Source organism: Treponema socranskii subsp. buccale (assembly GCF_024181585.1).
Classification (GTDB): domain Bacteria; phylum Spirochaetota; class Spirochaetia; order Treponematales; family Treponemataceae; genus Treponema_D; species Treponema_D buccale.
Genome location: NZ_CP054258.1, coordinates 172,471 through 230,141, shown reverse-complemented (window position 1 = coordinate 230,141; position 57,671 = coordinate 172,471). Strand labels below are relative to the sequence as shown.

The window sequence follows — 57,671 nt, the reverse complement described above, 5'->3', positions numbered from 1 at the left end:
GGAAGAAATTTCGGTATCTATTTTTTCAAGCCCCGGTATTTTCTTGGCAATGCGTTCCAAAATTCCTTTGAATCGTTTCGGATGTTCCCGCTGCATAAACTGTACGACATTCGCAACGTTATCGCCGTGCACATCGAGATGCTTTTGTACGCCCGCAAGCGGCAATGCACGAGCCGAATCCGGAGAAAAGTAACTGACATACCAACCTTCGATAAATTTACGAAAGGCGGTAATACGGGGATGTTGCTTTAATGCTCCCAATGTCGTAATTGCCAAATGCCGGTTATCGTTAAGACGTACCACTTCCGTCTCATTTGTTTCTTCCGTTTGAATACCCGATTCGATTTTTGAAATAAGCGGATTTATATCAAATACGGAATTTTCATCTTCCGTAATCTGCGTTCCTGACGTTTTGCCTTTCCACGCAATCCCCACGCCGTCATTTAAAACCAAAAACAAAAACGGCTGCCCGCATCTTTGTCCTTTTCTTCGCTGCCGCAGCCGTTCCGTAAAAACAAAGGGACGGTGATTCTTATCCAATTTTATCGAAAACTCATACGTAATAGGGCTTTCTTCCGCACTCTCCCGATAATACAATTCGAATGCCATAGGTTCATCTATGTTTTGACCTTTCGAAAAAATCTTTTCAAAGCCGCCGCGCACATCGCACGCATCTTCCACGCCCGTCTTTAAACAATCGGCGATAAAACCGAACGCTTCAAAAATACTGCTCTTACCGCTTCCGTTCTTTCCGATAACGACGGTAAGAGGCGTCAAAGGTCTATTACGATTATTCCATAACTTTCCGAGTGTAATATCTTTCAGCGCTTTGTAGTTTCGGATTCGAAATCCCTGTATTTGAGGCATTTCACCCCCCCCTTAAAACTTCTCCAGCGCCTTTTCGATCCGCGAAAGACACCGCTCTTTTCCGAGGATGAGAATCGAGCCGATAAGCGGAGGACTTATTCTGCTGCCGGTTACCGCCATGCGCACGGGCATCATAAAATCTCCGAGCTTTACGCCGAGCACTTCTGCTTCCGTCCTCGCAAGATTTTCCGCTTCTTCATGGCTCATACCGAAAGCCGCATCGACGAAATTTTTTGCGCGAAGGAGTATCTCTTTCGTTTTCGCCGCGTCGAGTTTTTTCGGAACGATCTCTTCGACGGGAGGCACGGCCGGTTCGGTAAACAAAAAGCGCACCATCTCCGCGGCGTCGGTCAGATAGTGGAGCCGCTCTTTAATAAGCGGCATGAGGCGCATAAGGGCGGCTTTTACGTCGGCGCTTGTCATCTGCATGGAAGCGTCAACGCAAACCGGTTCGCCGTCGCTTCCGAGCGCGATACCCGAATATTCCGGCCCCACGCGCGGAGGCGGAAACTCACCGTCGGAATGAATCGGAAGCGCGGCATCGCCCGTTCCCGTGATAAACGGCAGCGTCATACGGTAAAGCGCTTCGTCCGAAAGCATGCGGATATACTGACCGTTATACCATTCGAGTTTTTTATAATCGAATACCGCAGGCGATTTATTTAAATGTTCGATTTTAAATAAGCGGCACAGCTCGTCGAGCGAATACAGATCCCTGCCGTCTTCGTACGAACAGCCGAGCATCGCAACGTAATTGATAATCGCTTCGGGAAGATAACCGCGCGCGCGGAATTCATCGACACTCGTCGCACCGTGCCGCTTCGAAAGCTTTTGACCGTCTTTACCGTTGACCATGGGCAAGTGACAGAATTCGGGGTGCTTCCAGCCGAAAGCGCGGTACATCTGTACGTGCAGCGGCGTCGACGGTATCCACTCCTGCGCGCGCATTACGTGAGAAATATGCATAAAGTGATCGTCGACGATATTCGCCAAGTGGTAGGTCGGAAAACCGTCGCTTTTGAGCAAAACGGGATCCGGGCTGATATCTTCGTTTTTCCACGTGATCTTTCCGAGCAGATAATCGTGAAATTCCGTTTCGCCTTCGAGGGGCACTTTGAGGCGGATGACGTGCGGTTTTCCCGCAGCGATATTTTCCCGCACTTCTTCAGAGGTCAGCATACGGCAATGGCGGTCGTAACCCGGCGCCATTTTATTTTCCGTTTGGATTTTTCGGATGCGCGCGAGGCGCTCTTCGTCGCAAAAACAGTAATAGGCTTCGCCCTTTGCAACGAGTTCTTCCGCATATTTTTTATAGAGATCGAAACGTTCGCTCTGCACATAAGGGCCGTAAGGGCCGCCTTTATCGCCGCCCTCGTCCCAGTCGATGCCGAGCCATGCCATCGTATCGTACAAATTCTTAACAAATTTTTCGTCGTAGCGCGTACGGTCGGTATCTTCGAGGCGCAAAACAAATTTGCCGCCCTGCGAACGCGCAAAAAGATAATTGAACAGCGCGGTGCGAACACCGCCGATATGCTGCATCCCCGTCGGAGATGGAGCGTAGCGAACACGTACTTCGTTTTCCATAACGAATCGATTATAGCAGAATAATAACGCTCACGCAATTACGCGCATCTGCCGGGCAAGGCGAAACGATGCAAAACGACGGATCCGCTTACGAAAGCTTTGCCGAAATCGCGCGGCAGCCTGCAAGCACGTCGTCCCACGTCGCATCGAAGTTTCCCGTATACCACGGATCCGCAACGTCGCGATGCACGCCGCACCACTCGAGCAGTTTGCTCATTTTATGCTCGCGATCTTCGCCGAATGTTTTCCGCATATAGTACAGGTTTTCGTCGTCCATGCCGATCAAAAAATCGTATGCGTCGTAATCGCTTCGTACGATCCTCCGCGCAGAGCGCGCTTCATGCGCCACTCCCATATCGTCGAGCTTTTTTCTCGTGCCGCGGTGAATATCGTTTCCGATTTCTTCGCTGCTCGTCGCCGCCGACTCGATAACGAAATCGCGTTCCCGTCCCGCCCGTCGTACCAAATCTTTCATAACGAATTCCGCCATCGGAGAGCGGCAGATGTTTCCGTGACAGATAAATAAAATGCGATGCATGCCGTCAGTATACACGAAACAAAATAAAAAAGGAGCCCTGCCGACGGCAGGGCTCCAGAAAGGAGAGGAGAAAGCAAATCAGATTACGTTTGCTCTTGCATTCACCTTTCAAACAGCGATCACGCAAAAAAGGTTACACGCCGCATCGTTACAAAACGGTATTTTACATTGAATAGTTTTAAATATTTTGTTATATTCGGAACACTTTATTGTATAACAGAGGTAAGGAATGAAAAAAATCGCTCTATTTTTATGTTCGGCCGTACTGCTTGTCAGCGCGACAGGTGCTGCGAAAAAAACGCAGGCGAAAACTTATTCGAAAACGATTTCAGCGCACAACGCGCCGATGACCGTTTCCGTAACGATAAGCGACGGAAAGATTACCGACATCGATTATTCGAAAAACCTTGAAACGATCGGCGTCGGGAAAAAAGCGCTCGAAACGGTCGCCGATCGGATTATCGAAAATCAATCGCTCGCAGTCGACGTCGTTACCGGCGCAAGCATTTCGAGTCACTCCCTCATCGCTGCGGTGCGCGACTGCCTCGTCCAGTCGGGAGCCGACATTAAAAAATGGACGAAGCCGAAAAAAGCGAAACAGCTTAAAGATGAAACCTACGATACGGACGTACTCGTCATCGGCGGAGGAGGCGCGGGACTCGCAGCTGCCGTCTCCGCGGAGCAGAACGGTGCGAAAGTCATCGTCATGGAAAAAATCGGTTTGCTCGGCGGAAGCACGAACGTTTCCGAAGGCGCGCTCAACGCCGTAGACCCAAAACGCCAAGTACCGCAGGGTATCACCGATTCCGTCGAAACTTTTTACAACGCGACGATGACCGGCGGTCACAACACCGGCACCCCTTCCCTCGTCCGTTATATGACGAGCAACGCTTATCCCGCAGTCGAATGGCTCGAATCGATCGGCGTGCAGTTCAAAGACAAAGTCGGCTCTGCAACGGGTTCGCTCGGGCAGCGCAGCCACTACCCGAAGACACCGTCGGGCAACAGCTATATCAGAGTATTCGAAGCATACGCGGCAAAACACCCGAACATCACCGTTATCATGAACACGAAGGCGACATCGCTTATTAAAAAAGACGGCAGAGTTACAGGCGCAATCGGAGAAAACGGCGGAAGAAAAATCACGGTCAACGCTTCCAAAGGCGTCATCATCGCAACCGGCGGATTCGGCGCAAACGTCGCGCTCCGCCAAAAAGTGAACACGGGCGTTTGGAAAGAAGTGAAGCTCGACAATTCGATCGGCACGACGAATATGTTCCTGTGCGCGCAGGGCGACGGTATTACCCTTGCCGAAAGCGTCGGTGCAAACATCGTCGGCATGCCGGACATCCAGCTACACCCCTGCGGCACGCCGGGAACTGGTCTCATGGAAAATATCCGCACATCAGGCAAAAATCGAATCTTCGTCAACGCTTCGGGTAAACGATTCGTAAACGAAAACGCGGCGCGCGATACTTTGTGCAAAGCAATTTTCGCACAGGACGGCAGCACGTACTGGATCGTCGTCAATTCGGTGCGCTATCCCTCACGCGATTTCGTCGACAACAACGGCGCGACGATCGTGAATATGGTCGCACAGGGTTCCGTCATCGAAGCTGCGACGCTCGACGAACTTGCGCAAAAGACGAAGATGAACGCAGCCGACCTGAAAACGTCGATCGCACAGTACAACTCCGTCGTTTCAAAAGAAGTCGAAAAAGACGAGTTCGGATTTACATCGAACAGTCCGGACGACAAAACGCTCGATGCCGGCCCGTGGTACGCGTGCAAAAAAGTTCCGACCGTACACCACACGATGGGCGGTATTCAAATCAACACGAATGCGGAAGTAATCGGCGCAGACGGCAAAGTCGTTCCCGGCTTATACGCGTGCGGTGAAGTTACCGGAGGCATTCACGGTTCGAACCGACTCGGCGGCAATGCGATCGCAGACTGCATGGTATTCGGAAAAACGGCGGGAAAATCGGCGGCATCGCGCTGAATCAGCCGTCGACAATAAATTATTAATAATTATTAAATGATCGAACGGCGGGTATGTATAAAGCCCGCCGTTTTTTTAACCTTCAGGCGCGCACATCAAACGGCGGCGCAGGGCAAAACTCCGTTCCTTAAAATTCAACAGTCGAACAAAATATCAATTTTGGAGACTGTTGAATTGGTGCGCGAGCGCGCACACGTATATCAGCGAGTTTTCGAAAGAAAACTCGAAGTTAAAAGTGCCGCGCTATTTCAGCGGCGCTTTTAAACCTTCCTTAAAATGCGGCATTGCAGAAAATATCAATTTTCGAAAATGCCGCATTAGTGCGCGAACGCGCACATGTTGATGTGCGACGTTTGCCTTACGGCAAACTCGCCGTTAAATGAAACACGCTATTTCAGTGTTTCGTTTAACCGTTCCTTAAAATTCAACAGTCGAACAAAATATCAATTTTGGAGACTGTTGAATTGGTGCGCGAGCGCGCACACGTATATCAGCGAGTTTTCGAAAGAAAACTCGAAGTTAAAAGTGCCGCGCTATTTCAGACGTTCAATTTGAACCTTCCTTAAAATGCGGCATTGCAGAAAATATTAATTTTCGAAAATGCCGCATTAGTGCGCGAGCGCGCACACGTATATCAGCGAGTTTTCGAGAGGAAACTCGAAGTTAAAAGCACCGCGCCATTCGAGCGGTGCTTTTAAACCTTCCTTAAAATTCAACAGTCGAACAAAATATCAATTTTGGAGACTGTTGAATCGATGCGCGTAAGCGCACAGTTAATAAGCGATGTTTCGGCTTCGTCCGAAACTCGAAGTTAAAAGCGCCGCGCTATTTCAGCGGCGCTTTTAAACCTTCAGTCCTGCTTCGGCTTTTGAGCAAGCGCCTCTTCGCGTTTTGCAATCTCTTCGTCGCAATGCTTTACTTCCGCAACGATCGGCGCGATCTCGGCATCATCGCCGCGAACTGCAGACGCCGCATCGCCCGAGAATTTTTCAAAAACTTTTTTCCCGAGTGCAAGCAGCTGTTCTTCTTTTTTCGTTTCGAATTGATGTTTTTCTATGCGGACGACGCTTTTGTCGCTGAAATCCTGAACGGCGCTGCTCGCTTTATTGAACGCGGTTTTAGACGCTTCCATCCCTTTGTCGAATGCCGTCTTAGACGCTTCCACGCCTTTGTCGAAATATCGTTTGATTTTATCACCGATGGCCATACAACCTCCTGTACATTTCCCCTATAATATACACACAAATAGCCGCGGTTGCAAACGTTTTTATAAAATATTTTCGGCGAAATATTTTACGGGCGGAGGACGGCGAGCAGCGTCAAATCGTCCAGCTGTTCGTCTTCACGGAGATATGCGTATTCGAAATAATTCGTTCCTTCCGCGCTTTCCTGTTTTACGCCGCAATAATAATTGTATCGATTGAAATGCTTTTCAAGAAACTCATCGATTTTTTTGTCGACGCGTACGACATCGGCTGCCGTTACATCGGGTGACTTGTACATGCGGAACACTTTTTCAACCGATACGAGCGCGATGACGGCTTCTTCGATCGTCCCTTTGCATGTCGAAAAATCGAAAACGAGTTCTTCGTCGGGAATCGGATTGTGAAATTTTTTAAGCGTATAAACGTTCCGTGCAAATACCGCTTCGATGATTTCACCGACGCGGCTGCTTTCAAGCTGCTCCGAATCTTCACCGACTTTGTGATTGCCGTGAACGTCTCCCGGATGCAAACCTTTTTCGGCACATCGTATAACGTCAAACGACGGGGAACGGAATTTCCGCGTCGCCTCTTCGATGCCGTCGGTATAGAGAAAAAGCACATCGCCTTTTTGTAAGTGAGTTTTTTCGACTTTGAATCCGCCCTTCATATTAACGAGAGATGACGGAAGCGGGCCGGCCGCCGGCGTTTCAAACAGCGTCAGTTCGGTTTCCTTTCGTGCCATATTGTCGTATATGTGGACGATATTGTCGCCCGCATTGCACATATACACATCGCCCGAAACGGTATCGAAAAGGCAGATGATTATCGCAGCGAATTTTCCTTTGATGCCGAGCGATTCGATAAAATCGTTTATCTGCGAAACGACCGTATCGATCTGCGTACCGTTGCGCTCGTATGACCAGTTTGCGAAATACGTACGGAAGAGCGTCGCGACGATCGTCATGAGAAGAGCTGCGGGAACGCCGTGTCCCGAGGCATCACATTTTATTAAAACATACCAGCGGTCATCAAGTTTTTTATAATCGAAATAATCTCCCGAAACTCCCGTCGCTCCTTCGTAATAACCGAAACACCGGAGATTGACTTCGTCGAGTTTTGCAAACGTTCCTTTTGCACCGTCTTCGCCCGTCACGAGCGGAAGGAAAGTCTGCTGAACAACCCTGCCGTCCATGAGCAGCCGTTCGTCTTTTGCCGCCCGAACAAGTCCGTGCGTCATTTCGTTGACGCTCTCTCCGAGCTGCCCGATTTCATCGTGTCCTTTGATTTTTATATCGTGCCCCGCAAGCTTCATCTTGTCCGCCGTTTCACCGATGATCTGCACGTGGCGCGCAAGTTCACGGATAGGGGCCACGATAATCGATGCAAGTATAAACGAACCGGCGGCACCGATCAGAACGGCAAAGAGTGCAATAAAGAGAGCCGTCAAAAACACGCTGCGGCGCGCATTGTAGACCGCTGCAACGATGTTTTCCGTAGACACTCGCATAAAGACGATACCCCTCACATATTCCTGCGAAGTGCCGTAACGATACAGTACCGGCCGATAAAAAAGATAATCGGTGTTTACCCTGTCAAAATGATTATAATCATACGAAGGAACGGAACCGCTTCCTTTTGCCGCAAGCTCATTCAGCGAAACGGTCAGCTTTGTCGAAAGTTCCGTCGTGATCCGGGCAATCTCTTCGCGGCGCTCAACGGAACGCTCGTCGGTTCGCAGCGCAAGCGAAATGCCTTCGGCATTGAGTTCGGCTATATCGGCTGCAATGCCTCCCACCTCTTTTGCGGCGGCATCATTGAGTTTTTCGCACCGCCGGGCGATTTCCCGAACGGTTTCATTCGTTATCTCCGACACCCCGTACGTGAGCGCCGAGTTCGAAATCTTTTGCAAAATTTCGGGATCGTTTGTCGCCCATACATACCCGAGACCGGTATTCGCATTGTTCGACGGATAACCGGTAATCGTTACGTACCGAGCTTCTTCGAGCGACGACATTTGATCGGGCAGATAATTCATTTCAAGAATATTTTGTGTCGACATATAGACACGCGTACTCGAAGACAAACTTTCGAGGAGCATATCAACCCGTTCGGAAAGCCCGCGCGCAAGCGTACTTTGCTGTGTGCGCACCATATTGATGCCGAAGGGCAGCGCAACGAGCACTACGGTAACGATGACGAGAAGCGTCGTAAACAGCATCAATTTGAATCTGAGGCTGATGCCTTTATACTTAAGCTGCATAAATCGTTTTTTCTTCCTCTGAGGCATACTATCTCCTGCAATAAGCGCGCGTATTTCCATACGAACGGCAAGCGTATCCCGTACCGTCTCCGTCAAGCCGAAAAGGGCAAACGCAAACCCTGCCGCTGCAAGGGCAATTACGATCCAAAACAAAAGCGTTCCGATTTGAATATGATACGGCGATGCCGTTTTAATCGGCTGCCACGGCGAACCGTAAGCGTATTGCCGTTCCATTTTCACCGTACCTTTTTTTTCGACACGGAAAAGCACGCCGCTCATAAAAAGTCCGCGATCGGAATGCACAAGTCCTATATGATACGCGCCTTCATCGAGCGCGGTGCCGGTGCGTATGTCGACGATGCGATTGTCCGACACTACTCGGAACGTTCCCTCGCTCCGCCGAAGCGTTAAATCATAGGGAGCCTTTCCGTCCTTGTCGATATATATTTCATTTACCGTTCCGTCGTAAGTAAAACCTCCGCCGATGATATCGATCGTGAGATTTCCGAACATATCGCTCGACGAGGCGACCGACGTAATATAGGTGACGGGCACATATTTGTTAAGCAGGAGCGGCACCGTAGACGCTTCGCCTATATTGCCGACATCATCGATGGCCGCAACGGAAAACGCATAGAGTCCGTTTTTACGGTTTGCATACGAAGTACGGCGCTCTTTTCCGAGTATGCGTTTCGGCGGTTTTTCAGCGTGCCGAATATCATCCGCGCGGGATGTCAAAAACGAAGCGGCCATAGCTTTCGCTTCGTCAACGCTCACCCGCATCGTGTGACGCTTCGTGTAAACAAGGCGATCATCGATCGGTGCGATGTACTGCAAATGCCACGTATAGCCGGCGATATCGCTGTCGGCCGCATCCGGCTGCCAGCTTATGTCGAATGAATTCGAACGGATAAAGCCGGCCTTATCCGTTTCGGGAAGTTTGATCGAAGGTTTTGCCGGTGCCGTCAAATCGAGGTAATATTCGGCAACCGCCGAATCCGATCGGTTTCCCGCATAGTCCGCCGTTCGTACTTTAAAATACCATTTGCCCTCGGCAGACGCATTTACTTCGACCGTCCGCTCTTTCGAAGTATTCATAATCGTATCGGGAGGTTCGGTCGATTTGTCTTGCGACCAACTCCACGAATAGCCGGCGACGCCGGACGAATCCGAAGGCAATTCGATGCGGAAGCGTACGCGCCTTTCCTTCGCGCGTTTACCCGTTTCGAACGAAAGCGGTTCGATCGAAGGCGGAGCAACCGAAATATCGGGTTCAAGAAGATAGATACCCGGCTTTCCGTTTTGGGGATTTTCCTGCCACACGAATGCGAGGTGTTCGACATTCGATTTCGATCGGGTGATAACGGGAAACGCGAAAAGGCTCGGAACACGTCCCGATGAAAGAGTAATCTCTTCCCAAAGCGGACCTTTTTTTTGCGCCATACGCACCGTTTCGATGCCGATCCTCGTATCAAACCAAACGGCGGACAAAGTATTATTAAACGAAAAGAGGACGACGCGGTTCGCATTCCCCTCTCCGCTGATTTGTTTTGCAGTGCCGGCAACGATTCCCTCTTTTGTCAGCTGTCCGACCCAAATATGCGAATTCTCGGAAGCGTAATACGTCCGCTCCCATGCGATATACGTAACGCCCGATCGCGTGAACAAAAACGGACGCTGATTGTGATACGCGGAAAAACCGTGTTTATCGTCGGGTGCAAGCGAAGAAGCGCCGGTGATCAGCAAAGGCATCGACCACGTCACTCCCGCATCGGAAGAAAAAGTCGCATAAAGCTGATAGGATATGCGGTTTTCAAGGATATACTGCGCTTGAAAAACAACGACATCGTTTTTCGGCATCGAATTGAGTACGGGAATAAACGGATTTACTTGAGAATCAGCGGGCAAAAAATGAGAAAACTCCGACCATGCAAAACCGTCGGGAGATGTCGCCGCATACATTGCAAACGAAGCGTTTTGTCCGAGCGACACAAAGAGCATAAAAGTGCCGCGCGAAGTCGCATAGATTTGAGGTGCGACGAAAGATTCGTCATAATGGGGAATCTTCACTTCGGTAAAATAAGCGCCGTCGTCGGACGACGTGAAAATCGAAATCGTTTTTTTTCCCGAAAGCACTGCAACAGCTACCGTTCCTCTTTTTGAAACCGCAGCGGAATAGATGTCGGGTACCCTCCCCGAATACGGAAAAGGACCGGCGAAACGGCGATTCGTCCGCACCGTACCGTCTGTATCGGTATAGCGGCACGAAAGTCCTATCGTTTCGTTTTTCGTATCGATCTCTTCCCAAAACACCCATGTTTTTTTACCGTTCGTTACGACACGGGGAAAACGGGCATCGCCCTCCGTTATGCGTACGGCATTTTCCCAATACATCGATTGAGCATAAAGAGGCGCAACGGAAATGCAAAAGAGTGCGGCACACAGCGCGGACAAAGGAGTGCATTTTATTATCGTTATCGTTCGGTTCATCACAGCAGCGCCCGGATCTTTTTTTGCAGATCGATAATCTTCGAAGAGTTTTTATTTGACGGTTTTTGTAAGAGTTCTTCGACGAGCGCATTTGCGGTAACGATGTCATTGCTCTGCAAAGCGGTGACCGCTTTTTGATACTTCGCTTCGTCTTCGGACGACAGCACGATAAGCGTCTCGCCTCCGATCGCAATCTGTATGCGATCTTTTAAAAGGAGCGCCGCATTGTTGTTCGGATCGAGAGAAATCGCTTCATTGACAAGAGAGAGCGCCGCGCGAAGTTTCACTTCGTCCCGTCCTGCACTGTCGGCAACGCTCTGCGCCTGCTTCGTAAGAGATGCCGCACGAGCGATCGCCTCGCGGTCTTGAGGACGGCGGCGGATCCCCAAATCGATTTCCGTTTCGTAGATGAGAGCGGCGAGTCCCGGATACGACGGGTCGATTTCATACAAGTCGAGCAAATCCGTATAAGCCGACTGCCGTTTGTCGGGCGTTTTATAATTCGCTTTCGCCATTTCGATGCGCTCGGCAAACAGAGACGCAAACCCCGAAGGATCGAGCACTTGCCGGATCCGCAGCGTTAAAAGACTTGCCGATCGATTGCGCGGGTAGACGAGCTGCAGCTCTTGAATTTTTTGCAGCGCTTGGGCGAGAAGCGCTTTTCCCGCATCCGTATCGCCTTTTTTTAATAAATTCTGTCCTTCGTTGAAATACTGCCGTGCAATGCTTAAAAGCTGTGACATCTCCGGATAGAGCGGTGCCGACGGAGAAAGAACACGCCCCGCCTGAAGCGAAAGCGCCGTACCGACCAAAGCGAGCAGCGACGTTATCTCTTCATCTTCGTCGATATTCGTCATCGCCCACAGCGCTTTTGCCTGCGTCAAAACGGATTCCGCAGCGCTGAAATTTCCGTTGTAATATTCGTTCCGCGCTTTCGTTTTCATGTCGCGTACACGGCGGACGACGATTTCGTTTTGCCGCGTTTGAATGCGCTCGCCCAAAGACGCAAGCCGCTCATCGGAAAGCTTGCGCAGTTCGGGCGATTCCTGATACGAAAGCGATTCATTGTATTTCGTACGCGCTTCCTGAAGCCTTCCGCGAGCTTCAGCGAAGTCGTTCGCCGAAAGCGCCTTTTTCGCCTGCTCATACCTCAAATCGGCTTCGTCTTTTGCACGCCGTGCCGCATTGACCTGTTCGGTCGCATAGGTTTTTACGGTTTGAGCTTTCGGTGCAAACGAATCGAGTTTGGTAATCGCGTCGCAAATCCGCTTCAGCGGCAATGCGTACGTATCGGCATACGGCCCCCGCGCCAAAAGCGTCCGCGCCGAAACGAGGACGTCCGTATTTGCCGCAAGCGCATTTTGAAAAGCGGCAGCCGCTTCCGCCGTTTGAAGCGGGTATTTCAATCTCGTACCGACACCTTCATCGAAGTTTTCGCCTTCGAGCATTTCGATATTGGCAAAATCCGTTGACCGCGCCGCTTCATACGACGCGCCGCATGCGGCATAGTACGAGGCGATTTTCTGCCATACTTCAATTTCGGCATTGCGGCTGAAGTCGGCCGCATCCCCGGAAAATTTACGGTATGCGCCGACGGCGGTATCGAAGGGGATTATTTCATCGTCTTCCGTATACTGCGCTCCGAGGTATGCACGGGCTTCCGGCGAGAGTTCGAAATTATCCTGAGAAATCTTCATCGCTTCGGATTTAATAAATTCGACGGAAGCAAGAAGAGAATCCGTATACGCTTTTCCGTCTATTGCCGCGCGGTCGTAATCGGCCGGTTCCGGAAGCGAAAGCGCTTTTTGTCTTTCGGCCGTCATCGCTTTACCCGCATCGAGCAAAACCGAAAAACGGGAAGCGAGAGCCGCACCGTAATCGACCGATAGCCCGAAATTTGAAAAGCGCGATTTTTCAGGCGTTCCGTCCAATTCACGCCTGAGCATATATAAAGCGTTTATCGATTTTCCGAGTTCCGCAAACGACATACATGCCGAAAGTTCTTTTTGCTCGGGAAAAGCGTTTTCGCCCGTAAACGCGCCGGCGTCCAAGTTATAAACGAAAGAATCGATGTTCTGTATAAGCATCCATCGGATTTCGTCTTCCATATGCTTTGTAAGGGCATCCCATTCGCAATTCATCGCGCCTAAAACACCGGAGTCCGCAATCGTATTGATGCCGAGAATAAAACGAGAAACGAAAGGTAAAAACGACGCATCGCTTACCGTCGCGTTTTCCGACTGCCCCATATTCCACAGTTCAAAACCGAGCCGATAGATACTGTTCCGCAATTCCGCAAATTCCCCGAAAGAATATTGCACGGCGGGAAACAGAGCATGCGCTTTTTCGACATCGCCCAAATGGACGACATCGGAAAAAGAACGTACCGAGCTCTGCAGATTTTCTTCGAGCGCTTTATATGCGGCGATCCGCTCATCGACATAAGACAAAGCGCTCCGTACCGGAATCGTTTCGAGAGCATCGGTGTGTTTATTAAAAAAATCATCGCGGTACATAAAAAAGCCGCTTTCCGCTTTTTCGACGGCATCCGTATAATTGCCGCCGTGCGCCGAATCCGCACTCGCCTGCAAAATCGAAAACAGCTGCCTTCGATACATCGTAAACTGCGCTGCCGATCGGGCTTCGCGGATAAACGAAAGCTGCTGCTCCGTCGGATTTTTTTTCAACGATTCGAGCTTCGCGATAATCGCCAATATTTTTTCCCCGTTTTCGGGGTCATTTTCCACAGTATCGAAAAGCTGCGAAGCGGTTGCGGTATAGAGGTTAAGTTTTTTAATAATTTTTCCGACACGCCGCTGCATATCTTCGAAGCGTTCCGGATGCGATACATTGAACTCGTAAAGCGCAGAAAGCGCCGCATCGTAGTCCGTCTCCCGAATGAGCCGGTCGATTTCGGCGAGGGAGAGGCTGTCGTCTTTCGGTTTTGCAAAAAACGGCGCGGCAATGAGAATACAGTATGCTGCGGCTAAAAATATTTTTTTCATTATTAACGGATTGCAATCTCCCGTTTAAATATATTGTATCATGTTTTTGCGAAAAAACCTACGGTACCGGTCTGCATACGGCTGCTTATATTTTCGGTATGTTCAATCTCGAAGTCGAGAAAAAATGCCGAAAATATGATATACTGAAATGCCGATGATGAAAACATTTTTTGCTCGTATGCCGTTACTGTTCGTTTTTTGTATTTCGATTCGCGCCTTTGCCCTCGATTTTACCGGAGCCGGCTCGTTCGCAAAAGCCTTGTCCGCGTTTTCAAATACGGATGAAAATGCCCTCTCGTTTTATTCGCTCACCGTTCCGTCGGGCGGAAGGGCTGAAGCGCTCGGCGGCGCATATACGGCTGTTTCGGACGACAGCTTTTGTATCGATTACAATCCGGCGGCAAGCTCGCTGCTTGAACAAAATGAAATCGCATTATTTCACAATATATGGATTGCGGGAGCGGCGATGGAAACGGCCGCCGCGGCCGCAAGGCACGGCGATTTGGGATTCGGCGGAGAACTCCGATTTTTTTACGTCCCCTTTTACGAATACGGCGCTTTCGGCAAACGAAGTGCGGACAGCCTCTATTCCGAAGCGTCGGCAACCTTCAACATATCATACAATATTCTCGCCGGTTATTATTTTAAAGGGATCGCGCTCGGCGCAAATCTAAAAACCGCATGGCGCAGTATGCCCGACGCATCGGGATCGATCATAAGTTCCGCAAGCCTTTCGCGTTCCGCCCTCGCACTTGCATCCGATGCGGGTGTCATGCTGCGCTTCAATGCAGGCAAATTTTTCGCTTCACGAGAGCCGAACCTGCGTTTGGCTTTATGTGTCCGCAATGCCGGAGCCGCGATAACCGGCTTCGGAGAAAAGATTAAAACGGACGATCCGCTTCCGACGAGCGTTTCGCTCGGACTGTCTTACCGGCCCCTTAAACGGCTGCTTGCCGCTGCGGAATTCAAACAACCCGTAAATCTTTCGAATATCGGAAACTATATGCTCGGAACTGCCGGCTGCGCCGTCGAATTGACCGTCACCGATTTTTTAGCGGTTTTCGCCGGCTGCACTTTTTCCGCCGACGAAAACGCCCCTTATATACGTTTTCAAAGCGCCGGAGGCGGCATAAGCGTTACGCTCTTTAAGCGCGTGCGTTTGGAAGCGGCCTATACTTTCGACCGATTTTCGTCGTTCAATCCTTTTCCGTCAAATCACATAAGCGCAGGCGCAAAAATACTGCTCGGCGACGGCGGAAGAGCAAAGCGGCAAAGCGAAGCGGAACGATTGTACGGCGAAGGACTCGCTCTCTTCGCCAAGGGTGATTTCCGAGGAGCCGTCGAAGTATGGAATAAAGCACTCGCGCTCGATCCCCGCTTTACTCCCGCAACAGAGGGAATCGAAAGCGCACAAAAACAAATCGATTTGCAGCAGCGCATCCGCGACGCACAATCCCTGCAAAATTAACAAGACGGAAGGCTGCCGAAAAAGCAGGCGGCTTTTGAGACAGCCCCATTGCATCATCGTTTTTTACTGAAAATCCGATAATTTATCCACGGGAACACGGGATGCTTCGCTTCGTACGACGTAAGCCATTCGGTGCTCACCGTATTTGCGCCGAGCGATTCGAAAACCTTTATAAACGCGCCGATGCTTTCCGTAAAACGCGCTTCGGCATATTCGGGGAAAGTGCCTTCCCATATCATATTTGCCCACGTACACGACTGCGCAAGCAAAAGTTCTCTCGCGCTCAAATTCAAAAGCCGCGCTTTGAGCCCCGTATCGTCGGGAAAACGTTCGGCCAAATCGATCATCCGTTCGCTTGCTTTACGCGCATGACGCAGCATCCAGCTGTTTTTATTTGCGATGAGCGTTTCTCCGTATCCCGATCCGATCGAAGCGCTGCAGTAGGGCTGCAGGTTTTGCAAATGTCCCTGTGCGGCGATGATATCTTCAAAAGACGAAAACGAAGCGGGTTTGTCTTTCGCGTAGCGGTATATGTTTTCGATCCATGAGACGCCTTCATGCCACTGCTGCAAAAACTGTTCGACTGAAAATGTACACACGAGTGAAAACTGAGGCACGGACGGCAAAAGACTTTCCGCCTGCACGAGTACATCGAGCTTTTTGTCGAAAAAAGCCGCCGCATCGATTTCATTTTGTTCGGCGGCGCGCATCGGATCGTAGAGGCAATCGGAACCTTTTTTTTCGGTGCCTTTATTGTAATATTGATAGCCCGACGCATAGCGCGATGAAGCACCGCGGAAGTACGGTGCGAGCCGTTCGAATGAAAGCTCAAATGCAATGTCACGGTTGACGTTGCAATAGACGGAAGAAGATGCGTAACCTTTTTCTCCGAAAACTTCTTCATCGGTACGGTTATCGCGGGCAAACGCGACCGTCTTTCCGCCGCAGACGACCGGTGCAAATATCCCTTTTTCAGCGATATCGTCGGAAAAAAGAAATGAACGTGCATCGAGTACCGTATAATCCACGCCGTACGTGCTCATCACCCGCTCGAGCCCCGGAATATAGCCCGTTTCCGGAAGCCAAAATCCCTTCGCGCGGCCTCCGAAAAACGAACGATGAGCGTATAACCCCGTTTCTATCTGCGCATTGAGCACTTCGCCCATATCCGCATAGTGCGGCAAAAAAATATTCGTAGCGCAAGTTGCAAGCAGTTCGACATATCCCTTCTTTTGATATTCGGCAATCTTTTTCAATAAATCCTGACCGTACACCGCCGTAAAGCAAAAGCGGTCTTCCTGCGCTTTTTCAAGATGAAATTTAACGACATCGCACATCGCAGCATCGTCTTTACAGCGCTCAAGTTCGCTTTTACCCAGTTCGATTTTCGCATCGAGCCACGCGATGTACTGTTGCTGCACGACGGGGTCTTTCAAAAGCGTACACAGCACCGGCGAAATCACGAGCGCAATTTTAAACGGAACACCGTCCTTTTCAAGCGAAGCGAACATATTGAGCAGCGGTATATAGACGTATGAAATCGATTCATACAGGCGATTCATCTCCGCCGCAAATCTTTTTTCTTCGGCGCCCGTGTGATAGATGAATTCCTGAAGATTTGAAATTAATAAAACAATTCTTTTATTTGCCATCGCAGTCTCCGATGTTGAAAATTAAAACTCGACGGCACCTTTAAAAATCCGACAGAACTTTCAGAGGTGCTTTTAGAAAAACGATTCACGATGATGTACATAATGATCGAGCAAAAGTTCTTTTATACCCGACAGGGCTGCAATCGGTCTTATATCGCCGTCATTGCCCGGACGGATATGAGTAAGCAGTTTTGAAGAGCGCGGAATTTCAACCGAACACGAAGAAGCGAGTACGGTCGTTCCCGTCGCAGTCGAAGCGGTAAGTTCCACACGAATGATTTTTTTGCCTGCGGGACACAAAAGGTATTCCGACGTATCGCCTTGATCGATCTGCACATCATACGCATCTTCGCTCTTTGAAGCCGCACGATCTGAAAAAGAACGGACGCGAAGAAAGATCGTATAGTCTCCGTGTTTTTTTAAACTGCGGATATCGCGTTCGCCTATGTCCCAATAGACGTAAATCCACGCAGGATTTCTGAGTACCGCTTCTATTTCCGTAACATTGTAGGATTCGGGAAGCCGCTCGGATAAAGACTGCGCTTCATCTTTTTCCCGAGTGACAATCATATCGTCCGAATCGTTCCCGGTTTCCTTTACAACATCGAGGAGTTCACCGATGAGAAACCGTCTGTTCAAATTATCGGGCACATCTATGCCGTACGTGTCAGCAAGCGCAAGCAAGTCGGAAAAAGGCAACGATTCAAGATATGCGCGGGTTATCGTATTTTTTTTCATAACATCCTTAAAACGCGTCTCGCCGTTTAAGCGCCGCTTTTTAATCCGTAGTTTTTATAATGCTCTTAATAATCCTAAAAAAAGAAATATTAGTCAAGGCGGATTTTTCATGCTACAATATAATCGACATACTTACAGCAAGCGGGAGTACAAAGGTTTGATGAGAGAAACCGGCGATGACATTTTATTTTTACACGAAGCATCGAAAAGCATGTAAAAAGATCACAAAGGCACTGGAGGACAACGGCCATACGTGCAATACCTACATAAATTCGGACGAATTTTACAAATCGATTTTGAAGATAAAAACCTGTCCCGATTTGCTCCTTATCGATTATCTCACCTACGATCACAGCATTTTCAATATCTATCGATACATGCACGATATCGGATGTTCCATCCCGCTGCTGTTTTATAACAGTCCGTTTCCCAAAGATGCCGATTCGCGCCTGAAGCATTGGATTATGGCGCTCAATCTGTACTACGGACATATCGGTTCGCTCGATATCGATTCCTTGTTTCCTCCGCTGAAGACGATTGCCGAAACGGTCGAAACTCACGGCACAAAACCGCATATATCGCTCGATCGCATATCGAGAACATCCGGTTTTTCAAAAGACGAAAAAGATAGGACGCAGCATGAAGCGCTTCTTGCCGTATACAAGAAACAACTCTCCACTTCGATCTTTTCCGTGTTCGAAATCCTGTTTACAAATGAAGGCAGGGCGGTAAGCATTCCCGAACTGCAGCAACTGCTTCGGAAACGAGGTATATGTGCAAAAGAAGGCACGATCTATTCGGCTATATCGCGATTACGGACATATCTCGACGAAAAAACTTCGGAAATCCATATTTTGAAAGCAAAAGAGGGGTACAAACTTTTTATAAATGCGGAAACGACAAATACGATTCTTTGAAACGGGGCTGTCTCAAAAGTCGTTTTCTTTTTCGACAGCCCGCATCGCGGCACTTTATTTCATGCTTGAAGAAATGCGCTCCAAAACCTTTTTGCGGTCAAGCGGTTTGATGATGTAGTTTTTTGCACCGAGCAGCAAAGATTTTTTTACCAATTCTTCTTTGCCGAGCGCACTGACCATAACGACGCGCGCGTTTTTGTCGAACGTCATAATCTGTTCGAGCGCGGTGATACCGTCCATGCGCGGCATAGTGATATCCATCGTTACGAGATCGACATTCGGGCAAAGTTCTTTGTATTTGTCCACACCTTCTTTACCGTCGGCAGCCGTCGCGATAATCTCGTAACCTTCGCTTGAGAGAATCTGACCGAGCTGCTTTGCAACGAACATTGAATCGTCCACAACCAATACGCGGATCTTCGATCCGTCGGCTTTCAGCCCTTCCTGCGGCCGATCGTTAATTGTCGGGAAATCCTGTTTTGTCTTCATATTCTACACTCCTGCCGTTTATGTACGTTCACGTATTGCCACATTGACTTCGATTTTACCGCATTCGGAAATAAGCGGGACGATAAGCGCTTCGACGTTTTCCGTGTGAGCGCTGCTGAGAGCCGCGATTTCCATCTTCTGACCGACAAAAAGCGCCGGAGGCGTCAAATCGAATTTAAATCCGAGTTCCTGCAATTTGGTAACCGCCTGTGCCGTAATCAAATTCGCAAGTTCGCTGATCGTCGCTTTTGCCAAATCATCGAATTCGGGAAGCGTTTCGCCGTTCATTTTCGAAGCGATACTCAGCGCCGTTTCGATCGTCATATCGTACAGGACGCGTCCTTCAACATCGCCGGCGAGACCTACCAGTGCGGCAACCCCCATCATCGGCATGGCCGTCGATTTGAGATACAGATCGCCGCGCTTTACATCGGCTCCCCCGAGCACTTCTTTCAAAACGCTGTAAGAAGTTTCAACGAACGGGTTAATATACTCTACTCTCATTCAAATCCCCTTTATTTATTTTTTGTGTACACTTTCAGTGCACCTATTGTCTTTTCAATAAAACCGGCTCCGGCCGGAAGCGTTTCGTTTTCGCCCACAACGATGATACCGTTTGCTTTGAGCTTTTCGTCGAAGTCGGTAATAACCGCTTCCTGTCCGCTCTGCGGCAAAAGCGACAAAACGTCACGCGCAAAGATAATATCGATTGCGGGAAGCTGATTCGTATGCTGACAATCGTGGTACTCGAACATAATACTATCTTTTACGTCTTGTGTAAATGTGTATTCACCGTTTACTTTTTTGGTCAAAAAGGGCGCGTACCAATCGGACGCGGCGGCATCCGGCACGGACATAAGCGGTGCATTCGAAACGCTGAGCAAATCGATATCCTGCGCATAAATTCGAAGCCGCGCTCCGGGATATTTTTTCCGCAGTATGCACGCAAGGGAATAAGTTTCCATCCCCTTACCGCAGCCGGGATTCCACACGCAGATCTGCTTTGCAGTGTTGTCGGGCAGGACTTTGTATACGGAGTCGGCATAAGCTTTCGTCCACCACGTGCCCGTACACGGCGACCAAAACAGCGACAAAAAAAGGTCGGCGTCGTTTTCGTTTTGCAGCTGTGATTTGCCCTTGCCGCGCTCTTCTTTCCATGAGTCGAAACGCGCGTTCACCCACTGTTCGTTGAGCGGCGTCACCGTAAATTTTCGATACGTCTTTAAGCTTTCGATAATGAATTTCAAATCCTGAGCCGACGTATCGGGCGTGCTGCTCTGCGTTTGCGAAGCGGACGGTTTCGCAGCGGCGGCGGCTCGTTCATCCATCGCGTCTGCGGCATTTTTACGGGCTGAAACCGGCACCTGCGGCGCAGCATCGGATGCGGAAGTATGGAAAACCTGTTTGGTATAGGCACGGCCTTTTTCTTCTTCGCCGACACGTGTATTGAAAATACGCGCGACGTCGAGCAAAATGTAGAGGCGCTTATCCGCTTCGACGATACCTGCAATATATTTGATATTGATATCGCCGAACAGAGGATGCGGCGGCTGAATTTTGCTTTTTTGCACGCCGAGAACTTTATCGATTTTATCGACGACGACACCGAAAGTCTGCTCGCCGACGGAAAGGATGAGCAAGCTTTCAAGCTTGTTTTTTTTGTCGGTGCGCTCCGGTATGGGGATATTGAAAAAGAGGCGTAAGTCGATAATCGGAATGATATCGCCGCGGAGATTGTACACACCGAGCACGAACGGAAGCGTATTCGGAACATACGTAAACTGCCCCGCCTTCGCGATCTCTTTGACATGCATGATATCTACGCCGTAATCTTTTCCGGAAAGCGAAAACGATACCATTCTGAAATCGACGACGGACAGATTGCCGCGCGTGTTGACGACCGCAGCTTCCGCCACGGCAAAAGCGTTTTTCAACCGATCCTGTATTGTCTTTTCTTCCATCGGAACCTCACTCACCTATTCGCACCGATCGCCTGCTGAGCGTTTATCTCTTTACGCACGCCGAGTTCAAGCAGCTGGCTTACGTCGATAATCAGCGATACCGAACCGTCACCGAGAATGGACGCACCGGCAATGCCGGGCGAATTCGTAAACCGGTCGCGAAGCGGTTTGATAACGACGTCTTCTTCGCCGATAAGTCCGTCAACCATAATACCGATTTTCTTTTCCTGAGAACCGACGATGACGATAAAACAATAACCGTCGTTATCCTCGTCGGTTTCGCGGATATTGAACAGGCGTGAAAAGCGCAAAATGCTGATAACTTCGTTGCGCACGTTGAGCACTTCGTAGTTGTCGATCGTATTTATTTCGCTCAGCTTGATGCGCTGGCTTTCAATGACGCTCGCAATCGGAATGGAATACACTTCGCTTCCGACTCTGACGAGCAGACCCTGTATAATCGCAAGCGTCAGCGGCAGTTTGATCGTAAAGGTTGTACCGCGTCCTTTTACCGAAGAAACGAATACCGTGCCGTTCAATTTTTCGATCATCGTTTTGACGACGTCAAGTCCGACGCCGCGTCCGGAAATATTCGTGATTTTATCCGACGTCGAAAATCCCGGTTCGAAGATGAGATTGAACGCTTCCTGATCCGTCAAAATTTTATCGGGATGGATGAGACCTTTTTGAACCGCTTTTTGGCGGACGCGCTGCACATCGATACCGCCGCCGTCGTCCGATATTTCGATGATGATCATATTGCCTTCGTTCGACGCTTTCAAAAGCACCGTACCCGTTTCGCGTTTGCCCGCCTTTTTGCGATCACCGGGGGATTCGATGCCGTGATCGACGGAATTGCGCACACAGTGCATGATCGGATCGAGCAGATCTTCGACGACGGATTTATCGAGTTCGGTATCTTCGCCTTCGATTTTGAGATCGATTTTTTTGTTAAGATCACGCTGCAAGTCGCGCACGACGCGGGGAAAGCGGCTGAAAATCTGGCTGATCGGAACCATGCGGATTTTCATGACGCCTTCCTGCAGTTCGCTCGAAATACGTCCGAGGTTCTGGGTCGACGAACGGAATTTATCGGTCGCACTTTTGACTTCGGAAACGTACGCGTCGAAGAGATTCGACAGGTCTCCGTAGTCGCTCATGATTTCAGCTTTTACGTCATTGACCGGAGTGCCGCTTTCGATTCTCTCGAGATACTGCGGAAGCATTTCAAAAAGCTGCCGCATTTTTTCTTTGTAATTCGCTTCCATGCCTTGAAACATGAGAAACGAATTGACAAGCTGCATGGAAAGTTGATTGAACGCCGCCTTTGTGATAACGGTTTCGCTGACGAGATTTAATAAATAATCGATACGGCGGGAATCCACGCGCAGTATGGAACCCGTCGGCGCCGTATGTGCCGGAGCCGAAGCAGCCGTCTGTGAGGCGGCGGACTGCGAGGAAGGAACCGTCTCTTCGTCCGCGCCATTTTCGCCGGAAACGGACGCGGCATCTTCGGCGATTTTCGCTTCATCGTCCGCACCGTCAAACGAGTCGATGCGCTGCGCATCGGTAGCAAGCGTCACGTCATTAAGAAATGCAGTATCTTCGATCTTTTCCTGCGTTTCCGCCGTCGCGATATAATAATAAACGTTTTCATAAAACGTGTCTTCGTAAAGCGCATCGAAATCGGGCACCGTTTTCAAAACGCTGCCGAGCGATTTGAGCACGGCGAACACTTGAATACCGCCGACGCTGTTCATCGGATTGCTTTCGTCGAATTTTACGGCGACACACCACAGTGACTGATTGCCCTGACACGCTTCTTTGAGTTCGAGGAATTCGCCTTCCGAAAGTTCGGGACGCACAAAACCCGCATCCGCGGATACGGCGGGCGTCGGAGATTCCGCTTTCGGCGGCGCCTTTTTCGAGGCGGCGGTTTTCGAAGCGGATTTTACGGCAGAAGCTTTTCCGCCTTTTCCTGAACTATATGAATGGATCGTATTGATAAGATCGTCGATATTTTTCGAGTACACGGAACCGTTTGTGCGCGCTTCGAGCATCGCTTTGATAACGTCGATGGAATTGAGAAGCACATCGATGACGGGTTCGGTAACTTTTAATTTGTCGGAGCGGATTTCGTCGAGCATGTCTTCGATCGAATGCGTAAACGACGCAATTTCGTTCATTTCGACCGTTGCCGATCCGCCTTTCAGCGTGTGTGCCGCGCGGAAGATTTCGTCGATCGCTTCGTGATTCGTCGGATCGTTTTCTATGACCAACACATTGCTTTCGAGATTATCCACCTGCTGCTCGGCTTCGGCAAAAAAATCTTTCAACAGCTCTTCATTGTTGGGATCAAGATAATCGCTCATACCGTTATTATATACGGAAACCAAGATAATTCAAGCGCTAAACGGAAAATTTCATTCATTTTTACGCCCTTTGTCCGATACAGTTATTCGTTCTTTTTGCCGATACTATAACGATAGTATTTTCAAAGTTACCTCTAAAAACTGCAGTTTTTAGAAGTTCCCTATACGGTTTTTTTCAGGAGTACCGTCGTGAACCGAAGGAAAACGCTTTTTATCATATACGCATTATCCGCCGTACTCGCTCATCGCGGATTCGCTGCGGGATTTTTTTCAGGTTATACGGGAATCAAAGCCGACCTCGGATTTGCGGATGCAAGCGGTTCTTTCGACATGCAGCTCAAACTGCAGTCGTTTTTTGCAGGCCAATTCAATTTGGCGAACAACCTCATCGCGCGCGCGGAATTTTCGCTCCGCACCGACGATATCATCGACAATACGATTTTTAATAAAACGCCCGCCTATTTCAAAATCGACGAACTGTCCCTCATTTACCGCAGACAGTTTTACGGCGGTACGAATTTTTTCAGCGCTTTCGCCGGTACTTACGAACCGATCGGATCGGATTTGTTTTTGCGGCGGCAGTTCGGCATAGAAGCGATCTCTTCGAAAATCACCGAAAGCTGGCTCGGGCTGTCCGGCTCGATCGTGTGCCCGCTGTTCGGCATCGGCGTTTCCGATATCGTACGCTTTTCGGATGCGCCCGTAGCGGCGGGCGGTTACCTCTACGTCAACCGTGAAAATCCCGACAATAATTTCGTATTGAACGCCGATGTGCGTTTCGCGTGTGCCTATCAGTATTTTATCCTCGATGCGGCCGCGGGCGTCAATTCGCCGATGAAAAACAAAAACGGCGCGGGAGAAGACGTGCTTCTCCTCATCGACTCTCTGTACGCGCACGCAGGCATTACCATGCTTGTCGGAAACAATTATACGCCGCTCGGACTTTTTATGCAGGCGGGCGTATACGACTTGCCGCTCAGACGAGGTTCGGACACTTTTTCGTTCGATATCTCAAGCATCTACCTGCTCGCGGAATTCCGTATGCGCTTGTCGCCGTATCAGGCGATGTTCGCCGCGTTCAGCCTTCCTTCCGACACCGTAAGCGAACTGCTTTTTATCCGCGATACGCTCGGTTTTAATGTTACGCTTTGCAACGCTTCGGTATATCTCGGCGCACAAAGGTTCGAGTTCGGCATCCACAATACGCTTTCATTTAAGGATAAAACCTATATCGATATGTCGAATTTTGCCGGACTTTTTTCCGCTCTGCCGACGATCGCCGTCACTCCGTATGCCTCGGCAAAAATCGGAAGCGGAGAATACCGTTCCATGATACAAATCCGCATTTCCGACTTAATAAAAAATTCTCCCGCCGCCGCATTCGAGTGCAGCTTCGGCTACAAAATGCAGCTGTAAGCGCGAAACACCGCCGCTCGCTTTACCGTGCGGCAAACGGCCCGAGCCGGCGAACGAAAATTTTACCGAAAGCGTACTCTTATTTTAAAATGCGTTCGAAAATCGACATTCGACTTATTGAATTATTAATTTTACAACTTCAATCCCGAAAGCCGTGCACACGCTTCGTTTACGGCTTCGTGATGACCGAAAGAGCTGAAGCGCAAAAATCCTTCACCCGCTTCTCCGAACCCCGAACCGGGTGTCGTTACGACGCGGCATTCGTCAAGAATTTTATCGAAGATTTCCCAGCTCGTGTATTTCGGAAAATGTACCCAAAGATAGGGCGAGTTTCCGGTGCTGTAAACGCGCACTCCCGCTTTTGCAAAATTATCGCCGGAAAGCGCTTCCCCGATTGCACGGACGTTTTCAAGATAATAATCGATCGTCTTTTTCATTTCGGCAAGGCCTTCGGGATCGAGGGCTGCGAGTCCGCCTCTCTGCGCGATATTCGACGCGCCGTTGAAAAGCGTGGTCATAACACGCGACCAATCTTTGATGACGGGAGTACCGTCGGCATATAAAAGCGTTTTCGGCACGACCGACCAGCCGAGCCGGACGCCGGTAAATCCCGCAGGCTTCGAATACGAATTGATTTCGATCGCACAGGTACGCGCGCCGCTTATTTCGAAAATCGATTTCGGAAGCCCGGGCGTACGGATAAACTCCGCGTACGCCGCATCGAATACGATGATACAGCCGTGAGCATTTGCAAAATCGACGAGGCGGCCGAGCTCTTCTCTCGTGGACGCGTAGCCCGTCGGATTGTTCGGCGAACAAAAATAGATGATGCTGTTGTCGCGCACTTTTGTTAAATCGGGAAAAAAATTATTTTTAGGCGTACATGGAAGATAGCTTATACCTTCGTATGCGCCGTTACGCGGTGCGCCCGCCGCACCGATGAGTACCGATCCGTCGACATACACGGGGTATGCGGGATCCTGCACGGCGACGCGCACTCCGCGTCCGAACAAAAGCTGTATGCGCGCAATATCGCATTTTGCACCGTCGGATATGAACACTTCATCGGCTTCCGCAATGCCTTCATAAAAGGTTTCGGCGATTTTTTTGCGGAGTTCGAAAAGCCCCTGTTCGTCACCGTAACCCGAATAACCTTCGGGAGTCGCAAGGGCGCGCGCATAGTCCGACATCGCGTTCGAAATATGCGGCTCGAGCGGCTCCGTCGTATTGCCGATGCTCAAACTGATGAGCTTCGCATCGGGGTGAGAAGCCGCGTAAGTTTTACTCCGGCGCGCAACTTCGGGAAAGAGATAGCCCGCAGTGAGATTGGCAAAGCATCGGTTTCTTTCTATCATAACCGCATTTTAGCGAATCGCGCAAAACAGTGCAACAAAACGCAAAACGGCAAAAGCTACGCATGGAGTACAGCCGAAATGCAGCGTCGCCGTTCCGACACTGACATCGGCAAAAAGAACGCAGGTCAAACCGCAAGCTGGACGATGCGCGCGAAAGAAGTTATACTCATTGCCATGACCAAAATACCGATGAAAAACGCCGTCGCAGAACTCGACGGAGACGAAATGACGCGCGTGTTATGGCAGCTCGTCAAAGACAAATTGCTTTCTCCTTACGTCGATCTCAAAACCGAATACTATGATTTAAGTTTAACAAAGCGCGACGAAACCGACGATAAAATAACCTACGAAGCGGCCGAAGCGATCAAGCGGCTCGGCGTCGGCGTCAAATGCGCGACGATTACGTCGAACGCGGCACGCATGGAAGAATACAAACTCTCGCACCTCACGCCGAGTCCGAACGGCATCATCCGCGCGGAACTCGACGGCACCGTGTTCCGCACACCCATCTTCGTAAACAATATCAATCCGTCCGTTTCGTGTTGGAAAAAACCGATTGCGCTCGGCCGGCACGCATACGGCGACGTATACAAAAATTGTGAAATCCGCACGCCCGGAGCGGGAAAAGCCGAACTCGTGTTTACGGGAACGGACGGCAAAGAGATCCGCAAAACGATCATGGACATGAAAAGCGCCGGCATCATCCAAGGTATCCACAACCTCGACGCGTCCATCGAAAACTTCGCCCGTTGCTGTTTTACCTACGCGCTCGACAAAAACGTACCCGTGTGGTTCGGCGCAAAAGACACGATTTCGAAAACCTACGACGGCACGTTCAAAGAAATCTTTCAGTGCATATTCGACGCCGAATACAAAGCGCGCTTCGAAAAAGCCGGCATCACTTATTTTTACACGCTCATCGACGACGCCGTCGCTCGCATTATGAAAAGCGAAGGCGGCATGCTGTGGGCGTGCAAAAATTACGACGGAGACGTCATGAGCGATATGATCGCATCCGCGTGCGGCAGCCTCGCAATGATGACAAGCGTACTCGTCAGCCCCTCAGGCGCATTCGAATACGAAGCCTCTCACGGCACGGTGCAAAAACACTACTACCGCTACTTAAAAGGCGAAAAGACGTCGACGAATCCCGTTGCGCTCATCTTCGCATGGACGGGCGCGCTCGCAAAACGCGGCGAACTCGACGGCACCGAAGCGCTTAGCGATTTTGCACGACGCCTCGAAAGGGCGACGCTTTCGACAATCGAAGACGGAGAGATGACCGGCGACATAGCGCGCCTCGCCTCCCCTGCGCCCCAGCGCGTGCTCAACTCGTGGGAATTTATCGACGCGATCCGAAACCGGCTTTAGTACCGCTCATAATTAATCGTTAATTTTTTCGGACGACACGTATCGGAAGATCCCGCCCTCCGCGGCTCACTCACGCTCGGCCTCCTCGCTCGCTTACGCTCGCTCCGGTGGCTGTCTGCGGCACCGCTCCGGCCGGGCGTAGGTTTTTATACTTTATCGTTTCGAATGCAACAAAAGATATACAAGCCGACTGCGATTCCTTATGAGGACACACGGAGTGACGTTTACGGCGCGCAGTGTGATAGGAGACGCAAGCAAATCCTGCGCGGGGAACTTCGCGCTCGTTGCAAGTCGCGCACTGCTCGGATTTGCTCTAGTTAAGTCGTGAGTTGAAAAACGCCTACAGCGTTTTTCTCTCATAGGAGACGCTCACAAATCCTGCGCACTGCTCGGATTTGCTCTAGTTAAGTCGTGAGTTGAAAAACGCCTACAGCGTTTTTCTCTCATAGGAGACGCTCACAAATCCTGCGCACTGCTCGGATTTGCGAGCTCTTATAAATTTTTGATTTCCGATTCCGAGAGGCCGGTCGCTTTTGCTATTGCTTCAAGACTCATTTGCATACCCGATAAAATTTTCGCCGTCTCTCGTGCTTTTTGATAAGCTCCCGCGGCAATACCGTCGCGTCGGCCTTGTAAGAGTCCGTCTTCCCTGCCTTTGCGTATTCCCCGCTCAAAACCGATCTTTTCACCTGCCATGCGTAAGTCATCTTCCCGTATATTTAACGACATATACCAGCTCCTGAACTTTTCGTTCCGTTTCGCTTTTTCGACAAGCGCATTAATCCGCCGTGTAAAACCGCTCGTCGCCCGCCTCTCGCAAAGATACTCCAACAAGGCGCTCAATTCAGCTTCTCGCTCTTTACCGTAGGCACCGACATTATAAAACACCTTGACGCTTTTGTCATCAAGAAAAAGGGGCTGTCTTCAAAAGTCGGTTACTTTTTCGACAGCCCGTCGAGTTTAAAATTAAGTTTTTATATCGTTATGACTTAATTTTAAACGTCGCATAATACATCAAGGGAGCTTTCCAAAAACTGAAGCTTTTGGAAAGCCCTTAGATATTGCAAAACTCGTATATGGGTAAGCCCTTGCCGAAGGGATCCTGCGTACAGATAAAGATGACATAACTCTCTTTTAATTCCGCATAGCTTTGTCCCCGCAAGAGATTGTCGACATCCATAAGGCTTTGATAATAGCGCGTACGTTTGGGAAGAAAAGGCGGGATCGACGTTTGTATTTCGATATCGAAGATGCGATCGGGGTCGGAGACATAGACGTCGAGGCGTATGCCCTTGCTTTCGTAAAACGGAGTGATCGTTTTTTGCAGGGAGGGATATTCGATTTTACCGACTTTGATGTGCAATAAGCGCTCCAATACACCTTTGCATATAACTTTATTTTTCATGACCGTGCCGAACATAAAGTCGTCGGTAAAGGTAAGTTCTTCGACGGGTTTATGAGTATATTCCATAGCTGCACCTTCGATTGTTGAGGTAGCGCGGCAAGGAAGTCGCTGATCTATATATCGCCGATAAAGTGATAAATTACGCGCTTTTTTATGAAAATAAACGTAACTGCCCCGAACGGAGGTTCCGCAGCTCCTTCTCCAAAATTGCTTCAAAAAACTCCGAAATCGCAACATCTCCGCGATATATATAGTGAATATTTTGCGGGGAGACCTGTATGAGAAAAAGCTTTGACGACTTAACCATCGCTGATGACTTTATGTTTTGCAAGGTTATGCAGGATGAAGGCATTTGTAAAGAGTTTCTCGAAATGATCTTGTCAGATAAAATCGGGAAAATCATCTACCTGTCGCCGCAAAACGCTGTAGCAGCCGGCATTGAAGCAAAATCGGTGCGGCTCGACCTGCTCGTAAAAGACGAGGCGGGGAAATCGTACGACATTGAGATGCAGGTAAGCAACGAGTACAATATCCCCAAGCGCATGAGATACTATCAGGCGGCGCTTGACATCGCATTCTTGGACAAGGGTGTTCACTACAAAACATTAAACGACAGTTATATCCTCTTTGTGTGCTTGTTTGATGCGATCGGGAACGACAAGCCCCTTTACACGTTTGAAAATATTTGTATCGAAGACGGGCAAACACCCTTACGCGACGGGACAAAAAAGGTTATAATAAATGCGGAAGCCTTTAGCAAAGCCGAAGACGCGGAACTCAAAGGCTTTTTAGAGTATGTCAAAACCGGAACGGCGAATACGGAATACACAGAGAGGATAGAAACGATGATACAGGCAGTAAAACACAACGAACAGGCACGGCAGGAATACCGTTTTATGTCGGGATTCGAGATGGACGCGCGGGAAGAGGGCAGATTGGAAGGTAGAAGCGAAGGTCTTGTGCAAGGCATACAACAAGGATTTTCCGATGGAGCATACCAAAAAGCACTTGAAACGGCACGGCTGATGAAAAATGCAAATTGTGAACTTGATTTTATTATGCAGATGACCGGCCTTACCAAAGAAGAAGTGGAATCGATTAGCTGAAAGGTATCGAAAGCACTTTGCAAAACACCCGATAATACGCTTTCGGTGATGTCCCGGCCGATTTGCGAAAACAAGCCGGCGTCTTACCGTTTGCTCATAGCGGCGGATTTTTCACAGGCGGCTTTTACGGCATCGAATACCGCCGACCGAAAGCCGCCTTTTTCCAAAGCGGCGACCCCTTCGATCGTCGTGCCGCCGGGAGAGCATACGGCATCTTTCAGAGCGGCGGGACTTTTTCCGCCGGCAAGAACCGCAGCGGCCGCGCCCTTTACCGTCTGCGCCGCATAGACGTAGGCCGCATCTCTCGGCATACCCGAGCGGACTGCGGCATCGGCAAGCGCTTCGATAAACACGAACGCGTATGCCGGCCCCGAACCGCTCACCGCCGTTACGCAGTCCATAAGTTTTTCATCGACGCGCTCGACTTTCCCCGAAGCTTCGAGGATGGTGCATATAGCCGCAACACTCTCTTCGCTTACATCGCTTGAAGCTGCAAGGGCGGTCATCCCTTCTCCTACGGAAACGGGCATATTCGGCATAATACGCACAACGGGTTTTCCCGAAGCTTTAGAGAGCGCTTCGAGCGGAACGCCTGCGGCCATGGAAACGACCGTCGCATCGCCTTTGAGAGAGTCCGAAATCTCTTCAAGCACGGAAAGAACGTAAGCGGGCTTTACCGCGATAAAAATAAAATCGCTTTTTCGGGCGGCTTCCGTATTCGTCTTTACTGCGGTGCACTTCGTTTCCGCCGCGATCGCTTCAGCGTGTTCGAAACGTTTTGCGCTCACTTTCACTGACTGCGGATCGATTTTTTTGCACAGCGCGCGGATAACCGCTCCGCCCATCGCGCCGCAGCCGATAACGCTTACCGTGATTTTTTTCATATCGAAAGCATCCGCCATATCCGTCTCGCTTTAAAAAAATTAATAATCAACAACCGGCCGTACGCACCGCCGTTTTCGCAAACGCGTATTCAATGCCGGTTTCCAAAGACAACAACGCGCGTTTCAAGACCGCCTGATGTCCTGCAACAATTTTCCTTCATCGGCAAAAAAGAGCGTGCCGCATTCCTTTCCCGCCGCAAGATTTTCAAGCGCAGTACCCGTACCCTTTGCAAGAAGGAGCGGGATGCCGTACGACGTCGAAAGTTCGGCCGCTTCGAGTTTCGTTTCGATGCCCCCGGTACCGAACGAATTCGTCGCACCGATCGTAATCGATTTTCGAAGAGATGCGATATCGGTTACCGTTGCAACGAGTTTTGCGTCTTTGTTCGTCTTGGGATTATCGGTGTAAACGCCGTCGATGTCGCTGAATAAAATTAAAAGATCCGCGCTCCACAAAACCGCCGTCAGCGCGCTCAGATTGTCGTTGTCACCGATCCTGATTTCATCGAAAGACACCGAATCGTTTTCGTTGATGATCGGAACGACGCCTTCGTCGACGAGCGTAAAAAGCGTATTCCGTATATTGAGCGTGCGGTGATCGTTCGTAAAATCGTCCTTTGTCAAAAGCAGCTGACCGATATGCAGACCGTATTTATTGAACGCGCTCCGCCATCTGTCCATGAGTTCGACCTGCCCGATCGCGCACAGCGCCTGTCGGTAGTGAACGTCCCGTTTTCTGGCCCACTCTTTGATCGTCGCAAGCCCGCTGATCTGCGCGCCGGACGACACGACGACGAGCTGTTTGCCGCAGTCTATGAGCGTCTTCGATTGACGCGCGAAGTTTTCCATAAAGCCGTCGTTCGGCAAACCCGTCGCATCCGCAAGCGTGTTGCTCCCGATTTTGATAACGATTTTCCGCGACCGATTAATAATTTCCGCGATCGCTTTTCCGTTTACCGCTTCCGTTTCGCTCATCGAATTTGTCCTTCGCCGTCGATGACGTATTTCGTCGTCGTCAGCGCTTTGATGCCCATAGGCCCGCGCGCATGGAGTTTTTGCGTACTTATGCCGAGTTCCGCTCCGAAGCCGAACTCTCCGCCGTCGGTAAAGCGCGTCGACGCATTGACGTAGACACAGGCGGCATCGACTTGCGCTTGAAATTTGCGGGCATGAGAGAGGTCGTTCGTCACGATGCATTCGGAATGTTTCGTGTTGTGTGCGTTTATGAATTCGATCGCTTCATCGACCGAGTCGACGGCGCGGACGGCGCACACGTAATCGAGAAACTCAAATCCGAAGTCTTCGTCCTTTGCACGCACGACGCAGTCCGCCCCGTAGAGCCCGCCTTTTGCAGCTTCGTCTTTTTCGGATGCGGCTTTCAAAATCGGATAGCACACATCGTCCGCGCGGAGCTGCGCACGACCGGCCAATTTTTTTTCAAGCAGCGGTAAAAAATCGACCGCGATTTTTTTATTGACCAAAATACATTCGATCGCATTGCACGCGCCGGGACGCTGAAGCTTTGCGTTTTCGGTAATCGACGCCGCCGTCGCCGCGTCCGCCGTTTCATCGACATAGAGGTGACACACGCCGCTTCCCGTTTCGATGACGGGCACGCGCGCGTTTTGCACGACGTTTTGTATGAGCGCTTTGCCGCCGCGCGGAATCACGACATCGATTTTTCCGACGGCGTGCAAAATCTCCGTGACGTCTTCGCGGCTTTCGCTTTCCGAAAGTTCGACCGCTTCGGGAACGCCCGCTTTTTGCAATCCGTCTTTGATCGCACAAACGAGCGCTTTATTCGATTCGAGTGCGGAAGACGATCCGCGCAGCAAAATCGCATTGCCGCTTTTGTATGCGAGACAAAAGGCATCCACGGTAACGTTCGGCCGCGATTCGTAGATGATCGCCACGACGCCGAAGGGAACGCGCACTTGCCGTATCCGCATACCGTTCGGAGTCGTCCAGCCGGCGACGACTTCGCCCACGGGATCTTCCTGAGCGATGACGATGCGCATACCCGCAATGATATCGTCGATTTTTTTATCGTCGAGCGAAAGCCGTTCGACAAGAGCGCGCGTCATACCCGCTTTTTCAGCGCGGCGGACATCGAGCGCGTTCGCCGCAAGGAGCGCGGAACGACCGGAATCGATGCGGTCGGCAACGGCAAAAAGCGCGCGGTTTTTTTGCGCGGCGGTTTGCAGGGCAAGTTTTTCGGCTCCTCGCCGGAGAGAAGCGCATACACTGTTTAAATCCATCGTCAGCCTCAAAAAAGAAAAAGCCGGGAACACGCTGAACCCGGCCGCATTTTAATAATTTGCAAGAAAGTACATTCCCAGCAAAATCGCATCACGGCACTTCATTTCGGGCCAGTCGGCGCTTCGCGGCAGGCTGCCGACGTACCACCAGTACGTGCCGAATTCCGGATCGATACGCAGCGCATATTCGTTGAAATCGTCCGTATGAACCTGCTCTCCGAACATAAGGTATACCGCATTGTAGAGGATATCGAGGAACGGAGCATAAGAAGCTTTCCACGTTTGCGCGGAATCGGAACGGAACTGTTCAAGCTGATACAAAACACGTTCTTTTAATTCGATATCCGTTTTTTCAACCCACGTTTTTTGAATAAGCAATGCAAGATTATTTTTAAAACTCACCGTCAGTTTGGCGTCATCGTTCGCGTTATTTCGCGAAAACGGTTGATTGTCAAAACCGAATGCTTGTACGATGATATCCGTTGCGCGAGAAAACTCTTTTTCATCATTCGATGTGACAAATACGGAAAGGGCATCGACGGTTTTTTTATCAATAAACTCTTCTATCGACCAGACCATATAATAATAATATACTATTGACGACCTTTATTCAATAACTCGGATAATGCCGGACGGCGTTAAGAGGCGACAAGACTTGCGCGGATCGCTTCCACCGCCTCGACGACTTTCGGATCGAACTGTCTGCCCGACAGCCGTTTAATGGCACTGATCGTTTCGTCGACCGAAAGCGCTTCTTTATACGGACGTTTACTCAGCAGCGCATCGAGCACATCCGCCGCAGCCATAATGCGCGCGGCAAGGGGAATATCGGTTCCCGAAACATGCAGCGGATAACCTTCGCCGTTCCACCATTCGTGATGACCGAGTGTCATAGCCCGCGCGGTTTCCGTGTATTCGTCCGTTTCAATACCCGAAAGATATTTTTCAATCAAGCTCGCTCCGTACAGCGGATGTTTCCGTATCATGTCGAATTCCTGTTCGGTCAGCGGCCCCCGCTTCGAAAGGATATCTTCGGGAATGCTTATCTTTCCCAAATCGTGGAGCGGCGCGGCTTTTGTCATCGTGTCGACGACATCGTCGGTAAGTTCGCCGGTATAATAACCGAGTTCTCGCAGCTTCAGACAGATACGCCGCACGTATTCACTCGTACGTTTAATGTGTTCTCCTGTCGTATAATCTTTCGATTCGACGAGGTTTGCAAAACCCGCGATGAGTTTGGTCTGCATGGCACGGATACGTATATCCTGTTGGTACTGTTTTTGAAGGCTCGCGTGCGCCGTCGATACGACATTGTACGAAAGGATAACGCAAAACACGTATTCGAGCGTTGCCCCGGTACCGTATGTTATAAACCAGCGTATGCCGTAGAGCGTCCCCGCAGGATAAGGCTGTGCCGCGCGGCTTCTGATATACAGCGATATCATCATCATGATATAACAGGCGATAATGACCCGACACGTAAAGCGTTTATTGTAATACATACAGCTCAATATGGGCACGAGTATGTACAAAATAAAAACCGATATACCCGGCACGATTGAAAGAAAGATAACGATCGTCTCGAGCATACCGAGTGCAAGATATTTCGTATGATGCGTATAGGGAACAAGCCGTATAAACAAAAATAAAAAAAGGCTCGTAAGGGCAAAATACAGCGTATATGCGAATAAAAATGTATAATTCGCTTTCGGAAAGATATTGAAATACCGCGCGGCGAGCATAACCGGCCCCGCAAACGTAAATAAACTGTACAATTTTACAACGACGATATTTACCCGCCGTTCGTTTTCGTCGAAGAAATCGATGCTCGAGTCAGATTGCATTGTAATTCTCTCTCTTTATAACTTTTTAAAATGAAATATTTTCAAAGCACCGTTGAAACGCTGCGGCACTTTCGAAGAGCACAGTATAGCACTTTTTATAAAAATGTAAATACTATAATAAAGTAATTTGCGATTTTCATCCTTTTTTCTTTACAAAATCCCTGCAATCGAATATACTAGTCTTTCGGTAGGAAAATATGAAAATATCGACGCGCGGCAGATATGCGCTCCGCTTTATGATCGACTTGGCGCAGCACAATCAGGATGAATTTATCCCGTTAAAAGATATTTCGGAGCGGCAGGCTATTTCAATAAAATATCTCGAACAAATCACCTCTCTTTTGAGCAAATACGGACTTTTGCAAAGCGTGCGCGGACCGCAAGGCGGATACAAACTTGCGCGGCCGCAAAATCAATACACCGTCGGCGAAATACTGCGCATCACCGAAGGCGATTTGGCACCGGTGAGATGTTTGGAAACCGAAACAAACGAGTGCGGCAGACGGTCAATATGTGCGACTCTCAAATTGTGGGAGGGTCTTGAGAAAACGATCAATTCGTATCTCGACGGCATAACCCTCGAGCAGTTATCGCAGCTCCCGAACCGATCGATTAAATCGAATAAACGATAGAATAAGTAATAAACGATAGAATAAGTAAAGAAACCCGATCGGATAAATCGAGCTGAGGCAGATTATCCTGTGGCAGTCGGTTCAAATCCGATCGCCTTTGTCCATCTTCTTTTCAATTTTCCCTTTTCTCCTCCGAATTTTCCCGTTTTACACATAAATATGCGTAAATCTTTCGCTTTCGATTTGACAGCTTTCGATTTGACATTTTGAAGATTGTACGTTATTATGTATGGTGAATTATTCTATAACCACGCACGCAAGGAGACACAGATGAATACTATCATTTTATTCATTGTTCTCCCGATTGCAGGAATTATTCTTGGATGGATTATTAGATGGCTGTATGCCAGATTTCAACTATCTGCGTCAGAACAAAAAGCTGAACGTGTAAAACAGGATGCAATTCGAGAAGCTGAAGCACAGAAAAAAGAAATTTTGCTCAATGCAAAAGATGAACTCATTCGGGAACGAAACCAGCAGGAACGGGAAAACAGAGAACGACGGGCCGAAGTACAGCGCTATGAAGCCCGCGTAAATAAAAAAGAGGAGCTCCTCGATCAACGGGCTGCCGACTACGAAAAGCGCGATAAGGAATTCGTCGATCGCGTCGAATCGCTGAAAAAACGCGAAGCGTCGGTTATGACGCAGGAAGAAGAATACCGCAAACGTCTCGAACACGTGTCGGGGCTTTCGCAGCAGCAGGCAAAAGAGCTCATCATCAAAAACCTCGAAAACGACGCCCGCCACGATGCGCAGGCACTGCTCAATAAAATCGAGCAGGAAGCACAGCTTACTGCGGAAAAAAAGGCGCGCGATGTGCTTGTGACGATCGTTCAACGCCTTGCGCCGGAAGTTACGAGCGATATTACCGTTACGACGGTATCGCTTCCGAGCGATGAAATGAAGGGCCGTATTATCGGGCGGGAAGGACGCAATATCCGTACGCTCGAAACGCTTACCGGTGTCGATATCATCATCGACGATACGCCGGAAGCGGTTGTCATTTCATGTTTCGATCCGGTGCGCAAAGAGATCGCAAAGGTTGCGCTCGAACGGCTCATATCCGACGGCCGCATTCACCCCGCGCGTATCGAAGAAATCGTGCAAAAAGTTACGCACGAGGTGCAAAATAAGATTTACGAAGAAGGCGAAAAAGCGCTGTTCGATTTGGGCATCCACAATATGCCGACGGAAGGTGTGCGAGCGCTCGGACGGCTTTATTTCCGCACGAGCTACGGGCAAAACGTGCTTACGCACTCGAAAGAAGTGGCGATGATCGCGGCCGCCCTCGCTGCGGAAATCGGCGGAAACCGCGAACTTGCAAAACGCGCGGCGCTGCTCCACGATATCGGCAAAGGAGCCGAAACGGAAAGCGATCAAAATCACGCGGAAATCGGTGCGGAAATCGCACGGAAAATGGGCGAAGATCCCCGCGTCATCAACGCGATCGCGGCTCACCACAACGACATCGAACCGACGAGTACGGAAGCGGTGTACGTGCAGATCGCGGATGCCATTTCGGCCGCACGTCCGGGAGCCCGGCGAGAAACGATCGACAATTACGTCAAGCGTCTTGAAAACCTCGAACAGACGGCGGAACGTTTTTCCGGCGTAGAAAAAGCGTACGCGATTCAAGCCGGCCGCGAACTGCGCATCCTCGTCGACAACGCGAAAGTGGGCGATGAAGAAGTAAAACCGCTCGCACAGAATATCGCAAAACAAATCGAATCGGATCTGCGCTATCCGGGCAGGATCAGAATCACGATGATACGCGAAACGCGCATCGTAGAATACGCGCGGTAAAAGCAGAAGTTTCCGGACGGCGGTCGTACATAAGGACATCGTCTGCATTGTCAGGCGGTGTGCCGCACACAGGCGTGTCGTCAGCGGTATTCGCCGATTCGACAAAATGGAACGCGGATAAAAAAGGGGCTGTCCAAAAACTTCAGTTTTTGGACAGCTTCCTTGATTTTATGTGCGACGTTTAAAATTAAGTCATTACAATATAAAGACTTAATTTTAAACTCGACGGGCTGTCGAAAAAGTAACCGACTTTTGAGACAGCCCCTTTTTTGTTTTCAATTTTTTACGATAACGATCCCGCCGAGCACGAGCAAGTGCCGCGAAAGCGTACTGAGCCAGCGCAAAACCGAATCGATGCTCCCCGACGGCAGCGCGCCCCTGCCGATAAAGTCGAGCAGCACGATCGCCGCGATCCACGCGATCATGATGATGACCATGAGAATCGTGTCGATCGGAGAACTGAACGTCACGAATATGCGGAGCAGCAAAAAAAGACCCGCAAGCACTTCGATGATTCCGAACACAAGGCAGACGATCCTCGCCGTGTCTCCGCCGGTAACCGATTTTACCGCCGCTGCAATTTCATTGCCGTTGCCGCCCTGCAGCGTCCAAATTCCCGTCACGAAAAAATACAAACCGAGCGCGATCTGAGTAAGCATATACCCGATCGAACGCCGTTCCGTCGTTGCCATACCGATACCTCCTAACAATAATCGAAAGTTTCCAAAATTTCCGTTTTCGGTAACTTTCCTTAAATTATTAATTAATAATTTAATCTAATCGACAATACGGAATTCATGAAAAACAAGTTTAATATCTTCGGCAAATGCAAAACCGACGATCTCTCCCTCGTCTTCCAAATATCCCTTCTCTTTTTCACGCCACGTTTCAAGCGATTCGTCCTCGCCTTCCGCGATCACCATTTCGTGCGTCACTTCACAAAACGGAACGATCCGCACGGAAGTCAGCTCGATAATACACCGCGGACTACCGCTTCTGTCAAGCACCACGTACATTTCTCCCGATGCGGGGAGCTCTTCGTTATCTATAATATACGAAGCATAGCTTGAAAAAAATGCAGTCTTTTTTCCCGCAAGCACAAGCGCGAGCAGCTCGTCGCCGAAAAATCCCTCCGCTTCAAAACACATTTCGCCGGCGCAGCGGCCGACGGGATTATGTCCCCTTTTCTGCAAAAATTTTTGCCAATAAGACGCGGCAGCGGTCGTCATCGGTTCCGCCTGATCATGAGGATAAACGAAATGATAAAAAAACAGCTCGGCACGACGGCGAACAAAAGCGTCGGAAGCGGAATGCCGGCGACGGTCAAGGCGTTCGGAAGGATGACGCCGAGTTTTGTCATCATATCATACACGAAACTCGCATACGACGTTACGACGCCCGCAGCGAGCGACATCCATGCGGCATCCCGCGTTTTCGACCACAGCATGATCGCACAAAACGCCGAAATGCCGCCCAGCACCAGTTTAATAATCGACAGTAGTATATCCCCTTGCGCCATTGTTTTCCCCAACAATCGATTTGCAATTACTCGAACGGAGTATTTTTCAACTTCGTAAATACGCCCCTGTCCGCGCCGAACGGAACGATCGAGGGCACATTATAGTCGCAGCTTACGACTACCTCGCAGTCAAGGCAGTGCAGCAAAAAATCGGCATAGCGCGCTTCCGCGATTTTCGGATAGAGGTAGGGCCCTTCGCGCGTCCAATATTTTGTTAAAACCGTATCGTAGATAAACCAATCTTTTTCTTCGAAGCGATTTACCGAAGCGATACAATCGTAGATCGCCCTCACCGCAGCTGCCGCAAGGGCTGCCGGAATGCGCTCGCATGCCGCCGGAACAAACCCGGCATCGATACGCTCTCGACGTACGGACGGATGAACTGCGACAAAGTATAACGCACACGCCCACGGAAACGGCGGCGTTACGATAACACAGTCGATTTTTCGATAGTCGGAAATATTCGGATTCCACGGCTTCCAAAAAGCGGTACTGCTCTCCGAAAACGCCAACGCCGTTTTCAACGCGGAAGCACGGTCGGTATACACGTACGCGACGCGCTCATCCCCGATAAGCGAACTCACCGCCCTCGCGATGCGCCCCTCATAATCCGTATCGAAGCTTCCGGTAAGTCCGCGGTCGAGCGTATTTTTAAAAATTTTCAGCGCCGCGCCTCCCTTCCAACCGAGGATCGCCCGCCCTCCTTCCCGATAGAGGTCGGTGAGACGCACGCCTTTCCGCGTATACAAAAAACAGCCCCGCGCGCGCTGCACGGTGCCGCAGCGCTTTGTTATTTCCGATGCCAAAAAATCGATCGATGCCATTGCTGACAGTATAGCGAAAAAAGGGCGGCTGCGCCACAGTACGCATATAAATGTCACGGAAATCAATTTTCAAGCCCCCTATTTAAAAAGTCGATAAAATGCTAAAGTAAGAGCATGAGGTGGGAAACATTAGAAGATGCACTTGCAGTGCTTGAGACGGAACGGGAATACGACGGGTATTTTTGCAGCGTACAAGATGCGGTTATCATCGTGATTTTGGGAAGCCTGTGCGATTTGCAAAGCGTAAAGAAAATCCACGAATGGGCAACAACCGAACATGTCAGAAAGTTTCTGGAAGAAACCTTCGGGATCAAACGGATACCGTGCTATTGGTGGCTGTTAAGCCTGCTTGCAATCATACGTCCGGAATCATTGAATGAGTGTATGAAACAATGGGTTGCTTCGGTTGTACCGGATCTTGCAGCAAAACTTGAGACGGAAGAGGAAGAACAAAGCAAGAAGAAAAAGAAGCAGCCGTTGACGATAGCCATAGACGGAAAAGCTATCCGTTCAACGGGAAAGATGAAAAAATACGACAATCCCTTGCATATCATCAGTGCACAGATCGGAGAATTGGGATTGACACTTGCCCAGAGAACAGTCGAATCAAAGAGTAATGAGATTCCGGCTGTACCGGAATTGATAAAAGAGCTTGAAATTAAGGGCTGTATGGTGGTTGCAGACGCAATGAACTGTCAAATAGAGACTGCCGAAGCGATAATTGGGGCGGAAGCGGATTATTTGTTAAGCGCGAAGGGCAATCAGGAAGCACTTATGAACGATATCGCGGAGTATGTTCAGGATACGAAGCTGAGAGCGAAGATGGACAGCATCACGCGAACGGAAAAGGGACATGGTCGGAAGGAAAGGCGCAGTGCGTATACGAGTACAGATGTTTCATGGCAGCCGGGCGGCAGAATATGGCCGGAACTCAAATGCATTGGAGCACTTCATACGCGATTTGAGACGAGCAAAGGCGTGACGGAAGAATGGCATTATTATATTTCAAGCAAAGCGTTACGAGCGGAAGAGCTGCTCCATCATGCAAGAAAGGAATGGTCGGTAGAAACGATGCATTGGCTGTTGGATGTACATTTTGACGAGGACAGATGCAGGGTGCAGAGTAAGAACATACAGCAGAATCTCAATATGCTGCACAAATGTGCGCTTAACATAATCCGCATACACAAGCGGGAGACACAATCGAAGCTGCCGTTGAACGGTATTATGTTCCGTGCTCTTATGAATCCTCAAGCATTATTACCGCTTTTGGGCAAAACTTGATTTCCGTGTATAAATGTTTTTAGATTTTTTTACCGATGATGAGGTTTTTGCATCCTAATCAATGCTAATACAAAACAAAAACAGTGTCACAAAAAAGAGTGAGATATGAGGTGCAGTACATAACCGAGTTCAATCGCCTTATAAGAACAATATACCCCGATGTTTTCATCGGGGGTATGGTGATTAAAAATATTATACAGCACCAAACCGCTATTCAAATTTTTGATGAGAGGAAATAAGCGTACTTTTCGGTTCTTTATTGATATTTCCTTCTTCCCCCGATAATCCGTATTTATGCACCACAGCCGAACCTATATGTCTGTTGACAGCTGCAAGACCTTTTTCTTCAACCAACTGCAAATATTTTTGCATAAAATCTCTGTTATTTTGAATAAGTAAAAATACTTCGTCGGTTATCGACTTGTTTTTAAAAGCAATGACCTCATCGGTAAAATCTTTAATGTCCATATGAGCTTTTCTCCTTTATTTATTCTACTACTCCGAGAATGACAGGTATATACATAGGTGCTTTTCCTCCGGCTACTACAACGCTTATATCCCCGAAAATTGAACGTTCAGCATTGATCACTTCACCTTTTACTTTTTGACTTATGTAGTTTACATAGCGGTAATGAGGATCGCTAAAAAGACTGACGATAGCTCCACCCATACTACCACCCGCAGAAATCAGATATGATGAAATATAATATGCGTGTCCGGCTTCCAATGCGCCGCCGTCAAAAAGTTTCGCATTTTTATCGCTTTCATCAATGCCGTGATATACATATCCTTTTGCAAGAACGCTTGCTTTTTCATTAAGAATTTTCCGTTTTTCGGCTCTTGCCTTTTCTTCCGCTATCCTTTTTTCTTCTGCTGCTCTTTCTGCTGCAGCCTCTTTTTCGGCTTTTTCTGTTCTTATTTCGTCTACGGTTCTTAATCCTTCAATTCTTTCTAATACAAGCGATGTATCTACGAAAAACAGGAAAAACCTTTCTTTTTTCAGTTTTATATATACTGTATATTTTTTGTCGAATTCAATTCGCTCAAAAAAATCGGGATTGTCTTGTATAAACGATGTTGCATTAACTATTATACCGCTGACAGAGCATTCGGAATCTCCGTATTTGCTAATAGATGCATTTATTATTTTAAACCATTTACTACCGGCTTCTATCTTTTCTGTTGCAATACTTTTACAATTATCTTGATTACCGTCTATTTCCGTATAAACAATCTCTTCGTTTTTTGTCCCGGTAGACATACAGCCGGTAAAAAGACTCATACATGCTGCAAAAACACATATCCGAATAATAATTTTTTTCATAAAAACTCCTGCACGGTTTTAGTTTAACGAATTTGAAAGATCATTCAGCTTTTCAATTGTATTATCCAATTTTTCAACCGTATTCGGCAGAGCTTTTGCGGCATTTGTCATCATGGAAGCTCCGACTATAAGTCTGACCGTACCGATAATCATAAAAATACCGCAAATTATTGTTCCGGCAATATTTGCACCGCGTCTTTTATTTTTCACAATACCTGCAATCCCGAACGCTAATCCTATAACCAGTAAGGGAATTCCCAGCCAATTCATAATTCCCAACAGCGGAATTAATCCCAACAAAACAAAAAATAACCCGATTACCCCCAAAATGATGCTTGCCATTTTTCAGCCTCCTTGTACATATACTCTATATATGACATCCAGTGAATGTCATATATAAGATGATTATAAGATATATTTTTGATATTGACAAGCAGTAGATGTCAAAAATATGTATAAAAACAGAAACGGCGATCAAAACAATATTTCAGGGAAAAATATCTCACGATTGCGAAAAGCCGCCGATCCGTTACTTTCTCAGCGTGCGCTGGCGGATAAAATGCAGCTTTTCGGTATCGACCTCGACAAAAACGCCGTTCAGCGCATAGAATGCGGAAAAAGGTTCGTTACAGATATAGAGCTTCTAGCTTTTTCAAAAGTTTTGAATACAACGCTTGATACGTTATTGCAAAACGAATAGAGGGATGAAGAACGTATGGCACAGCGCCCGATCCCGCTGCGCGTTGATCCCGCCTTTTACGAAAGTCTTTCCTTGAGCATTTCGGTCGCCTGTTTCGGATTCGCTTTTCCGTGCGACTCTTTCATCACTTGCCCCATAAGCCAGCCGAGCGCATTCGTCTTGCCGTTTTTAAAATCGGCGACGGCCTGCGGATTTGCGGCAAGCACGCTTTCGACGATCTTTTCGATCGCGCCGGTATCGTTTACCTGCTCCATGCCTTCTTCTTTTATAATTTCAGACGGCAGCTTTTTCGTTGCAAGCATCTTTTCGAAAACGACCTTTCCCTGCTTGCTCGTGATAGTATCGGATTCGAGGGCGTCTGCAAGTTCCGCGATGTGCAGCGGCGTAATCGAAACGGAATCGATCGTTTCCTGCTTTTCGTTTAAAACTGCGAGCAGTTCGGTGAGGATGAGATTTGCGGCACGCTTCGGGCTCTTCGATTTTTTTGCGGCTTCTTCGAACCACAGCGCAAGCTCGCGCGTCGCAGTCAGCGTTTCCGCATCGAACGAAGAAAGAGAGTATTCTTTCATAAAACGCACGCGCTTCGTTTCGGGCAGCTCGCCGACCGCTTCTTTTGCCCGCGCGATAAGCGCTTCGCTGACGCTGAAGGGTTTGATGTCCGGCTCGACGACAAAGCGGTAATCGACGAATGAATTCTTCGTGCGCTGAACGACCGTTTCGCCTTTCGCTTCGTCCCAGCCCATCGTCACTTTAAAACCCGCATTAAAGGGCTGCCGATCGGTTTCGAATTCTTTGAGCTGGCGTTTTGCTTCATAGGTACATGCGTCTTTTATCGCGCGGAACGAATTCAGGTTTTTGATTTCGGAAATGGGCGTGTGATACAGCGTGCCGTTTTCCCACACGTTCAAATTGATATTCGCGTCGCAGCGCATATTGCCTTCTTCGAGATTTCCCTTTGTCACTTTGACGTAGCGGAGGATCTCCTGCACAGTCTGCATAAAGAGAGCCGCTTCTTCGGGACTTGTCATATCGGGCTTCGTTACGATTTCGATGAGCGGAGTACCGCAGCGGTTATAGTCGATATACGAATGCGCACCTTCGAGGTGCAGCGATTTTCCGACGTCTTCTTCGAGGTGAATGCGCTCGATCCGCACGCGGCGGTATCGGTTGTCGACGATGCAGTTTTCGCCTTTGAAATTCACCGTACGGCACTTCGCTCCGCCGGGGCGTTCGTCTTCCGGATAATGGATAAAAGGCAAATCGACGTACCCGTCGGCGCACAGCGGAATATCGTACTGCGTAATCTGGTAGCCCTTTGCCAAATCGGGATAAAAATAATGCTTGCGGTCGAATTTCGTAAAGCGCGCGATGCGGCAGTTGAGCGCCTGCCCCGCAACGGCGCCGAGTTCGACGTAGCCTTCGCTTACGCGCGGCATCGCACCGGGAAGTCCGAGACACACGGGACACACGCGCGTATCGGGCATACCGCCGTAGCGGTTTTCGCACGCACAAAACGCTTTTGTCTTTGTTAAAAGCTGCGTATGTATTTCGCAGCCTATTACGATTTCGTATTTATCGATTGCCATACATCATTCCTAAAAACCGCAGTCGGGCGATCTGCCGATATAATTAATTAATAATTTCACTTGGTACCGAGCGGTACGCCGCAGCCGGGATGATCGGCTTCCCACGCCTCGGCTAGCTCAAGTATCTTCGCTTCGCCGAACATCGGTCCGACGAATTGAATGCCGACGGGCAGACCCTCTTTTGTAATACCGGCCGGTACCGAAAGAGAGGTGATACGCGCGAGGTTTACGAAGTTGACGAAGAGATCGCTCAAATACATTTCGAGCGGATCGTCCACTTTTTGACCGAGTTTAAACGCCGGTGTCGGACAAACGGGGCAGAGTACCGCATCGTACGTTTTAAAGAGTGCCGCCATTTCACGCTGAATACGAGCGCGCACCGTCATGCCTTTTTTATAGGTGTCGCCCGAAAACTGCTCGGATAAAACGTAATTGCCGATGACGATCCTGCGCTTTACTTCCGCCCCGAAGCCTTCGCTTCTCGTATGCACGTACAGCTCATCGTAGCCTTCTCCCGTATCGACGCGGCGGCCGTAACGGATGCCGTCGAATCGGCTCAAATTCGACGCGGCTTCGGCAAGCGCGAGTACGTAATAACTTGCGACGGAGGCATCCATGACCGGCATATCGACGACTTCGATTTTCGCGCCCCTGCTTTCAAACCACTTGCGCGTTTCGTCGAAGACTTTTCCGACATCCGTATCGAGTCCCTTGTTTTCGAGGAATTGGCGGATGAGTGCTATCTTCAAAGACGAAAACGGCGCGTCTCCGCAGGGTTTGAGATTTAATAATTTTTCTTTTTCAGGCAAATCCGCGCTCGTATCGTCGTACATATCGGCGCCGCACATCGCGTAAAGCGCTTCGGCAATATCCGACGGCGTGTGTGCGAGGATGCCGACTTGATCGAGAGAGCTGCCGTATGCGACGACACCCCATCTGCTCAAAACGCCGTATGTCGGCTTTAAACCGTACACGCCGCAATAACTCGCCGGCAAGCGCACCGAGCCGCCCGTTTCGGTACCGAGCCCGAAAACCGCCTGATTCGCGGCGACGGCGGCGGTCGAACCGCCCGACGAACCGCCTGAAACATAGTCGCGGTTTACGGGATTTCTCGTCGCCCCGTAGATCGAATACTCGGTCGAAGAGCCCATCGCAAATTCGTCCTGATTGCAGCGACCGAGCGGAACGGCGCCCGCTTTTTCGAGGCGCGCGATCACCGTCGCATCGTAGGGAGCGACATAGCCTTCGAGGATTTTACTCGCGCAGGTTAAGCGCTTGCCCTTCGCCGAAATATTGTCTTTGTTCGCAAACGGCAAACCCAAAAGCGGCTTTTCTGAAAAGAGCGCATCGAGCGTACCCGAACTGCGCGCACTCGCGATTTCCGCGTCCGCCGCTTCGGCTTTTGTAAGCGCATCTTCGTATATTTCAAGAAAGGCATTGAGAGGAGAAGCCGATTTTTTATCCGCTTCGAAATCCGCCGCCGATTTTTTAATAATGTCCGCACTCGTCACCGAGCCTTCTTTCAGCGCCGCGCGCATATCACGTATCATACAATTCATCACGCGCCCTCGCCCAATACTTTCGGCACTTGAAAATAGCCGTCCATAAAATCTTTCGAAATCTTTTTTACGTCGCTCATAGCCAAACCCGGCACAACTTCGTCTTTGCGCAGTTTATCCGCCTCCGTCGACGGATACGCATCGTAAGGATTTTCGCTGTCGTCGTATTTCGACAAGAGTTCGAAATAGCCGATGATTTCATCGACCTGTTTTTTTAATATCGTTAAATTGGTGCTTTCGGGCGAAAGCCGGGAAAGATACAGCAGCTTTTCGAGCGTATCTTCATCGATCGTCGTATGTGCAGTCATGATGGATTATTTTAGCGGATTTTGTGAAAATGGACAACAATAGGATTGTGCAATAGGAGAAACTCTTTTTTCGGACAAAGAGGACGCGTTGTTTATCGTAAATACTGTTATGAAAGACTTCTTATTTTGAGTGAAACAGCGAATAATCCGAGTGAAAAATACAATTCAAAGTATTTTAAAAATCTGTTCCGAGCTTCAAACATTACTGTCTTTCACTAATCGCGTCGAAACACAAACTTATCTACTTTCCAAAATAGAAGTTTTTAATTTTCGGAAATTCAGAGATATAATCTTTTAAGTCAGAGTATTTTAACAATTCGGTGAGAATTCTAAAGTTACCGATTTTATCTTTTTTACATTGATTATTAATTATTTCAGCCAATTGTTCATAATCTTCTTCATAAGACTTTAACGCATCTGCCAATTCTTTTCCAAAATTATCAAATACTATTTCGCCTAAAATAAATTCTTCGGCACCGTATTTTCTTACGGCATCCAAGTTCCGGTTATCTTTTTCGTAATAATCGGATATGAGAAAATTCCTAATTCCATAATAATGAGAAACAATCTGTTTTAAACCTTCAATGTATTTAGGCTTTGAAGCCGTAAAGCTCCCGTTTTTTTCGTTATACTGTAAGCATCCTCGCGAATTTAATTCATCATAGATAGGCTTACTGAAACAGCCTTCCTTAAGATATGCTTTTCCGATTTTATATTCGGTGTCTTTTTTATTTATTCCCGTTATATATTCCGAAAATTTGGATTCAAGAAACAGAATCACCTTTTTATTCGTTTTCTTATTTTTTCCTAAAAGAACAACATCGATATTTGAAGGATATCTTATTACTTTATTTTTGAATTCAAAAAACGACTGTGTAAATTCGCAGCTTTCCACCCCCCGTATTTTCAAAGGCATAGTATCTACATTGAAAAAGAATAACAATGCACACAAAGAGGATGAATGCAATGTTGTGATCTTCTTTAATTCTCCGCCGGTTCCGGAACATGACATTCCGAATTTTTCTATAAACAAATATTTTTCTTTTTCGATACCGAAATTATTCGCCAAGGATTCGCTCACAAAAGACGCGGAATCCTTATCTGCAAATTCAAATTCATAAGAGGGATCTGATACACCTTTTTTAATAATATTAAAATCAAAATTTTGATTTGCCCATAAATGTTTATAGATTATCCGCTTTTCTTTGTTCTTCAGTTCATTAACATCGATTTTATTCTCTCCCATATTGCCGTTCACTCATCTCATTTTTTTGATAATTATCGCTTCACCTTTCATTATATATACTCTTCGAGCACGCTTCGGAATATTGCAAGCCCTGCGACCATCTCTTCGTCCGTGATCGTAAGCGGCGGCAAAAAGCGGATCACGTTTGCACCCGCCGTCGATACGCACAATCCTTTTTCAAGGCAACGCTTGTCCACATCGAATGGTTTTATTGTTCCCGCGATTTCCGTACCGATCATGAGACCGAGTCCGCGCACGTCGGTGACTATCGGGATCTTCCAGCCGGAAATACTGTTTCTGATATAATCGCCCTTTCGATTTACGTCGTCCAAAAATCCGGGAGCGGAAAGCGTTTTGAGCACGACACGTCCTGCGCTGCACGCAAGCGGATTTCCCGCAAAGGTCGATTGATGGTCGCCTGCGGAAAACACTTTGTCGGCTTTACCGCGGAAAAGACAGGCTCCCATCGGAATGCCGCCTGCGATTCCCTTTGCAAGCGTGACGACGTCGGGACAAAAGCCGAGCCGTTCGCTTGCCAAAAGCGTACCGCATCTTCCCATGCCGGTTTGCACTTCGTCGGCCATAACGATCGCTCCCGCTTTGCGCGCGGCGTCGGATACCGCACACGCCCATTCGGCATCGACGAGGTTTACGCCGCCTTCGCCCTGCACACATTCTATGAGCAGCGCGGCTGTCGTATCGTCGAACGCCGTTTCGAGTACGCTCCAATCGTTCGCTTTGATCGTTTTAAAATCGGCGACATAGGGAGCAAAATACGGCGGATGAAATTTTTCCTGTCCCGTCGCAGTAAGCGTCGCAAGCGTTCTGCCGTGAAACGATTGTTCGAGCGTATAGATCGTGCGGCGCTTCTCCCCGCCGTTCATATAGCCGTATTTCCGCGCAAGTTTGATCGCAGCTTCGTTCGCTTCCGCGCCGCTGTTGCCGAAAAAACCTCCGGAAAATCCCGTCGCCGAAAGCAGTTCGTCCGCAAATGCGACACCCGCATCCGACAGATAATAATTCGAAATATGGATTTCACGCGCAGCCTGTTTTTGCACGGCTTCGACGAGCGGCGCGTAGTTATGCCCGAGCGCGTTTACGCCGATGCCTGCGATAAAGTCGATATACCGCTTTCCTTCCGCGTCGAAGAGAACCGCCCCTTCGCCTTTTACAAAAACGACATCGAAGCTTCCGTAATTATTAACGATTTTTTTCTCCATGATCCGCCCCTCAATTTATTAATTAAAATAATTTTGAGTTTGCCAAAACTCACAGGACTGTCTAAAAAACAACTGAGTTTTGAGACAGTCCCTTTTCCAATAGTTTCGCTCACCAATTGAATGGCAAGTTTGGAAAATAAACAAAATTATGCTTACGGCGAGGTTCCAACCGCGTGCCGTTTCGAGCGTTAGGCTTACGGAAGCGACGTTCGGCTTCGCCTCACTGACGAGTTTGCGTCGCAAACTCGCGGTGTCTACATACGGAACGGTTATGCTTTTTTAACGGGGGTACCCGCTGCGAAAGCCGCGTTCGCATATAGCTGCAAAGATTGTACGTCGGTCATTTTCGCCGTAAGCATCGCTTCATTCAGTTAAATATTTTCAAAACTCTCCATTCAACCTAATAAATCATAGTGCCGATACCACGGTCGCTGAACATTTCAATGAGGAGCGAATGCGGCACCCGTCCGTCGATAATGTGCGTCCGCTCGACTCCTCCCGCGAGCGCCGTTATGCAGCATTCGACTTTCGGAATCATGCCGCCGGCGACAGTGCCGTCATTTACGAGCGATTCGGCTTCCGCCCTCGATATGCGGGCTATGAGAGAGGCTGCGTCGTTCGTGTCGCGCAAAATGCCGGGCACGTTCGTGAGCTGCACGAATTTTTCCGCATGCAGCGCGACGGCGATTTTGGCGGCGGCGGTATCGGCGTTGATATTGTATCGATTCGTATCTCCGTCTTCTCCGACTGCGACGGTCGAAATGACGGGGATAAATCCTTGAGACAAAAGGGATGCGACGATGTCGGGACGTACTTCCGTCACTTCGCCCGTATAGCCGTAATCTATTTTATCGTTGTTGATTTTTTTTGCGCGGATCAAACCGCCGTCAACGCCGCTCAAACCGACGGCTTTACCGCCTTCGCGCAGCAGCATACCGACGATCTCTTTATTGAGTTTTCCGGACAGAACCATTTCGACGATTTCCATCGTGTCGGCATCGGTACAGCGCAAGCCGTCGACAAATTTACTTTCTTTTCCGACGCGATCGAGCATTTTGTTGATTTCGGGACCGCCGCCGTGTACGAGTACGACGTGTACGCCGATCGTATTGAGCAGCACAAGGTCTTTCATAACCGCCGCTTTCAGTTCGTCGTTGAGCATCGCGTTGCCACCGTACTTTACGACGACGACTTTGCCGACCCACTTTTTAAAATACGGCATAGCCTGTACGAGCACGTCCGCCCAGTGCGCATTGTCGAGCGGGCGCTCGCGATTTTCACCGTACTGTCGTTCATCTGCCGAATCGGTCGTCATAGCTTCCTCTCTTTCGCCGTGCATGTACGCACCGTCGGGTGCACCGCGCTTTCGTTTGCGGCGTTTGAACTGTACCGCGCATTTTCGCTCATGTCCGATAATCACCGTTTATTTTAACATAATCGTAAGTTAAGTCGCATCCCCACGCGCGGCCTTCGGCTTTTCCGTCCTGCAGTTTGACGAGGATTTCGACTTCTTTTTCGCCGAGTATTTTTTTTGCGAGCGCTTCGTCGAAGTTTAAGGGAACGCCGTTTTCAAATACGGCGATCTTTCGGCTGCCCCCCGCTTCGCCGCCCGCCGCATCGCATTCGCGCGGATCCGACGAGGATTTTGCGCCGGGCGCACTCGAAAAATATACCGACGTTTTTTCCGCCGTAAATTCCGCGCCCGAATAGCCGAGCGCGCACAAAACCCGCCCCCAATTCGCATCGCGCCCGAACATCGCGGCTTTTACGAGATTCGATGAAATCACGCTCTTTGCAAGCGTGCGCGCCGTATCGACATCTTTGGCACCCGTAACCGTGCATTCGATGAGCCGGCTCGCCCCTTCGCCGTCGGCTGCAATCTTTTTTGCCATAACCGTGTTCAATGCGGTGAGCGCCGAATAAAATATGTCGTAATCGCCGCCCTCCCGTTCGATCGGAGCGTTGCCCGCCATACCGTTTGCCAAAATCGCAAGCGTGTCGTTCGTACTCGTGTCTCCGTCGACGGACACGCAATTATACGTCGCGTTCGCGCTTTCGAAAAGCGCTTTATGAAGCATCGCTTGAGAGACGGCGCAGTCGGTCGTGATAAAGCCGAGCATCGTTCCCATATTGATATGAATCATGCCGCTGCCTTTACACATGGCGCCGATCGTCACCGTTTTTCCGCCGAGTGTAAATTGTACGGCACATTCTTTATACTGCGTGTCGGTCGTCATAATCGCTTCGCGCGCCTTTTCGTGATTTTTTTTCGAAAGACCGTTTTTCAGCTCATCGATTTTCGCTTCGATTTTTTCGACGGGAAGCTGCCTGCCGATAACGCCGGTCGAACACACGATCACGTCGCGAGACTCTATGCCGAGCGCATTTGCGGCGGCTGAAGCCATGCGCCGTGCGGCTTTCGCACCCTGATCGCCCGTGCACGCATTCGCGTTTCCGCTGTTTGCGATCACCGCCTGCGAAAATCCCGAAGCGATATGTTCTTTTGTTAATTTTACGCATTCGGCCTGCACGCGGTTTTGCGTAAAAACGGCGGCGGCAGTGCAGCGCGTTTCGGAAAAGATAAGCGCCGTATCGGGAGTTTTGCGGCTCGCTTTTATACCGCACAAAACGCCGTTTGCCGTAAAGCCCTGCGGAGCGGTCACTCCGCCGTCGACAAAGCGCATATCGTTCGGTTGATTTGATTGCATATTTATACACTCCAAGTACATAAATATACAATCAGTATAGCACCGTGCAGCGATTAGAGCAAGCACCGGTTATCCCCTAACGAATAAAAACGCACGGTATTTAAAGAACGGCCTTTTCCGCCGCAAGCTGCGCGTGAATTTTCGCGGTATCGAAAACGGGAATATCCGAATCTTCCTGCGAAATAAGCAAGCCTATTTCGGTGCAGCCGAGGATAACGGCTTCGGCTCCGCGCGATTTCAAATCGGCTATGATACGGAGATACTCTTTTTTCGATTTTTCGGAAACGATGCCGAGACACAGTTCATCGTAGATGACCGCATTGACCAGCTCGATTTGCACCGGCTCGGGAACAAGCACGTCCAAGCCTTTTGCCGCGATGCGGTCTTTATAAAAATCCTGCGTAAGGGTGTATTTCGTGCCGAGAAGGCCGACACGTTTTATTCCGTTTCGAATCAGCTCTTCCGCCGTCGCGTCGGCGATATGCAAAATCGGAACGGAAATACGCGCTTGAATCGCGGGAACCGTTTTGTGCATCGTATTGGTACAGATGACGATAAAATCCGCACCCGCTTTTTCAAGCGACGCAGCTGCTTCGGCAAGTATTTCGGCGCTTTTTTCCCAATCCCCGTTTGCCTGACACGCTTCGATTTCCGCAAAGTCGACGCTGTACATGACGATTTTTGCCGAATGAAGTCCTCCGAGCTTTTCTTTGACGGCTTCGTTGATTATGCGGTAATACGTTACCGTACTTTCCCAACTCATCCCGCCCAATAATCCGATCGTTTTCATTGTATCTCCCGCAGCGATTTTATTAATAGAATGTGTGCCCGACTAAACAATACGGCACTCTTATGGAAACCGTATAATCAACACCCCCGACGCAAGCGTCGGGGTATGTTGTTCTCATAAGGTGGTTGCAGTCGGCTTTAATACCCTTTGTTACGACGCAGCCTCGCAGCGAAGCTTCAAGCGGCGTCGGGGTATTAAACCCTCCGCACGAATAAAATATCACGATAACGAGCACATGTCCATCGACAAGTTTTACGACAGAGTACGTAAAAACGAGTACCGGCGAAGAATGCCGGAAAGCGTACTTGCGGAAGCCTGCTCTAAAAGCGCGACCGCGGCATACACGGCGAGTTTGCAGAGCAAACTCGGTAGTGAGCGCAGCGAACGAAGTTCTCGCCGAAAGCATAGCTTTATTCACGCATACTTTCAAAACTCGACATTCGACCTAAAAAATATGTTTATTGTACGCGATCCGCCTACGCCCGCGTGGAGCACCGCGAAGCGTCCGCGCGCGAGCGCGGATGAGGGTTACCGAAGTGCGGAAGGCGGGTTCTTCCGATACGCGCCGTCCGAAAAAAGAATGTATTTATCATTAAACCCTCCGCACGAATAAAAAAAGCGCCGGCACACCTTTCGGTAAGCGGCGCCTTAATTTTTACATAGCGTTTTTTATATACAATTTTTATTAAAGTTTTTTGTGGCAAAACCAAAAGTCGTAACCGTCGTATTCGGAAAGGCGCTTATCGGCTTCGGCTTTGCTTCCCGGCGGCGGAATGATGACGCTGTCGCCGATCAAACCGTTTTCAGGCCAATCGGCGGGCATCGCGACGCCGTTCGCATCGGAAATCTGGAGCACTTTGACGGCGCGCAAAACTTCTTTCATATTGCGGCCGACTTCCTGCGGATAATAGAGGACGAGGCGCACTTTGCCGTTGGGATCGCCGATAAAGACCGCACGCACGGTGTTCGTGCCTTTTCCGGGATGCAGAAGTCCGAGTTTATTCGCAACCGTATCGTTCGCCGCGATGACGGGGAAGGTGATTTCGATTCCGAGTTTTTCTTTGATCCATTCGATCCATTTCAAATGGCTTTGCAGCTGATCGATTGAAAGGCCGATCAATTTGACGCCGAGCTTTTCAAACTCGGGAACGAGCTTTTGAAACGCGGCAAATTCGGTCGTGCAGACCGGCGTAAAATCGGCGGGGTGGCTGAACAGCACAAACCAGCTGCCTTTCAAATCGCCGGGAATATTCATTTTGCCGAGCGTCGTCGTTACGCTCAATTCGGGAAAATCGTCGCCCAAGAGGGGCATGTGCATTGTCGTTTGTTCCATAAAATCTCCTAAAATTATGATAAATTAAAGTAATTATATAATTGTAATAATTACATAAATGAAATATAGGCTATAAATTGAGTTTTGTCAAGAGGGGGAGGAAAATTGCGCAGGGTTGATATTTGCCGTATGCTTTCGAATGAGCGGATAGAGTATAATTCACCGCACCGATTTAAAAATAAAAAAGCCGCTCCGCCGCGTTCGATTTCGGAACGTTCGGAGCAGCCGTGTTTATCGGCTTCTGCCGTTTACGACAATTTCACCGAAGTAAGCTCAGCACATTTTGGCTAGATTGGTTCGCTTGTGCGATCATAGCCGTGCCAGCCTGTGAGAGAACGTTGTCTCTCGTGAAATTAACCGTTTCTTTTGCCATGTTGGCGTCGCGGATGCGGCTCTCGGATGCCTGGAGGTTTTCCGCGCCGATATCAAGACCGACGATCGTCTTTTCGAGACGGTTTTGATATGCACCGAGGTCGGCGCGCTGTTTGTTGATCTTTTTAATCGCTTCGTCGAGCGTACCGATTGCGCGGTTCGCTTCATCCGGCGTTTCGAGCGTCATAATCGTTTCGTCGCCGACATTGCGCAAACCGAGCGCCATTGCCGACATCGTGCCGATATAGACTTGCGTGCGCTGATCCATGTTCGCACCGATGTGGAACCACATCGAACCGGTAACGGTGTTTTCTCCAGTCGGGCGGGCAAAGCGTCCGGTGAGCATGTTCATGCCGTTGAACTGCGCCGCGCTCGCGATGCGGTCGACTTCCGCGATGAGTGAAGAAACTTCGACTTGGATCTGCATGCGGTCTTCCGCGCTGTAAATACCGTTGGAAGACTGAACAGCCAGTTCACGGATGCGCTGGATGATGTCGGTCGTTTCCTGCAGATAACCTTCCGTCGTCTGAATGAACGAAATGCCGTTCTGAGCGTTCGTCGACGCCTGATTCAAACCGCGGATCTGGCTGCGCATTTTTTCCGAAACGGCGAGACCGGAAGCATCGTCTCCTGCACGGTTTATTCTCATACCGGAGGACAGCTTTTCCATGTCTTTCTGTTGGGAAACCTCCGTGAGTCCCTCAGCGCGAGTTGCAAACATAGCGCTCATATTGTGATTGATAACCATAGTAATCTCCTTCAGCTTTGGTATCAGACAAACCGTACTCGGCTTGTTTTGGTTTTATCACCTTACATACTAATCATCGGAATTCGGCAAAAAGACATTAGCTTTTTTTTAAATTTTTTTGAGGGATTAAAAAGCTGCCGCACGGCGGCAATCGATACCTGCCTATCAAGCGAAAGGGTCTTCCGGAAGCTGTTTACGAAGCGTATCTTTGACGACATAGCCTTTTTCGTTGCACGTACCGTAATAATCGAAATAACCGCGGTCGAGGGCGATCGGGAGCCATACACGGCAGTCGACGGACATTTTACCGAACGGCAATTTTTTGATGTTTATCCAATACGGCAGATTTTTGTCGGTTTCTTTGATCGTACCGGCAAACTCGTCGGCGACAAACACATAGCAGCGCAAGTCGCGGCCGGGAAGTGCAAAATTCAATCTTCCGTGACAGCGCACTTCTTCGATAGCAAGTCCCGTCTCTTCGAGCGCACACCGTTTGCACGCGTCGAGGGGATTTTCTTTCGCTTCTAAACGACTCATCGCCCCCGACACTTTGCCCGATCCTTTTTCGATATACTTCCGTTCGATGAGCAGTACCTGATTCCGCTCGTTTACGATAAAGCACAGCACGACGCATTCGTCGGGTTTCCACGCAGTCCATTCGTCGTCGAATTCTTTTTGAATATCCGCTTCCGTTTTCGGCGCAAGTTCCGGATGTTCTGCAACAAAACACGCGCCGCAGATATTTTCATCGTTTGTGAGCATCTGTGTAATCGTTAACCTTTTTCCGCATTTTTGACAACGGCTTTTAAAAGGCCACGTATGACGGCGGAGCAAAAATCCCGTAAAAACAACCGCGATAAAACCCGGAATCGCAAAATACGGATTCCAATGCATTCGCTGAATCAAAAGCAAAAACGCCAAATAAAATACGGCAAGCATAAGCATGATAAACACCGCTCTCCGTTTTTTTACGGACACGAACCCGACTCTTTTTTGATTAAAATAAACAAGGGCGAAGGCCGCAAGTAAAAATAAATAATTTTCGATTATTTTTTGTATGATTTTTTCCATAAATAATAAAAGCGGAAAAATACGGGGCCGCTTTATCTCACTCGATAACCATGACCGACACGCCGTCGGGAATCGCGGTTATCGTCGCATTCGGATCGCCGCAAAGTTTTTCGGCTTCTTTCATCGCTTCTTCGAGACTGTGCGCGGGGATCATGTGCAGAGCACGTACCGTTTCATCGGGAGCATCCGAAACGTAAATCACGCGCGCCTTTTGTAAAATGCGGATAAAAATCTGCGTCTGCCATTGATCGGGCTTCGTTTCGTTTCTGCCGCGGCTCATAAAAAGATCGAGCGTCTTTTGAATATCCGGCTCGTCGGCCATCTGGTGATAAAATCCTTCGCCTCCGTGACCGTCGTTCGACTTCGCAAGCATAATGATAACGCCGCCTTTTTTGACCGTCGCTTCCGCCGCCGTCATGCCTTTTACCGCTTGGTAAATATTTTGATCGAGAGGATAGCCGCCGTTCGTCGATATGACGATGTCCGCCGGCAGAGCCGCGACTTTGCACAGCGACGAAAGGAAATCGCAGCCTTTTTTATGTGCGGCTTCCACATCGCCTGCAACCGCATAGATCGCTTCTTTTTTTTCGTTGATGACGACGTTGACGATGAACGCGAGTTTCGCCGCGTGCGCCGCCCACACCATATCTTTGTGAATCGGATTTCCTTCGAGGATGCCGGTACGCGAATGCACGTCGGCGATGAATTCGGAACAGTGATTGGCAAGCACCGTCGTACGACTCGCAACTCCGGGAAGAATACTTTTGCGCCCGCCCGAAAAACCCGCAAAAAAATGCGGTTCGATAAAGCCTTCCGCAACGAGCAGATCGGCATCGACAGCAAGCTTATTGATAATGCACTCGCCGCCGCTCGGCAGCGTTCCGACCTTTACGAGCGGAGAATTGTCGCAGTCGTGAACGACGATTTTTTCGTTTTTGACGATTTCTTCGCCGAATTTATCGATGAGTTCTCCTTTTGTCGAAAGCCGGTGACAGCCGGTCGAAATGAGGATCGTAATGTCGGCGTTCGGGTTTCCCTTTCGGATTTCGGCAAGCATCGGCGGAACGATTGTTTTGCTCGGAACGGGGCGCGTATGGTCGCTTGCGATGAGCACGATATTGTTTTTCCCTTCGGCGAGTTCCGAAAGTTTTTTCGTACCGACGGGATTTTCAAGCGCACGGGCGACGAGCGCTTCCGGCGTATTTTTTGCCGTATAGTGATGAAGGTTCGAAACGATGACACCCTTTAAGCGTTCGTCGGGAATATCGATTTTTAAAAATTCTTTTCCGTAAGGAAACGACAGATTCATATATACCCCCATAAAAACAAAAGCCGCACGGTGACGGCTTTCGGTACGGCTTACATTATTTAAATTTTCGGCTCGCGCTTTACTTCTTTTTCAAGCGCCGCATCTTCGGAAGCGAGCGGCACATCGTAATTGATAAGGCCGTGTT

50 protein-coding genes (2 of these 50 only partly in view) are annotated in these 57,671 nt (G+C 49.3%); 10 read left to right on the top strand and 40 right to left on the bottom strand.

Annotated elements, in window-relative coordinates:
* The 3 genes from HRI97_RS01075 to HRI97_RS01065 all read right to left on the bottom strand — a co-directional run.
* Positions 1-867 carry the 5' portion of an AAA family ATPase gene (locus HRI97_RS01075; RefSeq protein ID WP_253726108.1) on the bottom strand. The gene continues 426 nt to the left of window position 1, outside the view, so only the first 867 of its 1,293 coding nucleotides appear in the window; the start codon lies at positions 865-867; its stop codon lies beyond the left edge, outside the window.
* Between the two features lie 12 nt (positions 868-879).
* Complete coding sequence (gene gltX / locus HRI97_RS01070; protein ID WP_253726107.1) at positions 880-2,454, bottom strand: glutamate--tRNA ligase; 1,575 nt, start codon at positions 2,452-2,454, stop codon at positions 880-882.
* 88 nt (positions 2,455-2,542) lie between these two features.
* Positions 2,543-2,992, bottom strand: a complete 450-nt coding sequence (locus HRI97_RS01065; RefSeq protein ID WP_253726105.1) for a low molecular weight protein-tyrosine-phosphatase — start codon at positions 2,990-2,992, stop codon at positions 2,543-2,545.
* Between the two features lie 229 nt (positions 2,993-3,221).
* On the opposite strand from HRI97_RS01065, the gene HRI97_RS01060 reads away from it, so the two are divergent.
* The gene (locus HRI97_RS01060) at positions 3,222-4,994 is read left to right on the top strand and encodes a flavocytochrome c (RefSeq protein WP_253726104.1); all 1,773 of its coding nucleotides are present in this window, start codon (positions 3,222-3,224) and stop codon (positions 4,992-4,994) included.
* Between the two features lie 850 nt (positions 4,995-5,844).
* Here HRI97_RS01060 and HRI97_RS01055 read toward each other — a convergent pair.
* The 3 genes from HRI97_RS01055 to HRI97_RS01045 form a co-directional block, all read right to left on the bottom strand.
* Positions 5,845-6,201 carry a hypothetical protein gene (locus HRI97_RS01055; RefSeq protein ID WP_180487278.1) on the bottom strand — a complete coding sequence of 119 codons (357 nt, stop codon included), beginning with the start codon at positions 6,199-6,201 and terminating at the stop codon, positions 5,845-5,847.
* 86 nt (positions 6,202-6,287) lie between these two features.
* Positions 6,288-10,949: a SpoIIE family protein phosphatase gene (locus HRI97_RS01050; protein WP_253726103.1), complete on the bottom strand. Its 4,662-nt coding sequence runs from the start codon at positions 10,947-10,949 to the stop codon at positions 6,288-6,290.
* Positions 10,949-13,954 carry a hypothetical protein gene (locus tag HRI97_RS01045; RefSeq protein ID WP_253726101.1) on the bottom strand — a complete coding sequence of 1,002 codons (3,006 nt, stop codon included), beginning with the start codon at positions 13,952-13,954 and terminating at the stop codon, positions 10,949-10,951. The genes HRI97_RS01050 and HRI97_RS01045 overlap by 1 nt, the downstream gene beginning before the upstream one ends.
* Before the next feature lie 154 nt (positions 13,955-14,108).
* Between HRI97_RS01045 and HRI97_RS01040 the strand changes: the two genes are divergently transcribed.
* Complete coding sequence (locus tag HRI97_RS01040) at positions 14,109-15,422, top strand: UPF0164 family protein (RefSeq protein ID WP_253726100.1); 1,314 nt, start codon at positions 14,109-14,111, stop codon at positions 15,420-15,422.
* Between the two features lie 53 nt (positions 15,423-15,475).
* Here the strand turns inward: HRI97_RS01040 and HRI97_RS01035 are convergent, their stop codons facing one another.
* The gene (locus HRI97_RS01035) at positions 15,476-17,074 is read right to left on the bottom strand and encodes a 1,4-alpha-glucan branching protein domain-containing protein (protein ID WP_253726099.1); all 1,599 of its coding nucleotides are present in this window, start codon (positions 17,072-17,074) and stop codon (positions 15,476-15,478) included.
* A 72-nt stretch (positions 17,075-17,146) separates the two neighbouring features.
* Positions 17,147-17,812, bottom strand: coding sequence for a DUF4912 domain-containing protein (locus HRI97_RS01030; RefSeq protein WP_253726098.1), 666 nt, complete (start codon positions 17,810-17,812; stop codon positions 17,147-17,149).
* A 176-nt stretch (positions 17,813-17,988) separates the two neighbouring features.
* Between HRI97_RS01030 and HRI97_RS01025 the strand changes: the two genes are divergently transcribed.
* Positions 17,989-18,729: a helix-turn-helix domain-containing protein gene (locus HRI97_RS01025; RefSeq protein WP_253726097.1), complete on the top strand. Its 741-nt coding sequence runs from the start codon at positions 17,989-17,991 to the stop codon at positions 18,727-18,729.
* A 54-nt stretch (positions 18,730-18,783) separates the two neighbouring features.
* Here HRI97_RS01025 and HRI97_RS01020 read toward each other — a convergent pair whose 3' ends face one another.
* From HRI97_RS01020 to HRI97_RS01005, 4 genes are read right to left on the bottom strand one after another with little or no spacing between them, the layout of a single operon-like run.
* Positions 18,784-19,218, bottom strand: a complete 435-nt coding sequence (locus HRI97_RS01020; protein ID WP_016521067.1) for a response regulator — start codon at positions 19,216-19,218, stop codon at positions 18,784-18,786.
* Positions 19,219-19,236: 18 nt separating this feature from the next.
* Positions 19,237-19,722 (bottom strand): chemotaxis protein CheX, encoded by a 486-nt coding sequence (locus HRI97_RS01015; RefSeq protein ID WP_180487286.1) that lies wholly within the window; start codon positions 19,720-19,722, stop codon positions 19,237-19,239.
* Between the two features lie 11 nt (positions 19,723-19,733).
* Complete coding sequence (locus tag HRI97_RS01010) at positions 19,734-21,179, bottom strand: CheR family methyltransferase (RefSeq protein ID WP_253726095.1); 1,446 nt, start codon at positions 21,177-21,179, stop codon at positions 19,734-19,736.
* Positions 21,180-21,190: 11 nt separating this feature from the next.
* Entirely contained in the window at positions 21,191-23,551 is a 2,361-nt protein-coding gene (locus HRI97_RS01005; RefSeq protein WP_253726093.1) for a chemotaxis protein CheA, read from the bottom strand.
* A 189-nt stretch (positions 23,552-23,740) separates the two neighbouring features.
* On the opposite strand from HRI97_RS01005, the gene HRI97_RS01000 reads away from it, so the two are divergent.
* Positions 23,741-24,967 carry a hypothetical protein gene (locus HRI97_RS01000; RefSeq protein ID WP_253726091.1) on the top strand — a complete coding sequence of 409 codons (1,227 nt, stop codon included), beginning with the start codon at positions 23,741-23,743 and terminating at the stop codon, positions 24,965-24,967.
* 131 nt (positions 24,968-25,098) lie between these two features.
* Here the strand turns inward: HRI97_RS01000 and HRI97_RS00995 are convergent, their stop codons facing one another.
* Positions 25,099-26,322, bottom strand: coding sequence for an LL-diaminopimelate aminotransferase (locus HRI97_RS00995; RefSeq protein ID WP_253726089.1), 1,224 nt, complete (start codon positions 26,320-26,322; stop codon positions 25,099-25,101).
* 174 nt (positions 26,323-26,496) lie between these two features.
* Between HRI97_RS00995 and HRI97_RS00990 the strand changes: the two genes are divergently transcribed.
* On the top strand, positions 26,497-27,693 hold the full coding sequence (locus HRI97_RS00990) for an NADP-dependent isocitrate dehydrogenase (RefSeq protein WP_253727336.1): 1,197 nt from the start codon (positions 26,497-26,499) through the stop codon (positions 27,691-27,693).
* A 492-nt stretch (positions 27,694-28,185) separates the two neighbouring features.
* Here the strand turns inward: HRI97_RS00990 and HRI97_RS00985 are convergent, their stop codons facing one another.
* Entirely contained in the window at positions 28,186-28,422 is a 237-nt protein-coding gene (locus HRI97_RS00985) for a hypothetical protein (protein WP_253726087.1), read from the bottom strand.
* A 325-nt stretch (positions 28,423-28,747) separates the two neighbouring features.
* Positions 28,748-29,164, bottom strand: coding sequence for an Rpn family recombination-promoting nuclease/putative transposase (locus HRI97_RS00980; protein ID WP_253726086.1), 417 nt, complete (start codon positions 29,162-29,164; stop codon positions 28,748-28,750).
* 212 nt (positions 29,165-29,376) lie between these two features.
* On the opposite strand from HRI97_RS00980, the gene HRI97_RS00975 reads away from it, so the two are divergent.
* Complete coding sequence (locus HRI97_RS00975; protein WP_253726085.1) at positions 29,377-30,204, top strand: Rpn family recombination-promoting nuclease/putative transposase; 828 nt, start codon at positions 29,377-29,379, stop codon at positions 30,202-30,204.
* Positions 30,205-30,287: 83 nt separating this feature from the next.
* Here HRI97_RS00975 and proC read toward each other — a convergent pair whose 3' ends face one another.
* From proC to HRI97_RS00950, 5 genes are all read right to left on the bottom strand, one after another.
* Positions 30,288-31,106 (bottom strand): pyrroline-5-carboxylate reductase, encoded by an 819-nt coding sequence (gene proC / locus HRI97_RS00970; protein ID WP_253726083.1) that lies wholly within the window; start codon positions 31,104-31,106, stop codon positions 30,288-30,290.
* 105 nt (positions 31,107-31,211) lie between these two features.
* Entirely contained in the window at positions 31,212-32,063 is an 852-nt protein-coding gene (gene proB, locus HRI97_RS00965) for a glutamate 5-kinase (protein ID WP_253726081.1), read from the bottom strand.
* The gene (locus HRI97_RS00960) at positions 32,060-33,346 is read right to left on the bottom strand and encodes a glutamate-5-semialdehyde dehydrogenase (protein ID WP_253726080.1); all 1,287 of its coding nucleotides are present in this window, start codon (positions 33,344-33,346) and stop codon (positions 32,060-32,062) included. The genes proB and HRI97_RS00960 overlap by 4 nt, the downstream gene beginning before the upstream one ends.
* A gap of 51 nt (positions 33,347-33,397) precedes the next feature.
* A complete protein-coding gene (locus HRI97_RS00955; RefSeq protein ID WP_253726079.1) occupies positions 33,398-33,925 on the bottom strand; it encodes a hypothetical protein in 528 nt (175 codons plus the stop codon).
* 59 nt (positions 33,926-33,984) lie between these two features.
* Positions 33,985-35,190 carry an HD domain-containing phosphohydrolase gene (locus HRI97_RS00950; protein WP_253726077.1) on the bottom strand — a complete coding sequence of 402 codons (1,206 nt, stop codon included), beginning with the start codon at positions 35,188-35,190 and terminating at the stop codon, positions 33,985-33,987.
* A 197-nt stretch (positions 35,191-35,387) separates the two neighbouring features.
* Between HRI97_RS00950 and HRI97_RS00945 the strand changes: the two genes are divergently transcribed.
* Positions 35,388-35,822 (top strand): RrF2 family transcriptional regulator, encoded by a 435-nt coding sequence (locus tag HRI97_RS00945; RefSeq protein ID WP_253726075.1) that lies wholly within the window; start codon positions 35,388-35,390, stop codon positions 35,820-35,822.
* A gap of 270 nt (positions 35,823-36,092) precedes the next feature.
* Positions 36,093-37,625, top strand: a complete 1,533-nt coding sequence (gene rny, locus HRI97_RS00940; protein ID WP_180487583.1) for a ribonuclease Y — start codon at positions 36,093-36,095, stop codon at positions 37,623-37,625.
* A gap of 275 nt (positions 37,626-37,900) precedes the next feature.
* On the opposite strand, the gene HRI97_RS00935 is transcribed toward rny, so the two are convergent.
* From HRI97_RS00935 to HRI97_RS00920, 4 genes are all read right to left on the bottom strand, one after another.
* Positions 37,901-38,317: a hypothetical protein gene (locus HRI97_RS00935; RefSeq protein ID WP_253726073.1), complete on the bottom strand. Its 417-nt coding sequence runs from the start codon at positions 38,315-38,317 to the stop codon at positions 37,901-37,903.
* 84 nt (positions 38,318-38,401) lie between these two features.
* Positions 38,402-38,854 carry an ASCH domain-containing protein gene (locus tag HRI97_RS00930; protein ID WP_253726072.1) on the bottom strand — a complete coding sequence of 151 codons (453 nt, stop codon included), beginning with the start codon at positions 38,852-38,854 and terminating at the stop codon, positions 38,402-38,404.
* On the bottom strand, positions 38,851-39,144 hold the full coding sequence (locus HRI97_RS00925) for a hypothetical protein (protein WP_180487580.1): 294 nt from the start codon (positions 39,142-39,144) through the stop codon (positions 38,851-38,853). The genes HRI97_RS00930 and HRI97_RS00925 overlap by 4 nt, the downstream gene beginning before the upstream one ends.
* A gap of 26 nt (positions 39,145-39,170) precedes the next feature.
* Positions 39,171-39,968, bottom strand: a complete 798-nt coding sequence (locus HRI97_RS00920; protein WP_253726071.1) for a hypothetical protein — start codon at positions 39,966-39,968, stop codon at positions 39,171-39,173.
* A gap of 114 nt (positions 39,969-40,082) precedes the next feature.
* Between HRI97_RS00920 and HRI97_RS00915 the strand changes: the two genes are divergently transcribed.
* The gene (locus tag HRI97_RS00915; protein ID WP_253725261.1) at positions 40,083-41,252 is read left to right on the top strand and encodes an ISAs1 family transposase; all 1,170 of its coding nucleotides are present in this window, start codon (positions 40,083-40,085) and stop codon (positions 41,250-41,252) included.
* 210 nt (positions 41,253-41,462) lie between these two features.
* On the opposite strand, the gene HRI97_RS00910 is transcribed toward HRI97_RS00915, so the two are convergent.
* From HRI97_RS00910 to HRI97_RS00900, 3 genes are read right to left on the bottom strand one after another with little or no spacing between them, the layout of a single operon-like run.
* Entirely contained in the window at positions 41,463-41,720 is a 258-nt protein-coding gene (locus HRI97_RS00910; protein ID WP_253726070.1) for a hypothetical protein, read from the bottom strand.
* A gap of 19 nt (positions 41,721-41,739) precedes the next feature.
* Entirely contained in the window at positions 41,740-42,576 is an 837-nt protein-coding gene (locus HRI97_RS00905; protein WP_253726068.1) for a hypothetical protein, read from the bottom strand.
* Positions 42,577-42,594: 18 nt separating this feature from the next.
* The gene (locus HRI97_RS00900) at positions 42,595-42,918 is read right to left on the bottom strand and encodes a hypothetical protein (RefSeq protein WP_021330488.1); all 324 of its coding nucleotides are present in this window, start codon (positions 42,916-42,918) and stop codon (positions 42,595-42,597) included.
* Positions 42,919-43,027: 109 nt separating this feature from the next.
* On the opposite strand from HRI97_RS00900, the gene HRI97_RS00895 reads away from it, so the two are divergent.
* Positions 43,028-43,276, top strand: a complete 249-nt coding sequence (locus HRI97_RS00895) for a helix-turn-helix domain-containing protein (protein WP_021330471.1) — start codon at positions 43,028-43,030, stop codon at positions 43,274-43,276.
* Positions 43,277-43,332: 56 nt separating this feature from the next.
* Here the strand turns inward: HRI97_RS00895 and gatB are convergent, their stop codons facing one another.
* The 13 genes from gatB to HRI97_RS00830 all read right to left on the bottom strand — a co-directional run.
* Positions 43,333-44,862, bottom strand: a complete 1,530-nt coding sequence (gatB, locus tag HRI97_RS00890) for an Asp-tRNA(Asn)/Glu-tRNA(Gln) amidotransferase subunit GatB (RefSeq protein ID WP_253726066.1) — start codon at positions 44,860-44,862, stop codon at positions 43,333-43,335.
* 56 nt (positions 44,863-44,918) lie between these two features.
* A complete protein-coding gene (gene gatA, locus HRI97_RS00885; RefSeq protein ID WP_436411267.1) occupies positions 44,919-46,412 on the bottom strand; it encodes an Asp-tRNA(Asn)/Glu-tRNA(Gln) amidotransferase subunit GatA in 1,494 nt (497 codons plus the stop codon).
* 8 nt (positions 46,413-46,420) lie between these two features.
* Complete coding sequence (gene gatC, locus HRI97_RS00880; protein WP_253726063.1) at positions 46,421-46,729, bottom strand: Asp-tRNA(Asn)/Glu-tRNA(Gln) amidotransferase subunit GatC; 309 nt, start codon at positions 46,727-46,729, stop codon at positions 46,421-46,423.
* Between the two features lie 241 nt (positions 46,730-46,970).
* A complete protein-coding gene (locus tag HRI97_RS00875) occupies positions 46,971-47,975 on the bottom strand; it encodes a hypothetical protein (RefSeq protein WP_253726062.1) in 1,005 nt (334 codons plus the stop codon).
* A gap of 50 nt (positions 47,976-48,025) precedes the next feature.
* Positions 48,026-49,195 carry an aspartate aminotransferase family protein gene (locus HRI97_RS00870; RefSeq protein WP_253726060.1) on the bottom strand — a complete coding sequence of 390 codons (1,170 nt, stop codon included), beginning with the start codon at positions 49,193-49,195 and terminating at the stop codon, positions 48,026-48,028.
* A 400-nt stretch (positions 49,196-49,595) separates the two neighbouring features.
* Complete coding sequence (gene argB / locus HRI97_RS00865; protein ID WP_253727335.1) at positions 49,596-50,510, bottom strand: acetylglutamate kinase; 915 nt, start codon at positions 50,508-50,510, stop codon at positions 49,596-49,598.
* A gap of 88 nt (positions 50,511-50,598) precedes the next feature.
* Positions 50,599-51,903: a bifunctional glutamate N-acetyltransferase/amino-acid acetyltransferase ArgJ gene (gene argJ, locus HRI97_RS00860; RefSeq protein WP_253726059.1), complete on the bottom strand. Its 1,305-nt coding sequence runs from the start codon at positions 51,901-51,903 to the stop codon at positions 50,599-50,601.
* Between the two features lie 100 nt (positions 51,904-52,003).
* Positions 52,004-52,693, bottom strand: a complete 690-nt coding sequence (locus HRI97_RS00855; protein ID WP_253726057.1) for an aspartate/glutamate racemase family protein — start codon at positions 52,691-52,693, stop codon at positions 52,004-52,006.
* Between the two features lie 685 nt (positions 52,694-53,378).
* Entirely contained in the window at positions 53,379-54,026 is a 648-nt protein-coding gene (locus HRI97_RS00850) for a peroxiredoxin (RefSeq protein WP_021331552.1), read from the bottom strand.
* A gap of 259 nt (positions 54,027-54,285) precedes the next feature.
* Complete coding sequence (locus HRI97_RS00845; RefSeq protein WP_180487569.1) at positions 54,286-55,146, bottom strand: flagellin N-terminal helical domain-containing protein; 861 nt, start codon at positions 55,144-55,146, stop codon at positions 54,286-54,288.
* A 165-nt stretch (positions 55,147-55,311) separates the two neighbouring features.
* Positions 55,312-56,217: an NUDIX domain-containing protein gene (locus HRI97_RS00840; RefSeq protein WP_253726056.1), complete on the bottom strand. Its 906-nt coding sequence runs from the start codon at positions 56,215-56,217 to the stop codon at positions 55,312-55,314.
* Positions 56,218-56,254: 37 nt separating this feature from the next.
* The gene (gene larA / locus HRI97_RS00835) at positions 56,255-57,526 is read right to left on the bottom strand and encodes a nickel-dependent lactate racemase (protein ID WP_253726054.1); all 1,272 of its coding nucleotides are present in this window, start codon (positions 57,524-57,526) and stop codon (positions 56,255-56,257) included.
* 59 nt (positions 57,527-57,585) lie between these two features.
* On the bottom strand, positions 57,586-57,671 hold the 3' end of the coding sequence (locus HRI97_RS00830) for a 2-keto-3-deoxygluconate permease (RefSeq protein ID WP_180487566.1). Its footprint extends 958 nt past the window's final position; only the last 86 of its 1,044 coding nucleotides appear in the window; the start codon falls outside the window, past its right edge; the stop codon is at positions 57,586-57,588.

What these genes read in the sequence shown, in the direction of transcription:
- gltX (WP_253726107.1), bottom strand. Translation starts at nt 2,454, where the DNA reads ATGGAAAACGAAGTACGTGTTCGCTACGCTCCATCTCCGACGGGGATG.
- HRI97_RS01065 (WP_253726105.1), bottom strand. Translation starts at nt 2,992, where the DNA reads ATGCATCGCATTTTATTTATCTGTCACGGAAACATCTGCCGCTCTCCG.
- HRI97_RS01060 (WP_253726104.1), top strand. Translation starts at nt 3,222, where the DNA reads ATGAAAAAAATCGCTCTATTTTTATGTTCGGCCGTACTGCTTGTCAGC.
- HRI97_RS01055 (WP_180487278.1), bottom strand. Translation starts at nt 6,201, where the DNA reads ATGGCCATCGGTGATAAAATCAAACGATATTTCGACAAAGGCGTGGAA.
- HRI97_RS01050 (WP_253726103.1), bottom strand. Translation starts at nt 10,949, where the DNA reads ATGAACCGAACGATAACGATAATAAAATGCACTCCTTTGTCCGCGCTG.
- HRI97_RS01045 (WP_253726101.1), bottom strand. Translation starts at nt 13,954, where the DNA reads ATGAAAAAAATATTTTTAGCCGCAGCATACTGTATTCTCATTGCCGCG.
- HRI97_RS01040 (WP_253726100.1), top strand. Translation starts at nt 14,109, where the DNA reads ATGATGAAAACATTTTTTGCTCGTATGCCGTTACTGTTCGTTTTTTGT.
- HRI97_RS01035 (WP_253726099.1), bottom strand. Translation starts at nt 17,074, where the DNA reads ATGGCAAATAAAAGAATTGTTTTATTAATTTCAAATCTTCAGGAATTC.
- HRI97_RS01030 (WP_253726098.1), bottom strand. Translation starts at nt 17,812, where the DNA reads ATGAAAAAAAATACGATAACCCGCGCATATCTTGAATCGTTGCCTTTT.
- HRI97_RS01025 (WP_253726097.1), top strand. Translation starts at nt 17,989, where the DNA reads ATGACATTTTATTTTTACACGAAGCATCGAAAAGCATGTAAAAAGATC.
- HRI97_RS01020 (WP_016521067.1), bottom strand. Translation starts at nt 19,218, where the DNA reads ATGAAGACAAAACAGGATTTCCCGACAATTAACGATCGGCCGCAGGAA.
- HRI97_RS01015 (WP_180487286.1), bottom strand. Translation starts at nt 19,722, where the DNA reads ATGAGAGTAGAGTATATTAACCCGTTCGTTGAAACTTCTTACAGCGTT.
- HRI97_RS01010 (WP_253726095.1), bottom strand. Translation starts at nt 21,179, where the DNA reads ATGGAAGAAAAGACAATACAGGATCGGTTGAAAAACGCTTTTGCCGTG.
- HRI97_RS01005 (WP_253726093.1), bottom strand. Translation starts at nt 23,551, where the DNA reads ATGAGCGATTATCTTGATCCCAACAATGAAGAGCTGTTGAAAGATTTT.
- HRI97_RS00995 (WP_253726089.1), bottom strand. Translation starts at nt 26,322, where the DNA reads ATGATAGAAAGAAACCGATGCTTTGCCAATCTCACTGCGGGCTATCTC.
- HRI97_RS00990 (WP_253727336.1), top strand. Translation starts at nt 26,497, where the DNA reads ATGACCAAAATACCGATGAAAAACGCCGTCGCAGAACTCGACGGAGAC.
- HRI97_RS00985 (WP_253726087.1), bottom strand. Translation starts at nt 28,422, where the DNA reads ATGTCGTTAAATATACGGGAAGATGACTTACGCATGGCAGGTGAAAAG.
- HRI97_RS00980 (WP_253726086.1), bottom strand. Translation starts at nt 29,164, where the DNA reads ATGGAATATACTCATAAACCCGTCGAAGAACTTACCTTTACCGACGAC.
- HRI97_RS00975 (WP_253726085.1), top strand. Translation starts at nt 29,377, where the DNA reads ATGAGAAAAAGCTTTGACGACTTAACCATCGCTGATGACTTTATGTTT.
- proC (WP_253726083.1), bottom strand. Translation starts at nt 31,106, where the DNA reads ATGGCGGATGCTTTCGATATGAAAAAAATCACGGTAAGCGTTATCGGC.
- proB (WP_253726081.1), bottom strand. Translation starts at nt 32,063, where the DNA reads ATGAGCGAAACGGAAGCGGTAAACGGAAAAGCGATCGCGGAAATTATT.
- HRI97_RS00960 (WP_253726080.1), bottom strand. Translation starts at nt 33,346, where the DNA reads ATGGATTTAAACAGTGTATGCGCTTCTCTCCGGCGAGGAGCCGAAAAA.
- HRI97_RS00955 (WP_253726079.1), bottom strand. Translation starts at nt 33,925, where the DNA reads ATGGTCTGGTCGATAGAAGAGTTTATTGATAAAAAAACCGTCGATGCC.
- HRI97_RS00950 (WP_253726077.1), bottom strand. Translation starts at nt 35,190, where the DNA reads ATGCAATCTGACTCGAGCATCGATTTCTTCGACGAAAACGAACGGCGG.
- HRI97_RS00945 (WP_253726075.1), top strand. Translation starts at nt 35,388, where the DNA reads ATGAAAATATCGACGCGCGGCAGATATGCGCTCCGCTTTATGATCGAC.
- rny (WP_180487583.1), top strand. Translation starts at nt 36,093, where the DNA reads ATGAATACTATCATTTTATTCATTGTTCTCCCGATTGCAGGAATTATT.
- HRI97_RS00935 (WP_253726073.1), bottom strand. Translation starts at nt 38,317, where the DNA reads ATGGCAACGACGGAACGGCGTTCGATCGGGTATATGCTTACTCAGATC.
- HRI97_RS00930 (WP_253726072.1), bottom strand. Translation starts at nt 38,854, where the DNA reads ATGACGACCGCTGCCGCGTCTTATTGGCAAAAATTTTTGCAGAAAAGG.
- HRI97_RS00925 (WP_180487580.1), bottom strand. Translation starts at nt 39,144, where the DNA reads ATGGCGCAAGGGGATATACTACTGTCGATTATTAAACTGGTGCTGGGC.
- HRI97_RS00920 (WP_253726071.1), bottom strand. Translation starts at nt 39,968, where the DNA reads ATGGCATCGATCGATTTTTTGGCATCGGAAATAACAAAGCGCTGCGGC.
- HRI97_RS00915 (WP_253725261.1), top strand. Translation starts at nt 40,083, where the DNA reads ATGAGGTGGGAAACATTAGAAGATGCACTTGCAGTGCTTGAGACGGAA.
- HRI97_RS00910 (WP_253726070.1), bottom strand. Translation starts at nt 41,720, where the DNA reads ATGGACATTAAAGATTTTACCGATGAGGTCATTGCTTTTAAAAACAAG.
- HRI97_RS00905 (WP_253726068.1), bottom strand. Translation starts at nt 42,576, where the DNA reads ATGAAAAAAATTATTATTCGGATATGTGTTTTTGCAGCATGTATGAGT.
- HRI97_RS00900 (WP_021330488.1), bottom strand. Translation starts at nt 42,918, where the DNA reads ATGGCAAGCATCATTTTGGGGGTAATCGGGTTATTTTTTGTTTTGTTG.
- HRI97_RS00895 (WP_021330471.1), top strand. Translation starts at nt 43,028, where the DNA reads ATGTATAAAAACAGAAACGGCGATCAAAACAATATTTCAGGGAAAAAT.
- gatB (WP_253726066.1), bottom strand. Translation starts at nt 44,862, where the DNA reads ATGGCAATCGATAAATACGAAATCGTAATAGGCTGCGAAATACATACG.
- gatA (WP_436411267.1), bottom strand. Translation starts at nt 46,412, where the DNA reads ATGATACGTGATATGCGCGCGGCGCTGAAAGAAGGCTCGGTGACGAGT.
- gatC (WP_253726063.1), bottom strand. Translation starts at nt 46,729, where the DNA reads ATGACTGCACATACGACGATCGATGAAGATACGCTCGAAAAGCTGCTG.
- HRI97_RS00875 (WP_253726062.1), bottom strand. Translation starts at nt 47,975, where the DNA reads ATGGGAGAGAATAAAATCGATGTTAATGAACTGAAGAACAAAGAAAAG.
- HRI97_RS00870 (WP_253726060.1), bottom strand. Translation starts at nt 49,195, where the DNA reads ATGGAGAAAAAAATCGTTAATAATTACGGAAGCTTCGATGTCGTTTTT.
- argB (WP_253727335.1), bottom strand. Translation starts at nt 50,510, where the DNA reads ATGACGACCGATTCGGCAGATGAACGACAGTACGGTGAAAATCGCGAG.
- argJ (WP_253726059.1), bottom strand. Translation starts at nt 51,903, where the DNA reads ATGCAATCAAATCAACCGAACGATATGCGCTTTGTCGACGGCGGAGTG.
- HRI97_RS00855 (WP_253726057.1), bottom strand. Translation starts at nt 52,693, where the DNA reads ATGAAAACGATCGGATTATTGGGCGGGATGAGTTGGGAAAGTACGGTA.
- HRI97_RS00850 (WP_021331552.1), bottom strand. Translation starts at nt 54,026, where the DNA reads ATGGAACAAACGACAATGCACATGCCCCTCTTGGGCGACGATTTTCCC.
- HRI97_RS00845 (WP_180487569.1), bottom strand. Translation starts at nt 55,146, where the DNA reads ATGGTTATCAATCACAATATGAGCGCTATGTTTGCAACTCGCGCTGAG.
- HRI97_RS00840 (WP_253726056.1), bottom strand. Translation starts at nt 56,217, where the DNA reads ATGGAAAAAATCATACAAAAAATAATCGAAAATTATTTATTTTTACTT.
- larA (WP_253726054.1), bottom strand. Translation starts at nt 57,526, where the DNA reads ATGAATCTGTCGTTTCCTTACGGAAAAGAATTTTTAAAAATCGATATT.